Origin of the sequence: Rathayibacter sp. VKM Ac-2926 (assembly GCF_022815565.1) — a bacterium.
GTDB classification, from domain to species: Bacteria; Actinomycetota; Actinomycetes; order Actinomycetales; family Microbacteriaceae; genus Rathayibacter; species Rathayibacter festucae.
The window spans coordinates 1-55,793 of sequence record NZ_JALGRS010000003.1; the positions used below are offsets into that span (position 1 = coordinate 1).

The following is a 55,793-nucleotide window of genomic DNA, read 5'->3' on the forward strand; positions in this document are numbered from 1 at the left end:
ATAAATTTGGCATTGAACATAGTGCACGCTGTTGAGTTCTCAAGAATCGGACACATCCCGCCTCCACACCAGAAGAGGTGCTTCACAACGGAAGTGATCGAAGATGTTGCCTTAGTCGGAAGACTTCGCTAAGCTGGAGAAGTTGTTCTCTCAGCCGCCGTGGCAACTTGACTAACTTAGCACATCCGCAGGCCGTGTCAAATCCGGCTTCTTCGCGATGTCGTTGCGCTCGTAGGCGCTCCGACGTTGCTCGGTTCCGGACCTGAGTCCGTCGCCGGGCGGCGAAGTTGCTGGACCCGAGGGATCCTGCGAAGGCTTTACATCCGTGCGGCAGACGTGACCCGAAGGACTGTCTTGCCGAGTGGATGGTGCCGAATGAGGCCGGGACGTCGAACCGTGCTCCCTGAGGAGCCCTGTTCTTCCGTTTCCCTGCGGCCTGTGTGGCGACTTGGAATAAGTTACGGCCCGATCCCGGCACTGTCAAACCGGGCCCCCGAAACCGCTCATCCCGGGCGTGTCGCGCTGGGGGTCCTCCCCAGGGCGCGGATGCCGGAGCTCTCCACCGATCGCCCGGTCGGGCCTCTTCTGCCCCGGCACTGCTGGCCACAATGGGCGCATGTCTCTCCCCGACCAGCCCCGTCCCCTGCTCGCCTCCCTCGAGGAGGCGGTCGCCGCGATCCACACGGCGGCGTCGGACCGGCGTCTCCTCCTGGTGGGAGTGACCGGATCGCCGGGCGCCGGCAAGTCCACGGTCGCCGAGCGGCTGCGTGCTCGCCTTCCCGGCGCGCTCGTCCTCCCGCTCGACGGGTACCACCTGCCCCAGCAGCGTCTGCGCGAACTCGGCCGGCGTGAGCGGATGGGTGCGCCGGACACCTTCGATGTCGTCGGATTCCTCGGGGCCTTGCGGAGTCTCCGGACCGCGCAGCCGGGCGACACCGTGCGGGTCGCCTCCTTCGATCGCACGATCGAGGAGCCGGTGCCGGACTCCCTCGCCCTCCTCGTGGGCGAGCGGACCGTCGTCCTGGTCGAGGGCAACTACCTGCTGCTCGAGGACGACGGCTGGGGTGAGGTCGCCGGCCTCCTCGATCTGACGCTGCACCTGCGGGTCGAGCCGGCCCTCCGCCGACGGCGACTGGTCGCGCGGCACCTCCGCTTCGGCAAGACCCTGGAGGAGGCGATCGCCTGGGCCGACGGGCCCGACGAGCGGAACGCGGAGCGGATCGAGGCGGCGGGAGCGCGGGCCGACGCGATCCTCGAGGAGTCCGCTCCCCGCGCCGTGCGGATCCTTCACCTCTCGGACACGCACCTGCTCGCCGACCCCGCTGCCCGGTACAACCGCATCGTCGATCCGCGCGCCGCACTCGACGCGGTGCTCGCCGCCCACTCCGCCGTCGCCGACCTCGACGCCGTCGTGGTGTCCGGCGACCTGAGCGATGACGGCGATGCCGAGTCCTACCGGGTTCTGCGCGCGAGGCTCGAGGAGTGGTGCGCCGAGCGGGATGCCGCGCTCGTGCTCGCCCTCGGCAATCACGACGACCGCGAGGGCTTCGGCTCCGACGGGGCCTGGAACACAGAGGTCGTCGTGCGCGGGGTGCGGATCCTCGTGCTCGACTCCTCCGTTCCGGGCGGAGCGTCCTGGGGACTCCTCGCCGAGCCGACGCTGGCGTGGCTGCGGAATCGAGTGGCCGAGGACCCGGAGACGCCGACGGTCGTGGTGCTGCACCACCCGCCGATCGAGCCGGTCACCCCGCTGCACCGGCGGATGGGACTCGCGAATCCGCACGACTTCTGGGAGGCGGTCGAGGGTTCGACGCTCCTGGCGGTGCTCGCCGGGCACTGGCACCACGCCTTCGTCGACACGACCCACCCGGCTCCGGTGGTGGTCGCTCCCGGTTCCGCGAATCGGACCGACGTCCTCGCCGGGCCGCAGCACGAGCGGTCGATCGCCGCCTCGGGAGCCGCGATCGTGGAGATCCTGCCGAACGGGGTGCGCGTGACGAGCACCGAGATCGATGCTCCGCACCGGGGCAGCGAGCTCTTCGACGTCAGCGGGGAGGTGCTCGCCGACTGGCAGCGACGCCTCGGTTTCCCGGGATGACGCGGCCGCGCTCGAAGGGATGACTCCCTCGGACGGGGAAGCGGACGGCGCGGGGCCGCATGCGACAGCCCGCGCCGCCCGCTGCTCGGGGGCGCTCGGTCCGGGGGACCGGGCGGAGGTGCGCGGCACCGGGATCAGCCGGTACCGCGCACCAGGGGTCAGGCGTGGATGCCGACCTCTTCCGGCGAGACGTCCGCACCGGGGGCGGAGGGCTCGAGGGCCTCGGCGACGCGCTGCGACAGCGAGCTGTCCACGTTCGCCCAGTACTGGAGCACGCGCCGGCGCAGCTCCGGGCGGGTCACCTTGGAGACGTGGCCGGCGATGTTCGCGACAAGGCGCGCCTTGGCGTCGTCGTCGAGGACGTCGCGGTAGAGCGTGCCGGCCTGGCCGAAGTCGTCGTCCTCGGGGTGCAGGGTCGCCGCGGCCCGCGTGAGAGCACCGTCGGTCTCCCAGCCGGGGCCCTCCGCCGCGCGGGCGGGGTCGGCGTGCGCGCCGCCCATCGTGTTCGGCGCGTAGACGGGCACCTCGGAGCGCTGGAAGTCGAAGCGCATAGCGCCGTCCTTCGAGTACGAGTGCACCGGCGACTTCGCGGCGTTGACCGGCAGCTGCGCGTGGTTGGTGCCCACGCGGTAGCGGTGCGCGTCGGCGTAGCTGAAGATGCGCGCGAGCAGCATCTTGTCGGGGCTGGCCTCGATCCCGGGCACGAAGTTCGAGGGGGCGAAGGTCGCCTGCTCGATCTGCGCGAAGTAGTTCTCCGGGTTGCGGTCGAGGGTCATCGTGCCGACCTCGATCAGCGGGTAGTCCGCGTGCGGCCAGACCTTGGTGAGGTCGAACGGGTTGAACCGGTAGGACTCGGCGTCGGCGTACGGCATGACCTGGACGGAGAGGGTCCACGAGGGGTGGTCGCCGCGGTCGATCGCAGCGGACAGGTCGCGGATGTGGAAGTCCGCGTCCTCGCCGGCGATCTGGTCGGCCTGCTCCTGGCTGAGGATCTCGATGCCCTGGTTCGTCTTGAAGTGGTACTTCACCCAGAAGCGCTCGCCGGCGGCGTTGACCCACTGGTAGGTGTGCGAGCCGAAGCCGTCCATGTGCCGCCACGAGCTCGGCAGGCCACGGTCGCCCATCAGCCAGGTGACCTGGTGCGCCGACTCGGGCGAGAGGGTCCAGAAGTCCCACTGCATGTCGTGGTCGCGCAGGTGGGTGCCGGGCAGGCGCTTCTGCGAGCGGATGAAGTCGGGGAACTTGATGCCGTCGCGGAGGAAGAACACCGGGGTGTTGTTGCCGACGAGGTCGTAGTTGCCCTCGCTCGTGTAGAACTTCAGCGCGAAGCCGCGCGGGTCGCGCCAGGTGTCGGGCGAGCCCTGCTCGCCGGCGACGGTGGAGAAGCGGGCGAGCATCTCGGTCTCGACGCCGGGCTGGAACAGCGCGGCGCGGGTGTACGCGCTGACGTCGCCGGTGGTGACGAAGCGGCCGAAGGCGCCGCCGCCCTTGGCGTGGACGACGCGCTCCGGGATGCGCTCGCGGTTGAACTGCGCGAGCTTCTCGAGGAGGTAGTGGTCGTGGAGCGCGATGGGGCCGTCGGCTCCGACGCTGAGCGAGTGCTCGTCGCTGGCGACGGGGGCTCCGGCATCGGTCGTCGTGAATCGTTCCTCGGTCATGAGTCCTCCTGTCGGCGGAGCGCTGTCTCGCCCTCCGCGGCGGTGATGGCGGGCGCCGGCCGGGTCTCGGCCTGCGCGAGGCAGTCGGGGCAGGTGCCCCAGAACGTGATGTCGGCCGTGTCGATGGCGAAGCCGCTCGACGACGACGGGTGCAGGCAGGGCGCCTGACCGACGACGCAGTCGACGTCGGCGACGGCGCCGCAGCTGCGGCAGACGACGTGGTGGTGGTTGTCGCCGACCCGGAGCTCGAAGCGGCGGGCGTGGCCCTCCGGCTCGATGCGGCGGGTGAGGCCGGCCTCGGTGAAGGCGGCGAGGACCCCGTACACGGCCTGGGCCGAGGCGTCGGGCAGATCGACGCGCACCCGCGCGAGGATCTGATCGACGTCGGAGTGCGGATGCCCCTCGAGCGCCTGCAGGACGGCCCGCCGGGTCGCGGTGGCCTTGAGCCCGGAGGCTCTCAGCCGGTCGTCCGTCATCGTCATGAGGACAAGGCTACCGAGTTGTGTTGAATAGTTCAAAACAACGGCGCGTCGCGGTGGGTGCGCTGGCGCCGCGTGCGCGTGCTGGCGGGGCGGGTCTCGATACGCCGCTGCGCGGCTACTCGACCAGCATGTTCGCCGCGGATGGAGCGGCGCGCTCAGCCCTGTTCATGCGCGCGGATCAGCCCGCGCAGCGGCCCGTCCATGCTGATCGAGCAGCCCGCGCAGCGGGCGTATCGAGATCCACCCCCGTCAGCACGCGGGTCTGAAGACCGCCCTGCTGGGCACGGCGGGTCTCGATACGCCGGTCCGCGGCTACTCGACCAGCATGCTTCTCGCTGATGAACGAGCCCGCGAAGCGGACCGCTCCTAGGCGACCGGGCCCTCGACGAGGGTGACGGTCGCGGACTGCGAGGTGCCGGCGGCGGTGGTCCAGGTGAGGGTGACCGATTCGCCGGGCTCGCGCTGGGCCAGGTCCGCGGAGAGGGCGTCGCCCGAGGTGACGGCCGTGCCGTCGACCGCGGTGACGACGTCGCCCGCGACGAGACCGGCGGCGGCAGCGGGGGTGCCCTCGATCACGCCGGCGATGACGGCGCCCGCCGCGGCGCTCGCGCCCGAGACGGCTCCGGAGGCGGTGCCCGCCGTCGTGCTGGACGGCAGCGAGACGCCGAGGAAGGCCGGGTAGCCGATCGCGACGGTCGACGTGTCGGCGCCCGCCTCGATCGTCGCGACGATGTCGAGGGCCTTCGAGATCGGGATGGCGAAGCCGGTGATGTCCGCGGTTCCACTGGAGGCGGCGGTGTCGATGCCGACGACCTTCCCGGCCGCATCGACCAGCGGGCCGCCCGAGTCGCCCGCGACGATGTCCGCGTCGACCTGGATCAGGCCGGTGAGCTTCTCGCCGGTGATGCCGGTCTCGGCCTGGGTGGTGATGCTCTGGCCGAGGGCCTCGACGGTGCCGGCCGCGGCGACCAGGTTGCCGGTGCCCTTCGCGTTGCCGACGGCGGTGACGGCGTCGCCGACCGCGACTCCGTCGGTGTCGAGGGTCGCCGGGGTGAGGCCCGAGGCGTTCTCGAGCTGGAGCACGGCGACGTCGTTGGTCTTGTCGGTGCCGACGACGCGGGCGGTGTAGGCCTGCCCGGTGCTCTCGACCGTGACGGTGATGCTGGTGGAGCCCTCGACGACGTGGTTGTTGGTGAGGATCATGCCGTCGGAGGTGAGGATGACGCCGGTGCCGGCGGAGGTCGCGCCCTCGTAGGTGAGGTCGGAGGTGATCGTGACGACGCCGGCGGTCTGCGCGGTGCTCGCGGGGACGGCGTCGGTCGCCGTGGACGTCGACGTGGAACCGGAGGTCCCCGAGCCGGTGCCGCCCGAGCCGTACCCGTACACCGACCCGCTGCCGGAGCCGTCTCCCGAGGAGGACCCGCCCGAGTAGGGCAGCACGACGATGCCGCCGCCGAAGGAGCCGCGGGAGCCGCCGGGGTAGACGATGGTGCTGGCGGCGCTCGACGAGGCGGCCGAGGCGGACTCGGAGCGGCCGGCGAGCGAGACGCCGCCCGCGGTGACGCCGATCAGCAGGGCGAGCCCGGCACCGCCGGCGATCAGGGCGCGACGGCGGCGGCGGCGGTCGTCGGTCCGGAGCGCCTGGCGCTCCTCGGCGCCGGTGGGGTCCGTCGCGGTGGCAGCGGGCTCGCGCTCGGCGCTGTGGGATTCGGGTGACTCGTTCATGATGCGTCCTCGTGGCCGGGGCCGCCCCTGACGGCGACCGGAGTCCATTCGACGACCCGCCGCATCGCGCGGGCTGGACACTGCCTATGGCGATCCTATGAACCCGGCGGCGCCCCCTCCTCCAACTTCCTCTTGCGAGGAAATAGTTGTGGCTACAACTGAGTTGGACCTAGCATGACCGGCATGACCACCTCCTCGCCCGACCTGCTCGCCCCCGACACCGTGATGGGGGCGGTCACCCTGCGCGTCGCCGATCTCGACGCGATGGTCGCCTACTACCGCGACGCCGTCCTGCTCGATCTGCTCTCGCAGGACGGCTCGGTCGCGGTGCTCGGCCGCGGCGGCGTCCCGGCGGTGATCCTCCAGCACGCGCCGGAGCTGCGGCACGCGGCCCCGCGCAGCGCCGGCCTGTTCCACACCGCGATCCTCTTCGAGTCGGAGGCGGCGCTCGCCGCCGCCGTGCACAGCGTCGCGACCCGGCACCCCGGCTCCTTCACCGGCAGCTCCGACCACCTGGTGAGCAAGGCGTTCTACTTCGACGACCCGGAGCACAACGGCGTCGAGCTCTACTGGGACCGCGACCGGACTCAGTGGTCCTGGACGCACGGGCGGATCGAGATGTCGACGCTCTTCCTCGACCCGAACGCGTTCCTCCGGGAGCACCTGACCGAGGAGGCCATCGCCCAGCCGCGGCTCGGCGGCGCCTCGGTCGGCCACGTGCACCTCAGCGTCGGCGACGTCGCGACGGCAAAGGAGTTCTACGTCGACCGCCTCGGCTTCGAGACGACGATCGCCTACGGCGGGCAGGCGCTGTTCGTCTCGGCCGGCGGCTACCACCACCACATGGCGATGAACACCTGGAACTCGCTCGGCGCCGGGCGGCGGCAGCTCGCGCTCGGGCTGGGGCAGGTCGAGATCGTCGTGCCGGCGGCGGACGATCTGGGCGCGCTCGGCGAGCGCCTGCGCAGCGCGAAGGTCGCGACCGCGGACGACGGGCGGACGCTGTCCTTCGAGGACCCGTGGGCGAACACCCTGCGGGTGACCGCGGCGGCCTGAGCGGAAGGCCCGTCGAGACGGGCGATGACGGGACGGATCGCCGGAAAGCCGGGCGGGTACGATGGGCTCGCGGAGATCCGCACAGCCCCTCGAGACTCCGGAGAACACGGTGCCCACGATCGTCGTTGAAGTCATGCCCAAGGCCGAGCTGCTCGATCCGCAGGGGAAGGCCGTCGCCGGCGCGCTCTCGCGCCTCGGCCACTCCGCCGTCACGGGCGTGCGGGTGGGCAAGCGCTTCGAGATCACCGTCGACGAGGTGACCGACGAGGTCCGTGCCTCGATCACGGCGCTGGCCGACGACATGCTGTCGAACTCGGTGATCGAGGACGTCGTCGGCATCCACTACCCGGAGGCGTGATCATGCGGATCGGCGTCATCACCTTCCCCGGCTCGCTCGACGACCGCGACGCCCAGCGCGCGGTCCGCTTCGCCGGCGCGGAGCCGGTGGCCCTCTGGCACGGCGATCACGACCTCGACGGCGTCGACGCGATCGTGCTGCCCGGCGGCTTCTCCTACGGCGACTACCTGCGCTGCGGCGCCATCGCCTCGCACTCGCCGATCATGCGCGAGGTGATCGACGCGGCGAACGCCGGCACCCCCGTCCTCGGCATCTGCAACGGCTTCCAGATGCTGACCGAGGCGCACCTGCTGCCCGGCGGCCTGATCCGCAACGACGTCGGCTCCTTCGTCTGCCGCGACCAGCGGCTCGTCGTCGAGAACGCCGCCACCGTCTGGACCAGCGACTTCGAGGCCGGCCAGGAGATCACCATCCCGCTGAAGAACGGCGAGGGCGGCTACATCGCCTCGGCCGAGACGCTCGCGGAGCTCGAGGGCGAGGGCCGCGTGGTCTTCCGCTACCTCGGCGCGAACCCGAACGGCTCGATGAACGACATCGCCGGAGTCGCGAACGCGCGCGGCAACGTCGTCGGCCTGATGCCGCACCCCGAGCACGCGGTCGAGCCGGGCTTCGGCCCGGACACCCCGGCGGCGATGCGCTCCGGCGTGGACGGGCTCGCGTTCTTCACCTCCGCGGTGCGCGCGCTGGTCGCCACGGCCTGACGCCCGGCCGCGCTACTCCTGCGCGGCGCGCAGACCCGCGATCTCGCGCGCTGCGCCGTAGAGCGCGAGGACGGCCGCGGCGTGCGCCTCGGGCGCGAAATCGGTGAAGGCGTCCCGTGCCGCCGCGGCCGCCGCGTGGACCGGGGCGCGGTCGCGGCAGAGCCGCTCCAGGTACTCGGCGAAGGCGGTCGGCTCGACGGGCGCGAGAAGTCCCGGGCCGTCGAGGCCCTCCGTGAGGGCCGGGTCGACGTAGAGGACTCCGCGGCCGCCCTGCAGCGCCTCGACCACGACCATCGGCTGATTGTCGAAGCCGGACGAGGTCAGGGCGACGAGGTCGGAGCGGCGGACGGCGTCGCCGATGAGGCGGTTCTCGACGAAGCCGCGGAAGACGACGGCCGGGGACCCCGCCGCGAGCCGGATCGCGGGGGCGAGCGAGGGACCGGTGCCGATGATCTCGACGCGGAGGGCATCGGGGTCGCGGGCGAGGACGGCGAGGCAGGCCTCGACGAACGGGACGAGCCGCTTCTCCGGTGCGCACCGGCCGACCCAGAGCAGGCGGAGCGGACCCGAGCCGTCCGGCGCGACATCGCCGGGGCCGGGTTCCCGCGGGATCACGGTGTTGGGCAGCACCGCCACCCGCGGCAGGCCGGCGCGACGGAGCGCCTCGGCCTGGTGGGCCGACGGGGAGATGACGAGGTCGGCCCGGGCGGCGGCGCTCCGGGTGACGTCGCGGAGGAGCTCGCCGAGGCGGTCGTCGCCGCCGCGTCGCGGGCGCGGGCGGCGGCCGGTCACGGCGGCGACGTAGGCCGCGGCGAACGGCGCCAGCAGGCGGCCGGCGCGACCGGGCACCCCGCGCCAGAAGAAGGTGTGCACCGTGGCGACCGAGGGGAGCGAGAGCGCCGCGGCGACCTCCAGCGCGGCGACCGCGAGGCCGAACTCGGAGTGGACGTGGACGGCGCCGACCTCCTCGTCGCGGAGCAGCCGCTCGAGCAGGGCCCGGGTGCGACGGGAGTCGCGGACGACCGGCAGCTGCGCGACGGGGATCCGGGGTGCCGGGATCGGGCGCACGTCGATGCCGTCGAGCGGCAGCGTCGTGGCGGAGCGGGGGACGACCAGCAGGACGCGGACGCCCGCCTCCACGAGGCTCCGGCACTCCGCGACCATCGCCGTCTGCGCGCCGCCGGTGTAGTCGAGCGCGTAGTCGCTGACGACCGCGACGGTCGACTGCGCCGCCGAGGGAAACCGAGTACTGCTCATGACCATCGGGCGACGCTAGCAGCGGCCGGCGGGGCGGCTCCGCGGAGGCGCGTCGGGCGGCGCTCGGTGCGGGCGAGCGAGGCAGAACGCGCGCTGCGCGCTGCGCGCTGCACGCTGCGCACCATGCTGGTCGAGTAGCCCCGAAGGGGCGTATCGAGACCCCGCGTGCATGCGGTGGTGGATCTCGATACGCCCGCTGCGCGGGCTACTCGATCAGCATGAAGCGCGCCCCTTGGGCGAACTGCTCTCTCGGCGGCGGAGCGCGGCGCAGCCGCTCCATCGTGAGGAGGGGCTACGGGCCCGTCAGCACCTCGGGCTCCGGGGTCATCGAGATGGTGGGGATGGAGGCGGTGATCACGGTGCCGTCCGAGCGGCGGGTGCCCTCGATGTCGGACGTGGTCGGCGCTCCGGTGAGGCGCGGGCCCTGGTGGCCGAGGCCGACGCGGACCGGGTTGCCGGACTCGACGTGCACGCGCTCACCGCGGACGGTGATCGCCGCGGCGTCGCCGGACTCGACGGTCAGCAGCACCGCCTCCTGGGTCACCTCGACCCGGACCCGCGTGCCGTGCAGCGCGATGCGGAAGGTCAGGCGGTCCCAGTCGTCGGGGAGGCGCGGGTCGAGCGTGATCCGCCCGCCGTGGTCGCGCATCCCGCCGAAGCCGTAGACCAGGGCGGACCAGACGCCGCCGGTCGAGGCGACGTGGATGCCGTCGGCGGTGTTGCGGTGCAGGTCGGCGAGGTCGACGAACAGCGCCGAGAGGAAGTAGTGCCGGGACAGCTCGCTGTAGCCGACCTCGGCCGCGATGATCGACTGCACGACCGCCGAGAGCGTCGAGTCGCCGGTGGTCAGCGCGTCGTAGTACTCGAAGTCGGCGCGCTTCTGCTCCGCCGTGAACTCGTTGCCCTGCAGCAGCAGCGCGAGCACGACGTCGGCCTGCTTGAGCACCTGGAAGCGGTAGATCACCAGCGGGTGGAAGTGCAGCAGCAGCGGCCGCTTGGACGCCGGGGTGTTCTCGAGGTCCCACAGCTCCTTCTCGAGGAACGCCGCGTCCTGCGGGTGGATGCCGGCGCGCGCGTCGAAGGGGATGTGCATCTTGTCGGCCGCGCGGGCCCACTCGATGACCTCGTCCTCGTCCAGCAGCAGCCGGGCGACCATCCGCTCGTAGGCCGACGGCTCGACGGCCTTGAGCAGCTCGACGGCGCGGGCGGCGGCGCGCAGGTTCGAGCGGGCCATCACGTTCGTGTACAGGTTGTCGTTGACGACGGTCGTGTACTCGTCCGGCCCGGTGACGCCGTGGATGTGGAAGTGGTCGTCGCCGTTGCTGCGCCAGAAGCCGAGGTCGGCCCACATCCGCGCGGTCTCGACCAGGATGTCGATCGCGCCGCGGGCGAGGAAGTCGTCGTCGCCGGTCGCGCCCACGTACTGCATCAGCGCATAGGAGATGTCGGCGTCGATGTGGTACTGCGCGGTGCCGGCGGCGTAGTAGGCCGACGACTCCTGGCCGTTGATGGTGCGCCAGGGGAAGAGCGCGCCGCGCTGGTTGAGCTCGGCCGCGCGCGAGCGGGCCGCCTCGAGCATGTTCTGGCGGAAGCGCAGGGCGTTGCGCGCCACGAGCGGCGCCGTGTAGCTGAGGAACGGGAGGACGTAGACCTCGGTGTCCCAGAAGTAGTGGCCGCCGTAGCCGGAGCCCGAGACGCCCTTGGCCGCGACGCCGCCGCCGTCCGTGCGGGCGGTGGACTGCGCGAGCTGGAAGAGGTTCCAGCGGGTGGCCTGCTGGATCGCCGGCTGGCCGTCGATCTGCACGTCGGAGCGGGTCCAGAAGTCGTCGAGCCACTCGCGCTGCTTGGTGAACTGCTCCTCCACCGGGGTCTCGCGGGCGCGGTCGAGCGTGCGGTCGCAGCGGTCGGCCAGCTCGCGCACGGGGACCCCGCGGGAGGTGTGGTAGGTCAGCGTCTTCACCAGGCGCACCGGGACGCCGGCCTTCGCCTTCACCCGGTAGACGTGCTTGGCGAGGTCGTCGTCGATCTGGGAGGTCTGATCCCACTCGTTCTCGGTCTCGAGCACGTGCTCGGCACCGCAGGCGACGGTCATCCGGGAGTTGGTGGTGCGGTAGCCGAGCAGGTAGCGCGTGCCGCTGACCCGCTTGAGCTGCGGCTGCAGCACCCGGTCCTCGAAGGACTCGGCCTTGCGCGGGTCGAAGCCGGCCGCCTCGCTGCCCGAGGGCGCGTGGTACTCGTCGACGCCGTCCTGGCGGTTGAGGATCTGACTCGAGATCAGCACCGAGGCGTCGTGGTCGAGCATCTCGACCTCGTAGTCGAGGATCGCGAGGTGCCGGTCGGTGAAGGAGACCAGGCGGCGCGAGCGGATCAGCACGCGCTTGCCCGAGGGGGTGCGCCACTCCAGCTCGCGGGTGAGCACGCCGTTCGCGAAGTCGAGGCGGCGCGTGTAGGCGAGGACGTCGGCCTCGCTCAGCACGAACGGCTCGTCGTCGACGTAGAGGCGGATGATCTTCGCGTCCGGCACGTTGACGATGGTCTGGCCGACGCGGGCGAAGCCGAACGCCTCCTCCGCGTGCCGGATGGGCCAGGTCTCGTGGAAGCCGTTGATGAAGGTGCCGTAGGCGTAGCCGTCGCGGCCCTCCTCGACGTTGCCGCGCAGGCCCAGGTAGCCGTTGCCGGTCGCGAAGAGCGTCTCGGTGCGCCCCTGCAGCTCGGTGGCGAACTCGGTCTCGATCAGCGACCACTCGTCGACCGGGAACCGGTTGCGGTCGAGCGGGTCGGAGGTGATGGGGTTCATGCGGCGTCCTCGGGGGCGGGGGCGGAGGGGAGGAAGGGGAGCAGCTCGGCCAGGTCGTCGACGACGATGTCGGCGCCGTGCTCGAGGAGGGTGTCGCGGCCGACGCCGCGGTCGACGCCGACGACGAGGCCGAAGGCGCCCGCGCGGCCGGCGGCGACTCCGGAGTGGGCGTCCTCGACGACCACGCACTCGGCCGCGGTCAGCCCGAGCAGCTGCGCGGCGTGCAGGTAGGTGTCCGGCGCGGGCTTGCCGGCGATCGCGTCGCGGGCGGCGAGCAGCCCGTCGACGACGACCTCGAAGCGGTCGCGGATCCCCGCGGCCTCGAGCACCGGCACGCCGTTGCGCGAGGAGGTGACGACGGCCACCTCGACGCCCGCGGCGATCGCGGCGTCGACCAGGGCGAGCGAGCCGGGGTAGGGGGCGACGCCATTCTCGGCGAGGGTCTGGTTGAAGGCGTCGTTCTTGCGGTTGCCGAGTCCGCAGACGGTCTCGAGGGCGGGGTCGTCGCTGGGCGAGCCCTCGGGGAGGGTGATGCCGCGCGAGGCGAGCAGCGCCCGGACGCCGTCGTAGCGGGGGCGGCCGTCGATGTACCGGAAGTAGTCGGCGTCGGTGTAGCCCTCGGTGATGCCGCGCGACTCGAGGTACGGCGTGAAGAGGCGGGCCCAGGCCTGCATGTGCACGTCGGCGGTGGGGGTGAGCACCCCGTCGAGGTCGAAGAGCAGCGCTTTCGCCCGGCCGAGGGCGGAGGCGTCGGGGCGCGTCGGTGAAGCAGTCACAGCGGGGAGGACCTCTGGTCGGGGCACGGGTGCGGTGGGCTCCGCCGTCGACAGGCCGTCCGCGCGGACACCGGGTATCGTATACGCCCCCCGGTCGCCGTCTGGAACCGTTTACACGTCCGACATCTGCGGGCCCCGGACGGTCTGCGCGGCCGGTCCGCGCCGGTGCGCGCGGAGTCGTCCGCGGAACGAAGGCCGGAGGACCGGATCCGCGCGTTCGCGGGCGATCCCGGGCGCTCGGCCTTCGTTGCGCGGCTCGTCAGGCAGTGTCTGCGAGGGCGTCCCCCGCATCGGGGGTGGCCGCGAGCTGCGAGACGCGGGCGGGGCTGATCCGCAGGGCGGCCGCGACGGCCTCGACGGTGTAGCCGTCGGCGCGGAGGGTGCGGACGGCCTCGCGGCGGAGCGCGCCGGCGTGCCGCAGGGCGGCGCGGGCCGCCTCCTCGGCGCGGGCACCCTCGTCCCAGATCGCGAGGACCTCGGGCGGCGCCTCGACGCTCACCCGCACGTCCACCTCGTCGACGCCGACGTCGAGGTGCACGGCGGCGAGCTCGCGGGCGGCGGCCGGGATGCCCCGGGTCGAGACCGCGCCTCCGGTCGCGACGATCTCGACGCCGTTCGGCGCGGTCGACGTCAGCTCGGGGATCTCGATGGTCCACCAGGGAGTGCCGTCCCGGTAGGCGCGGGCCGCGAGGACCCGGGGTCCGCTCGTCATGGTCATCAGGGTATTCCAGCCCTCCCTGCTGCTCAAGAGTCAGGGAGGGCTTGAACTTCGTGGAGAGCGGAGGGATTTCGCGCCTGGGGAGGAGACCCGCGCCGGGCGGTCAGCCGAGGGGCTGCAGGTCGGCCTCGTCCGGGCCGGCGGTCAGGCGGTGGCGGCCGAGCGGGAGCATCAGCGGGGTGCCGGAGGTGGGGTCGGTGATGATGCGGCTGTCCAGGCCGAAGACGGCGCGGACCGTGTCCTCGGTCAGGACCTCGGCGGGGGTGCCGGCGGCGTGCACGGTGCCGCCGGCGAGGGCGACGAGGTGGTCGGCGTAGCGGGCCGCGAGGTTGAGGTCGTGCAGGACCATCACGACCGTCGTGCCGCGGTTGCGGTTGAGGTCGACGAGGAGGTCGAGCACCTCGACCTGGTGGCTGACGTCGAGGAAGGTGGTCGGCTCGTCCAGCAGCAGCAGGTCGGTCTCCTGGGCGAGGGCCATCGCGATCCAGACCCGCTGGCGCTGGCCGCCGCTGAGCTCGTCGACGGCGCGGTCGGCGAGGGCGGCCGTGTCGGTCGCGTCGAGCGCGGTCGCGACGGCCTCGTCGTCGTGCGCGTTCCAGCGGCTGAGGATCCCCTGGTGCGGGTGGCGGCCGCGGCCGACGAGATCCGCGACGGTGATCCCCTCCGGAGCGATCGGCGACTGCGGCAGGAGGCCCAGCGTGCGCGCGAGCTGCTTCGCGGGCGTCCTGTGCACGGCCTTGCCGTCGAGCAGCACGGTGCCGGCGCGCGGCGCCAGCAGTCGCGACATCGAGCGCAGGAGGGTCGACTTGCCGCAGGCGTTCGCGCCGACGATGGCGGTGATCCGGCCGGGCGGGACGACGAGGTCGAGTCCCTCGACGACGGTGCGGTCGCCGTAGCCCAGGGTGAGCGCGTCGACGGTGAGGGTGTGCTCGGCGGTCACAGGGAGCCTCCCGATCGGTTGCTGCGGACGATGAGGTAGATCAGGTACGGCGCGCCGAGCACGCCGGTGACGACGCCGACCGGGTAGCGCAGGCCCAGCGCGTACTGCCCGACGAAGTCGGCGACGAGCACGAGCAGCGCACCGACCAGCGCCGACGGGATCAGCAGCGAGCGGCCGGGGCCGACCAGCCGCGCGGCGATCGGGCCGGAGAGGAAGGCGACGAACGCGATCGGGCCGGCCGCGGCGGTCGCGAAGGCGATCAGGCCGACGGCGGCGACGATCACGACGAGGCGGGTGCGGTTCACCCGGATGCCCAGCGCGGAGGCGGTGTCGTCGCCGAGCTGCGTGCCGGAGAGGTCGCGCGAGCGGGCGAGCAGGACCGGGGTGAGGACGACGACGGCGATCAGCACCGGCACGACCTCGCTCCAGCGGGCGCCGTTGAGGCTGCCGGTCAGCCAGCGGCTGGCCTCCTGGAAGTCGAAGGCGGCGGCCCGGGAGAGCACGTAGGCGGTGACGCTGTCGAGCATCGCGGCGACGCCGATCCCGATCAGGATCAGCCGGGTGCCCGCCACTCCGCTCCGGTAGGAGAGGGCGTAGACGACGAGCGCGACCAGGAGGCCGGCCGCGATGGCGAGGACCGAGACCTGCGTCGCTCCGAGCGACAGCGTGACGATGGCGAAGGCCGCAGCGGCGCTCGCTCCGGCGCTGATGCCGATGATGTCAGGGCTGGCCAGCGGATTGCGCAGCATGGTCTGGAAGCTGACGCCGCCGAGGCCGAAGCAGAGGCCGACCAGCAGGCCGAGGATCGCGCGCGGCAGGCGCAGGCGCCCGACCGTGAAGGAGGCGCCGGGGACCTGCTCGCCGAGGATCACCCGGACGACCTCCGCAGGCGAGTAGATCGTCTGCCCGACGATCAGGGAGACGGCGAAGACGACGACGAGCAGCGCGACGAGCACGGCGATGACGGCGCGCCGGCGGCGACCGCGACGACGGCGGCCGGCCGCGACGGCCAGCGCGGTGGCGGAGGGCGCGGCGGAGCGGGCCTCGGGCCGGGACTGCACGGCGGTCACAGCTCGCGCACCTTCTGCCGGCGGACGATCGCGATGAAGACGGGGGCGCCGATCAGCGCGGTGATGATGCCGACGTCGATCTCGCTCGGGCGCGCGACGATCCGGCCGACGACGTCCGCGCCGATGAGGAGGACCGCGCCGGCGACTGCGGAGAACGGGAGCAGCCAGCGGTGGTCGACGCCGACGATCAGCCGGCAGGCGTGCGGGACGACCAGCCCGACGAAGCCGATCGGCCCGGTGACCGCAGTGGTCGCTCCGCAGAGGACGACGGCGCCGAGGGCCGCCGCGCCGCGGGCCAGCGCCACGCGCTCGCCGAGGCCGGCCGCCAGCTCGTCGCCGAGGGCCAGGGTGTTGAGGCTCTTCGCCGAGAGCACGCAGAGCACGAGCCCGACGGCGAGGAAGGGCAGGACCTGCCCGATGCTCGCGAAGGTGCCGCCGCCGACCCCGCCGATCTGCCAGGAGCGGATGCCGCCCGAGAGGTCGGCGCGCGGCAGGACGATCGCGCTGATCACCGAGACGAGCGCGGCGGAGGTGGCGGCGCCGGCGAGCGCGAGCTTGAGCGGCGTCGCTCCCCCGCGGCCGAGCGAGCCGACCACGTAGACGAAGACGGCCGCGACCGCCGCGCCGCCGATCGCCACCCAGATGAAGCCGGTCGCGGTGGAGAGGCCGAAGAAGACGATGCCGGTGACGACCGCGAGCGAGGCGCCGGTGTTGACGCCGAGGATCCCGGGGTCGGCGAGCGGATTGCGGGTGACGCCCTGCATCAGCACGCCGGCGACCCCGAGAGCGGCGCCGGCGATCGCGGCGAGGACGGTGCGCGGGAGGCGCTTCGCGACTGCGGCCTGCGCGAAGCCGTCGGTCGAGCCGCCGAGCGCGGCGACCACGTCGCTCCAGGCCACGTCCCGCGAGCCGATCATCACCGACACCACTGCGACGCCGGCCAGCACCAGCAGCGAGACGAGCAGCCAGAGGGCGCGCAGACGCCTCGGGCGCCGCACGGCGGCGGCACCCGAGACGGGAGGTGCGGTGAGGGTCACGCGGTCGGAGCTCACGCAGTCGGGCGGGAGTGGATCACGCCGCCTTGTCCGCGGCCTCGGCCAGCATGGCGAGGTAGTCGTCGAGCACGTACGAGATCGACAGCGGGGTCGGGTTCGCGGCGGTGCCGAGCGGCGTGGAGGGCAGGCGCACGATGGCGTCGTTCTGCACGGCCGGGATCTGCGAGAGCAGCGGGTCGGCCTTGAGGGTGTTGACGAGCTCGTCGTCGCCGTAGGTCACGATGACGTCGACGTCGTTGAACGCGTCGGCCTGCTCGGCGCTCTGGGTGAGCGAGAACGCGTCGGTGGTGGCCGAGGCGGTCGCGATGCTCTCGGGCGTGGTCAGGCCGAGGTCCTCGAAGAAGGCCGGGCGGGTGTCGTGCGTCGTGTAGAAGCTGACCTGGCTGAGGTCGGTCGGGTCGACGTGGGTGAGGAACATCGCCGAGGCGCCGGCGAGCTGCGGGTGCGCGGCGACCTTCTCCTCGATCTCGGTCTCGAGCTCGCCGATCAGCGCGGCGCCCTCGTCGGCCATGCCCATCGCCTCGCTGTTGAAGGTGATGGTGTCGCGCCAGGAGGTGCCCCAGGCGGTCTCGGGGTAGGCGACGACGGGCGCGATCTCGGTCAGCGTGTCGTAGTCCTCCTGGGTGAGGCCGGAGTAGGCGGCGAGGATCACGTCGGGCTGCGTGTCGGCCACGGCCTCGAAGTCGATGCCGTCGGTCTCGTCGAAGAGGACGGGGGTCTCGCCGCCGAGCTCCTCGAGCTTCTCGGACACCCAGGGGAGCAGTCCGTCGCCGTCGTCGTCGCCGAAGTTCGCGGCGGCCATGCCGACCGGGACCACGCCGAGCGCGAGCGGGACCTCGTGGTTGGCCCAGTTGACGGTCGCGACGCGCTCCGGCTGCGACTCGATGGTCGTGGTGCCGAGGGCGTGCTCGATGGTGATCGGCTCGAAGCCGGAGTCGGCGGTGTCGGAGCCGGCCGCGGCGGACGAGCAGCCGGCGAGGCCGACGGTGAGCAGGGCGGTCGCGACGAGCGCGAGCGACTTGGTGGCGCGGGGCATTGTTCCCTTTCGGAAGGCTGTGGTCGTGGCGCGCAACGAGCGACGGACGCCGTGCACTAAGGACAGCCTAACCAAAGAATGTGCGAGTTCTCAGCCGGAAAGGGCTGGGGCGTCCCTACCTCAGGCGGTGACGAGCTTCTCCACGGTGCGGAGGTTCCGGGTCGTCGTGGTCGAGCGGAAGACGGCGCGGGCCAGGATCTTGGCGGCCGGAGTGTCGGTGGAGGAGCCCTTCGGGCAGCGCCAGTAGAGGACGCCGTCACCGCGGGCGAGCAGCTCGACGGCCGGGTCGGTCGCGCCGACCGCGGACTCGGCCGCGTCGAGGGCGGCGGAGTCGGAGCCGAAGACGACGTAGGGGTGCGCGGTCTCGTCGATCCGCTCGAACGGGTAGGCGGCGGCCGCCGCGGCGAGCGCCTCCTGCGTGACGAGGACGATCCAGGCGTCGTAGCCGAAGCGCTCGCCGAGGGCCGCCTCCAGCGCGGGCTTCAGCTCGGCGGGGTCGCGGTCGGAGTCGAAGGCGGCGTTGCCGCTGGCGAGCACGGTGCGGACGGCGGTGCCGCCGACGCTCGCGACGGTGGCGGCGAGGTCCGCGCTGCGGACGGTGCGGCCGTTGACGTTCACTCCGCGGAGGAGGGCGACGAGGCGGGTCATGCCGCCGACGGTAGCGTGGCGGGATGGCGCGCGGTGGACGGATCTTCGGGGGCGGTGCGGCGCGGGCGGGATCGGGCACGGGCTCGGACACGCTCGAGGCGGCGATCCTGCGCGCGAGCACCCGCGGGCCCGGCGCGCGGACCCGGGCGGAGATCGTGCCGCCGTCGGGGCGGCACCTCGTGCTGCCGTCCACCTCGGGGACCGTGCTCGCCGTGGACGTCGACGCGCTGGTGGCGCTGGCCGCCTCGGAGGATCTGCTGATCGCGCTGGAGCGGCGGCCCGGCGACTTCGCCGTGGCGGCGACTCCGCTGCTCTCGTGGTGGTCCGCGGACGAGACGGTGCCGGACGAGGAGACGGAGCGACGGCTCGACGCGCGCGCGCTCGCGTCGGTGACCCTCGGGCCGGGTCCCGCGGCGGACGTGGAGTCGCGGCTGCGCGGGCTCGTCGCGCGGGCGGACGTCGACGGGCTGGCCGCGGCGCTCGCGCTGCTGGCCCGGGTGCCGGATCCGCCGGCCGCGTTCCAGGACGCGGCGGGGTTCTGGCGGCTCATGGTGCCGGAGGCGCCGTTCGAGCGGCGGCTGCTGCTGGCGCTGGCGGTCGAGGCTCCGGCCGAGCGGGTGCTCCTGCTGCTGCGCGACTGCGGGTTCACGGCGACGCTGCCGAGGCGGCGGGCGGTGATCGCGGCGGCCTGCGCGCGGGTCGTGTCGGCGGCGCCGGACCCCGGGGCGCTCGCCGGACTGGCGGAGGCCGTCGACGACGCGCTGGAGAAGCGCTGGCGCGCGCTCTGACCCACCTCGGGCACGCGGAACCGGCCTCGGCACGCGGGAACCCGCGGATCCGGCGAGCCGGACGCGAATCCGCGAGCCGGAACTCCCCCGGGGCCGCACCTCCGGCACGCGGAAACACCCTCGGCACGCCTAAACGCGCGGATCCAGCGAGCCCGACGCGATTCCGCGTGCCGAAGCTCCCGGGGCTGCACCTCCGGCACGTGGAAACACCTTCGGCACGCCGAAATGCGCGGATCCAGCGTGCCCGACGCGATTCCGCGTGCCGAAGCTCCCGGGGCTGCACCTCGGGCACGCGGAAACACCCTCGGCACGCCGAAACGCGCGGATCCAGCGAGCCCGACCCGAACACGCGAGCCGGAGCTCCCCGGGCCGCACCTCCGGCACGCGGTAACACCTTCGGCACGCCGAAACGCGCGGATCCATCGAGCCCGACCCGAATCCGCGAGCCGGAGCTGCCCGGGCCGCACCTCCGGCACGTGGAAACGCCCTCGGCTCGCGGAAACGGGCGGATGCAGCGAGCCCGACGCGGTTCCACGAGCCGGAGCTCCCCGGGCCGCACCTCCGGCACGCGGTAACACCTTCGGCACGCCGAAACGGGCGGATGCAGCGAGCCCGACGCGGTTCCGCGTGCCGGAGGTGGACCCACGAGCACGCGGCGTGCGCCGAGCGACCGCCGCTCCGACCCCCGGAGCACCCGCGCAGGCCGGGTGCCTAAGCTGGACGGATGTCCCTTCCCGGTCTCGAATTCCGTCGCTTCCCCGCCGCCCTGACCGCCGAGGGCGGACCCGACGCCGCCACGGCCGCCTGGGGCACCGCGATCAACGCGGGCTTCCACGAGAAGGAGTACACGCCGGAGCAGTGGCGCGACTGGGCCGAGCACATGGTCGCCGACCAGCGCGAGCTGACCGCCGTGCACGATTCGGCCTCCCCCGAGGGCATCGACGGCGAGTCCGTCCCCGTCGCCACCTACGCCGCGTTCCCCGGCTCGCTGCAGGTCGGCCGCGGGCGCGAGCTCGCCGCGCACCTCGTCTCGCAGGTCACCGTCCGGGCCACGCACCGCCGCCGCGGGATCCTCCGCGCCATGATCACCGACGACCTGCGCCTGGCCCGCGAATCGGGCGCCGCGGTCGCCGTGCTCACCGCGAGCGAGGCCTCGATCTACCGCCGGTTCGGCTTCGGCCGCTCGGCCTTCACCCGCTCGATCCGCGTCGACACCGGCCCGCGCTTCGCCCTGCAGGTCGAGCCGGCCGGCCGCGTCGAGGTCGTCGCGACGACCTGGCTGCAGTCGCGGGTCGAGGAGGTCTTCCGCGCCTTCCACGCGCGCACTCCCGGCTCGCTGACCCGGCAGTCGCGCTACGCCGCGAACGCCGTCGGCACCGAGCCCGGCGAGACCGCGCCGGGCCGCGCCGTCCGCTCCGCCGTGCACCTCGACGCCGACGGACGGCTCGACGGCTACGTCACCTACAAGGCCGTCGGGCCGGACGAGGACGACCGCACCCTCGAGGTCGTCGACCTGGTCGCCGCGACCGCCGACGCCTACCTCGGGCTCTGGGGCTTCCTCGGCGCCGTCGACCTCGCCTCGACCGTCACCTGGGACATGGCACCCGTCGACGACCCGCTGACCTGGGCGCTGCGCGACGCGCGCGTCGTTGAGGTGACGAAGGTCGCCGACCTGATCTGGACCCGCGTGCTCGACGTGGCGGCGGCGTTCGGCGCGCGGCCGTGGACGAGCGACGGCTCGCTGGTGCTCGCGGTCCGCGATGAGCTCGGCCTCGTCGACGGCACTTACCGGATCACGGTCGAGGGCGGCGAGGGCCGGGTGGAGCGCAGCGACGACGCGGCGACCCTGTCGCTGGACGTCGCCGACCTCGGCACGCTGCTGCTCGGCTCCGCCCGCCCGTCCACGCTGGCGCGGGCCGGAGCGGTGACGCTGGCGGAAGCGGACCACGAGAGCGTCGACCGCTTCTTCGCGCCGATCGCGGCGCCGTACTGCATCTCCTTCTTCTAGGCCGCGCGAAGGGGGAAGCCCTGCTGATCGAGCAGCCCGCGAAGCGGGCGCATCGAGATCCATCAGCGCCGGAAGGGGGGGGTCTGCAGGCCTGCCCTTCTGAGGGCGGCGGGTCTCGATACGCCCCTGCGGGGCTACTCGACCAGCATGTGGCGGCGCAACCGCGTCCTCTCGACCGGCATCGCGCGGCGCAACCGCGTCCCTTCGACCAGCATGTCGCGGCGCGGCCGCGTCCGTTCGACCAGCATGCAGAGTCCGGGACTCGCAGGGTCCTCCGGGTGTCCCCGCAACCGCGGTCGGTCATGCTGGAGGATCCCGACCCGCGAGGAGTTCCGCATGGGCGCATCCGTGATCGTCGACGCCGTCGTCGTGCTGAGCCTCATCGGCGCGCTCGTCGACGGCCTGCGCCGCGGCTTCCTCCGCACGCTCGGCGGCCTGGCGGGGGTGGTCGCCGGGGCGATCGCCGCCTCCTTCGCCGTTCCCGCGGTCTCCGCCTGGGCGGCCGGCAGCGAGTGGCGGCTGCTCGCCGTGATCGGCACCGCGGTGCTGCTGCTCGGCGTCGGCTACGCGATCGGCGCGACCATCGGCGCCGTCTTCGGCCGCGGCGCCGACAAGGTGAAGCTCGGCCTGCTCGACCGCCTCGCCGGAGGGGTCGCCGGCGTCGCCATCACCGGGCTGGTCTGGATCGCCGTCACCTCGGCGGTCTCGCTGCTCGGCGTGCCGCTGGTCACGACCTCCGTCGCGGGCTCCACCGTCATCCGCACCATCGACGACCTCACGCCCGACCCGGTCCGCGGATTCCTCGCGCAGCTGCAGTCGACCGTCGTCGACGAGGGCACCTCCTGGATCGTCGAGGCCCTCGACGCCCCGACCGAGGCGCCCGTCATCCCCAGCGTCGCGACAGACGACCCCGAGGTCGCGACCGCGACCGACTCGGTCGTGCGCGTCTCCGGCACCGCCTGGGCCTGCGACGTCGGCGTCACGGGCAGCGGCTTCGTCGTCTCGGACGACCGGGTGGTCACCAACGCGCACGTGGTGGCCGGAGTCTCGCAGCCCGTGGTCGAGGCGCCGAACGAGCCGCCGCGCACCGGCCGCGTCGTCTACCTCGACGCCGCCGCCGACCTCGCGGTCATCGCCGTCGACGGGCTCTCCGCCGCGCCGCTCGCCCTCGACGACGCGGTCCTGGCCGGCGACGACGGCGTGGTGGCGGGCTACCCGTTCGGCGGACCGCTGACCCTCGGCGCCGCGCAGATCTCCTCCGACGCCACCGTCTCGCTGATGGTCGACGGCGCGCCGACCTCGCGCGAGGTGCTGACGCTCGCGGCCCTCGTCAACCAGGGCAACTCCGGCGGACCGCTGCTCTCCCTCGACGGCACCGTCTCGGGCGTCGTGTTCGGCAAGGCCGCCTCGGTCGACAACGTCGGCTACGCGATCCCGCTCTCGGTGCTCGGACCGGTGGCCGCCGAGGCGCCGTCGCTGACCGCGACCGTCGATTCCGGGCCCTGCCGCTCCGCCTGAGCGCGCACTCCCGCGCACAACATCAGCTGAGAAGGGGGTCCCTCGCCCCACAGCGGAGGCACCCCCTTCTCAGCTGATGTTGTGCAGCGCATCCGCGCACACCCCGGTCACTCCGCCGGCAGCGGCCCGTCCGTGAGCACCAGCCGCAGCTCGTCGAGCTGCACCACGGTCGGATCGGTCGCCAGGTACTCCTCGACCCGCGGATCCAGCGGGAAGCGCGCCGACTCCTCGATCGCGATCGCGACGATCCCCTCCGACGCCGGATCCGTCGTGTACCGATCGCCGATGTAGGGCACGTAGACCCCCGACGACATCCCCTGCACCAGCACCAGCCCGCCGTCGAGCCCGCGCTCGTGCAGCGCGCCCGCCACCCGCGCGATCCCGGTCGGCCGCTCCTGCGCGATGCCGACGGAGGTCGCCGCCGCGATCACCAGCGAGGCCACCAGCAGCAGGACGCCGACCGGCCGCGCGATCCGCCATGGCAGTGCGAGCCCGTCCCGCAGCGCCTCGGCGATCCCCATCCCGGCCAGTACGCAGAGCAGCCACGCCCATGCCACGTAGTAGTGCGGCAGCGCGACCGCGCTGATCAGCAGGTGGAAGACCAGCAGGAGCAGTGTCGCGCCCGCCAGGTACAGCACCAGCGCCCGCCGCCGCGGCGCGAGCAGCGCCAGCAGTCCGCCGAGCACGAGCACGGCGAGCGCCGCCGGACCGACGCCCGACAGCATGAACCAGAGGTTCGCCCACCACGGCGGGAAGCGGTACGGCGCCCCCGCGACGTCGATCATGTGCCCGCTCGCGTTGTGCTCGCTCTGGAAGTCGAGCAGGTAGCGGATCGCCTCGACCGGGTGCACCGGCAGGTAGGCGAGCACCGCGGTCACGAGGAAGGCGAGCGCGAAGGCCGCGAAGCCCCGGAGTGCCCGGCGGCGGTCGCCGATCAGCAGCAGCGGCACGAGGAACACCGGCGCCAGCGCCAGGGTCGTCAGCTTCGAGGTGACCGACAGCGCGAAGAGGACGCCGGCGACGGCGATCAGCCGGCCAGTGCGCTCCCCCGCCGCCCCGCGTCGCGCCCAGGCCCAGGCGGCGGCCATCGCGGCGACCGCGAAGAGCACCATGAACGGCTCCAGGAGCGCGAGCCGGTCGATCCGGGTGCCGCCGGTCGCGGTGGTCCGCGGGAAGAGGAGGAACAGCCCGGCCGGGATCAGCGCGAGGACGGTGCCGAGCTCGCGCTTCAGCCAGAACCAGAGGATGACGCCGGTGAGGAGGGTCGCCGCGCCGGCCGCGATCCGCCCCGCGAGCAGGCCCTCGCCGAGCAGGACCTGCGCGAGTCCGATCAGGTACTTCGCGGTCGGCGGGTGCTCGAGGTTGGGCGTCATGTCGCCGTGCAGGTAGCTCCAGCCGGCGGAGAGGTAGACGGGCTCGTCCGAGGAGATGTTCGCGGCGCCGAGGTTGCCGAAGCACTGCCAGAGCGCCCAGAGCAGGGTCGCGAGGACGGCCGCGGCCGTCGCCGTGCCGGTTCCGCGTGTCGTGCCGACGGCCCGCGCCGTCTCGCTTCCGCGCGCCGTGCCGATCCCCCGCTCCACCCGGCCGATCCTAGGCGGTGCCCGATCGACGGGAAGGACGCCCGGAGGCCGCCCCCGAGGGCCGACCGCCCGCCCCGGTAGGATCGTCGCGCATCCCCACCCTCTCTCCTGGAGCCTCCAGCACATGGCAGACAGCCGCACCGCAGACGCCCGCATCGCCGTTCCCGACACCACCGCGAACGCGGCCGTCACTCCCGAGAAGGAGCAGCCCTACGCGGCGCTGGGGCTGAAGCCCGACGAGTACGCGAGCATCCGCGAGATCCTCGGCCGGCGCCCCACGAGCGGCGAGCTGGCGATGTACTCGGTGATGTGGAGCGAGCACTGCTCCTACAAGTCGTCGAAGATGTACCTCCGCCAGTTCGGGCAGAAGGTCTCGCCTGCCATGAAGAAGAACCTCATGGTCGGCATGGGCGAGAACGCCGGAGTGGTCGACGTGGGCGAGGGCTGGGCCGTCACCTTCAAGATCGAGAGCCACAACCACCCCAGCTACATCGAGCCGTTCCAGGGCGCGGCCACCGGAGTCGGCGGCATCGTCCGCGACATCATCTCGATGGGCGCCCGCCCCGTCGCCGTGATGGACGCCCTGCGCTTCGGCGACATCGACGATCCGGACACCGCCCGCGTCGTGCACGGCGTGGTCGCCGGGATCTCCTTCTACGCCAACTGCCTCGGCCTGCCGAACATCGGCGGCGAGACGTACTTCGACTCCGTCTACCAGGGCAACCCGCTCGTCAACGCCCTCGCGGTGGGCGTCCTCCGCCACGAGGACCTGCACCTCGCCAACGCCCGCGGCGTCGGCAACAAGGTCGTGCTCTTCGGGGCGCGCACCGGCGGCGACGGCATCGGCGGCGCGTCGATCCTCGCCTCGGACAGCTTCGCCGACGGCGGCCCGACCAAGCGCCCGGCCGTCCAGGTCGGCGACCCGTTCGCCGAGAAGGTGCTCATCGAGTGCTGCCTCGAGCTGTTCCGCAAGGACCTCGTCGAGGGCATCCAGGACCTCGGCGCGGCCGGCATCTCCTGCGCCACCTCCGAGCTCGCCTCGAACGGCGACGGCGGCATGTTCATCGAGCTCGACTCGGTGCTGCTGCGCGATCCCTCGCTGACGGCCGAGGAGATCCTGATGTCGGAGTCGCAGGAGCGGATGATGGCGGTCGTCCGCCCCGAGAAGCTCGACGCGTTCCTCGAGGTCGTCCGCAAGTGGGACGTCGAGACCAGCGTGCTCGGCGAGGTCACCGACTCCGGCCGCCTGATCATCAACTGGCACGGCGAGGAGATCGTGAACGTCGACCCGCGCACCGTCGCCGTCGACGGCCCGGTCTACGAGCGCCCGATCGCCTACCCCGCCTGGCTCGACGCCCTGCAGGCCGACTCCTCCTCGCGCCTGCCGCGCTCGACCGAGGGCGACGCCCTGCGCGCCGAGACTCTCGCGCTGCTCGGCTCCGCGAACCTCGCCGACAAGAGCTGGATCACCTCGCAGTACGACCGCTACGTGCTCGGCAACACCGCGCTGAGCTACCCCGACGACGGCGGCATGGTCCGCGTCGATGAGGAGTCCGGACTGGGCTTCGCCGTCGCCACCGATGCCAACGGCCGCTGGTGCCAGCTCGACCCCGCGCAGGGCGCGCGCCTCGCGCTCGCCGAGGCGTTCCGCAACGTCGCCGTCACCGGAGCGACCCCCGTCGCCGTCTCGGACTGCCTCAACTTCGGCAGCCCGGAGAACCCCGAGGTGATGTGGCAGTTCCGCGAGGCCGTCGGCGCGCTCGCCGACGCCTGCCTCGAGCTCGAGATCCCCGTCACCGGCGGCAACGTCTCGTTCTACAACCAGACCGGCGACGTGCCGATCTTCCCGACCCCTGTCGTCGGCGTGCTCGGCGTCATCGACGACGTCGCCCGCCGCATCCCCTCCGGCTGGCAGGACGAGGGCGACAACGTCTACCTCCTCGGCGTCACCCGCGACGAGCTCGACGGCTCCGCCTGGGCCGGCACCGTGCACGACCACCTCGGCGGGCGTCCCCCGCAGCTCGACCTCACCGCCGAGAAGTCGCTCGCCGAGCTGATCGCGGCCGGCTCGACCGAGTCGCTGATCGCCTCCGCGCACGACCTCGCCGACGGCGGACTCGTCGTCGCGCTGGCCGAGTCCGCGATGCGCTTCGGCGTCGGCGTGCGGATCTGGCTCGACGAGCTGATGGAGCGCGACGGCGTCGACGCCACCGCCGCCCTCTTCTCGGAGTCGACCGGCCGCGTGCTGGTGTCCGTGCCGCGCGAGGACGACGTGAAGTTCCGCGGGCTCTGCGAGGGCCGCGGCTACCCCGTGCTCCGGATCGGGGTCACCGACGCCGAGTCCCCCGTCGTCGAGGTCCAGGGCCTCTTCACGGTGCCGCTCGAGGAGCTGCGCACCGTGAACGGCGCCGTGCTGCCGTCCCGCTTCGCCTGACGCGGGGCGGCTCCGCTCCGGAGCCCGCCCCACCCTCCAAAAGTTGCGGTAGTCGCGCTCGACTACCGCAACTTCGGAGGACTCGCCCGCACCGCCCGCCGGGGCACCCGCCCGAGCCTCCAGAAGTTGCGGTAGTCGCGCGCCGCTACCGCAACTTTCGAGGAGTGGGGCGGGCGAGTCTCCGCGGGTGCGTCGCGCGTGCGCAGAAGTTGTCGTACTCGGGAAGCGCGTACGACAACTCTTGAGGAGTGGGCGCCGGGACCGGAGCGCGGGTTCCGGGATTACGGAATGTTTGCAATAGTGGAGGCATGACCTCCGAACGTGACCTCGCCGGCGAGCTCGACGAGCTGCGGGAACGGCTCGAGCGGCTCGAGGGGGCCGCGCTCGTCGCGACGCCCGGCAGCACCGCGGCCGCCCCGGCGCAGGACGACCCGTTCTGGGCGCTCAGCGCGCTCAAGGAACGCCTGCCCTCGCCGGGCGGAGTCGTGTTCGCGGGTGCCGTCGCCACTCCGGCCGGGCCGGTCGAGTGGCAGTACGGCCTCAGCACCGACGCGTTCTTCGAGCGCGACTGGGGGTCGAGCCCGGGCCCGGCGGCGCTGGCCGCGCTGGGCAGCCCGGTGCGCCTGCGCTTCCTGCAGGCCGTCGCGGGCGGAGTCGAGACGGTCGCGCAGCTCGCCGAGAGCGAGGGTGCCGGCACGACCGGCCAGATCTACCACCACGTCAACCAGCTGGTCGCGGCGGGCTGGCTCGAGGCGCGAGGGCGCGGGCGCTACGGCATCCCGCCCGAGCGGCTGGTGCCCCTGCTGACGATCCTTCTCGCCGCAGGAGGTCCCCGATGAGAACCCGAACCCGCCTGATCGCCGCCGCCGCGGCCGTCGCCGTGCTCGCCGGAGGGGTGCTGCTGCGCCCGCCGGCGCCCCGGCTCTCGGACGAGCGCACCGGCGACGCCGCGATCGCCCAGTGGCTGTCCGAGCAGGCCGACGGCACGCGCGACCGGCTCGTCGCCGCGGTCGTCACTCCCGACGGCGTCCGCTTCGCCGGACTCGGCGCCGACGAGAGCACGGAGGTCGAGATCGGCTCGGTGACCAAGACGATGACGGCGCTGCTCCTCGCGCAGAGCGCCGACGCCGGGACGGTCGCCCTCACCGATCGCTTCGGCGACCACGCGGAGCTGGGCGGCTTCGACGGCACGCTGGAGGAGCTGGCGAGCCATCGCTCCGGGCTCCCGCGCCTGTCCTCGGCGCCGCTCGACCTGGCGGCGACGCTCGTCGCGCAGCTGCGCGGCGTCGATCCGTACACGACCTTCTCGCCGGACGACGTCCTGCGCCAGGCGGCGAGCGCCGGCGGCGGGACGGACGAGGTCGCCTACTCCAACCTCGGTGTCGCCGTCCTGGGGCAGACCCTCGCCCGGGCGGAGGGAGCCGACTACGCCGACCTCGTGCAGGAGCGGATCTTCACGCCGCTCGGGATGACCGGCAGCTCGGCCCCCGTCTCGGCGGACGCCCTCGCGCCGGACGCGCCCACGGGCTACTCCGAGAGCGGCCGCTCGGTCGGCCCGTGGACACTCGAGGGCTACGCACCGGCCGGAGGCGTCCGCTCGACCGCCGCGGACATGGCGCGGTACGCGAGCGCCCTGCTCACCGACGACCCGGCGCTCGGCGTCCCGGCCGCGACCGTCCTCGAGCCGCGCTTCGACGCCGGCGACGGCGACCGCATCGGCCTCGCCTGGTTCACCTCCCCGGCGGCGGGCGGCGGCTCGACGACCTGGCACAACGGCGGCACCGCCGGCTACGCGACCATGCTCGCGATGGACCGGGAGCGCGGCGTCGCCGTCTTCGTGAACTCGAGCACCGCGACCTCGGTCGACGCGCTCGGCCTCGACCTGCTCGCCCACGTCCTGGAGGAGGAGGCATGATCCTCGCCACGCTGATCGCCCTCGCCGTCTCGGTCTTCACCGTCGGCCGCTTCGCACTCGGGAGCATCCCCTCGCGCCGCACGGCGAAGCACCTCGACCGCGATCGCCTGCGCGTGCTCACCCGCGGCGTCGAGTCGGCGCTCGTGCTGCTGCTGGTGCGGGTGCTCGCCGACTGGACGCTGGTGACCCTCGTGCCGTGGTTCGCGCTCGTGGCGCTGGCGGCGGCCGGGGCGTTCGGCGCCGTGACGCGCTGGCACGCCCTCCCTTGGCTCGAGGACCCGGCGAAGCGCCGCGCCCGGACCACCGGCTTCGCCGGCACGGTCGCCCTCTCGGCCGTGCTCGTCGGCGTGATCGGGCTCTGACCGACGCGCCGCCCATGGTGGTCGAGCAGCCCCGCAGGGGCGTATCGAGACCAACGGCCGGCGGCAGGGCCGGCTCAGCCGGCCTGGGTCGGCAGCGGCTCGGGCTCGGCGTTGTCGAGGACGCGGCCGTTCTGGTCGCCGACGGTCAGGACCGTCGATGGGCTGAGGTTGAGGGTGTCGCCGCCGAAGAGGCTGGTCAGGGTGACGCCGTCGCGGCGCACGGAGTTGAGGGCGTCGAGGTAGTCGGGGCTCACGCAGAAGCGGTCGGCGATCCACGCCGGGTTGTCACCCGCGGCGACGACATAGGCGGCGGGCGTGCCGTCGGTCGCGGTGCGCGTCGTCCCGGCCGCGCCCTCGCGGGTCCCCCGGTCGCGCACGACCTCGAGGTCGACGTCGCCGATCGAGCCGCCGCCGGCCAGGTCGGAGATCACGCACTCGCCGGTCGCGGCGACGGGCACCGGCGCGAGCGAGACGCTCGGCACGGGACGCGGACCGGCGTCGGCGCTCGGCGCACTCGTGGCGGTCGCGGAACTCGCCGCACCGGCCTCGGCGGTCGGCGCCGCGTCCGGGATGTCGGCCGCCGACGTGCAGCCGGCGAGCAGGAGGGTGCTCGCGAGCACGATCACGATGCGCTGAGTCGTCTTCGATGCCACTCCCAGACTCTAACCCGCAGCGCGATTGACCTCCTCCCCCGCTGAATCCCATCGCCGACGCCTGTTGGACACCGGGCCCGCGACGGCGTCAACTGGAGGCATGCAGTACACGAATCTCGGCCGCACCGGTCTGTCCGTCTCCCGCGCCGTCCTGGGCACCATGAACTTCGGCCCGGAGACCAGCGAGCCCGACTCGTTCGCGATCATGGACCGCGCGCACGAGCTCGGCGTCAACTTCTTCGACACCGCGAACGTCTACGGCGGCGAGGGTGGACGCGGCGCGACGGAGGAGATCGTCGGCCGCTGGTTCGCGCAGGGCGCCGAGCGCCGCGAGCGCACCGTCCTCGCGACCAAGCTCTACGGCGACATGGAGCAGCACGCCGCTCCCGGCGCCGAGCGCGGCCGCGACTCCTGGCCCAACGGCGGGCGGCTCTCCGCCCTCAACATCCGCCGCGCGCTCGACGACAGCCTGCGCCGCCTGCAGACCGACCACATCGACCTGTACCAGTTCCACCACGTCGACCGCACGACGCCGTGGGACGAGATCTGGCAGGCGATGGAGGTCGCGGTCCAGCAGGGCAAGGTCCTCTACGTCGGCTCGAGCAACTTCGCCGGCTGGCACATCGCGCAGGCGCAGGAGGCGGCGCGCGACCGCCGCTTCACCGGCCTCTCCTCCGAGCAGTCGATCTACAACCTGCTCGTCCGCGACATCGAGCGCGAGGTCCTGCCCGCCGCCCAGCACTACGGGCTCGGCGTCATCCCCTGGTCGCCGCTGCAGGGCGGCCTGCTCGGTGGCGTGATCGAGAAGACGGAGTCGGGCAGCCGTCGCGCCTCCGCCCGCTCGCTCGAGGCGATCGAGAAGAACCGCCCCGCGCTGGAGCAGTACGAGGCCTTCGCCCGCGAGCGCGGGATCGCGCCGGGGGAGCTCGCGCTCGCCTGGCTGCTGCACCAGCCGGGCGTCACCGGTCCGATCACCGGGCCGCGGACGATGGAGCAGCTCGAGAGCGCCGTCGCCGCCGTCGAGATCGCGCTGGAGCCCGCGGACCTCGCCCGCCTCGACGAGATCTTCCCCGGGCACCGCACGGCGCCGGAGGACTACGCCTGGTGAGCCGCCTGTCCGCGGGGCGCTCGCGGACGTCGACATCCACAGCTTCCATGCTGATCGAGTAGCCCGCGCAGCGGGCGTATCGAGATCCACCACCGCCGGAAGCCGAGTCTGCAGACCCCCCTCCGGACAGCGGCGGGTCTCGATACGCCCCTGCGGGGCTACTCGACCAGCGTGAGGACCACCCCCGCCCGGAAGACGAGCACGCGGTGACCACCCCTACCCAGAAGACGAGCACGCGGCGACCACCCGCCTCACCGGAAAGAGACCCCATGAAGCAGCGCAGCATCGGCGACATCAGCGTCGGCAGCATCGGACTCGGCGGCATGCCGATGTCGATCGAGGGCCGCCCCGACCGCGAGCGGTCGATCGCCACGATCCACGCCGCCCTCGACGCCGGCGTCACCCTCATCGACACGGCGGACGCCTACCACCAGGGCGGCGACGCCGACCTCGGCCACAACGAGCTGCTCATCGCCGAGGCGCTCCGCGGCTACGGCGGCGACACCTCCGGGGTGCTCGTCGCCACCAAGGGCGGGCACCTCCGCCCCGAGCCGGGAGTCTGGACCCAGGACGGCCGCCCCGAGTACCTCAAGGAGGCGGCCCGCGCCTCCGCGCAGCGCCTCGGCGTCGACGCGATCGGCCTCTACCAGTACCACCGCCCCGACCCGGAGGTGCCCTACGCCGACTCGATCGGCGCGCTCGCCGAGCTGCTCGACGAGGGAGTGATCCTCCGCGCCGGCATCTCGAACGCCGACCCGGACCAGATCCGCGAGGCGCACGGGATCCTCGGCGACCGCCTGGTCTCCGTGCAGAACCAGTTCTCGCCGAAATTCCGCTCCAGCGAGCCGGAGCTCGAGCTCTGCGCCGAGCTGGGCCTCGCCTTCCTGCCGTGGAGCCCGCTGGGCGGCATCACCTCGGCCGCCGAGCTGGGCACATCGTTCGCGGCGTTCGCCACCGTCGCCGAGGCGCACGACGTCTCGCCGCAGGTGGTCTGCCTGGCCTGGGAGCTGGCGAAGTCGCCCACCGTCATCCCGATCCCGGGATCGTCGCGCCCCGAGAGCATCCGCGACTCCGCCACGGCGGCCGACCTCGAGCTGACCGCGGAGGAGCTCGCCTCGCTCGACTGAGCGCGGCGGATCTCGATACGCCCGCTGCGCGGGCTCCTCAATCGATATGCGGGGCCCGCCCCGCCGGCCGTCGGTCAGCGGGCGGCGGCGGCGGCCGGCAGGGCCGCGACGAAGGCGCGGGCCGCGGCCGTCGGCCGCTCGGGGAGGGCGACCATCGTGCGCCAGACGAGCAGCGGGTCCTCCAGCGGCACCGCGCGCAGGCCGGCCGGACGCTTCTCGGCGAAGTGCGCCGGCACGACCGCCACGCCCATGCCGTACTCGACGAGGTCGAGCAGGGTGTGCACGTCGTTCACCTCGAGCTCCACCTCGAACGCCAGGCCGTGCGCGGCGAACGCCTGGGCGGCGAGGTGGCTCGCGCCCCAGTGCTCCTGCAGGCCGACGATCGTCTGCCCCTCGAGGTCCGGGATCCGGCACACCGGCCGGTCGGCCAGCGGATGCTCCGGATGCGCGAGCACCGCGAAGCCCTCGCTGGCGAGCGGCCGCGTGACCACTCCGGCCGGCACCGCGCCGATGTCGGCGACCAGCGCGAGATCCAGCCGCCCGCTGCCCACGGCGTCCAGCAGCGTGCCCGAGCCGTCGTGGGTCAGCCGCAGCCCGACGCCCGGGTGCTGCTCCCGGAAGGTCGCGAGCTCGCGCGGCAGGTGCACGCCGCCGAGGCACTCCTCGGTGCCGACCGCGAGACTCCCCCGCAGCACGCCCTGCACCGCCAGCACGGCGTCGCGAGCGGCGAGCGCGCTGGCGACCGACTGCTCCGACTCCGCGAGCATCGCCCGGCCGGCCGGCGTCAGCTCGACCCGGCGGGTGCTCCGGGTGAACAGCGGGCTGCCCAGCTCGCTCTCGAGCGCCCGGATCGACGCCGACAGGCCCGACTGCGAGATCTGCAGGGCGCTCGCCGCGCGGGTGAAGTGCTGCTCCTTCGCGACGGCGAGGAAGTGTTCGAGCTGGCGCAGTTCCATGGGTCCATCCTCCTCGCGCGCGGGCACCACCGGGACCGGTTGCGCCGGCGGCTCAGCGCCCGACGGCTCCGCGCCCGGTGGCTCCGCGCCCGGCGGACCGGCCCACCCGGCCTAGCGCTCCGCCGAGATCGCCAGCACCACGTCGGTGAGCGTCGCCCGGAGCCGCTCGAGCGCGGCCTCCTCCGAGTCGCCCTCGAGGATCGAGGTCTTCACCGCGTCGTCGTAGCTCGCGATCAGCAGGCGGACGGCCGTGGTCGGCGCCAGCGAGAAGTCGCGGTGCACCTGCTGCAGCGCCCCCCGCACGATGTCGACGAGGGTCGCGTCGAAGCCCGCCCGGAAGGCGCTGTACTGCGGAGCGATCGCCGCGTCGCGCAGCGCTAGCAGCTCGAACTCGGACTGCACGACGCACCAGCGCCGGCTGTCGGTGAACGGCCCCTGCAGGAAGTCGAGGATGACGACCGCGAGCGTCTCGGGAGTCAGCGGCTCGTCCGATTCGGCGACCTTGGGGATCGTGCGCCCCATCTGCTCGACCAGGCCGTCCAGGCGGGCGCCGTTCTCCCGCTGCATCAGCGCGAAGAACAGCTCCTCCTTCGTGGAGAAGTTGGAGTAGAAGGCGCCGCGGCTGAACCCCGCGCGCTCGCAGATCTGCTCGACCGAGGCCGTGTGCACGCCGGTCTCGGCGAAGACGTCGTACGCGGCGTCGAGGAGCCGCTCGCGCGTCCGGCCTCTGCGGGAGGTCTCGACGGAGTCGGTCATCCTGAGTCCTTCCCGGGCGGGCGTCGGCGGTGTTGAGATACATCACTGTATCGGATACATTCGCGTATCGGATACGTTCGTGTATCGAGCACGGTCGTGCATCGTGCACGTCGCCTCCCGCGCGTTCGTGCTGACGGCACGACCGCGCTCTCCGAGCACAGAGTCGTGTCCCTTTCCGCTCCCCCGTCGTCAGGAGACACGCGTGTCGTCGATGCTCTACCGACTCGGCCGCTGGGTGTTCCGCGCCCACCGGCTGGTCGCCGTCCTCTGGCTCGCCGTCGTCGTTCTCGCGGGCGGTGGCGCGCTGCTGCTCAACCAGGGCACGGACAACACGTTCTCCATCCCCGGCACCCAGTCGCAGACCGCGCTGGACCAGCTCGAGCGCACCTTCCCCCAGGTCAGCGGCACCTCGGCGCGCTACGTCGTCGTCGCGCCCGACGGCGGCAGCGTCGAGGACGCGGACATCAGCGGCCCGGTCGGCGAGGCGGTCACCGCGCTCGAGGCGATCGACGGCGTCGCCGCGGTCACCGACCCCTACTCCGACACCGTCGAGGGCACGATCTCCGAGGCCGGCAACGCGCTGGTCATCACCACGCAGATGGACGGCTCCGCCACCACGACCTCCGAGGCGTCGCGGGACGCGCTCCAGGCCGAGGCCACCACCCTCCAGGACGCGCTCCCCGCGGGCGCCGTGGTCTCGCTCGGCGGCGACCTCTTCTCCCAGAGCCTGCCCGGCGTCACCGTCACCGAGGGGATCGGCCTCCTCGTGGCGCTGGTCGTCCTGGTGCTCACCTTCGGCTCGTTCCTCGCCGCCGGCATGCCGCTGGTGACCGCGCTGCTCGGCGTCGCGCTCTCGATGTCCGCGATCTTCATCGCGACCCGCTTCGCCTCGATCTCCTCCACCACGCCGCTGCTGGCGCTGATGCTCGGCCTCGCGGTCGGCATCGACTACGCGCTCTTCATCATCAGCCGGCACCAGGACCAGCTGAAGCAGGGCATGGCGCCGGAGGAGTCGGCCGCCCGCGCGACCGCGACCGCCGGCTCCGCGGTCGTCTTCGCCGGCCTGACCGTCATCATCGCGCTCGCCGGCCTCTCGGTCGCGGGCATCCCGTTCCTCACCACGATGGGCATCGCGGCGGCGGGCGGAGTCGCCATCGCCGTGGTCATCGCGCTCACGCTCACCCCCGCGCTGCTCGGCTTCGCCGGCGAGCGCCTCCGGCCGAAGGAGCGGAAGGCGAAGAAGGCCGCGGCGAAGAAGGCTGCCGCGACCTCCGGCGCCGAGAAGGCCGCCGTGGCCACCGGCGCCCACACCGACCCCGACGCCGCCGAGGACGCGACCGCCCCCTCCCCGGGCTCGCACGTGCACGCCGAGGTCCCGCGCGGCTTCTTCCGCGGCTGGGTGCGCGTCGTCACCCGCTTCCCGATCCTCACGATCATCGCCGTCGTCGGCGTGCTCGGCATGGCGTCGATCCCGGCGCTGAGCCTCCGCCTCGCCCTGCCCGACGCCGGCTACCAGGCCGAGGGCACGCCCGCGCGCGACACCTACGACCTGCTCGCCGAGAACTTCGGCCCCGGCTACAACGGCCCGCTCATCGTCACCGGCACGATCATCGGCTCGACCGATCCGCTCGGCCTGATGGCCGACCTCAAGACCGAGATCGAGGGCCTGGACGGCGTCGCCTCCGTGCCGCTCGCCACCCCGAACGAGACCGCCGACACCGGGATCATCCAGGTGATCCCCGAGGGCGGCCCGGACTCCGAGGCCACCAAGGCGCTGGTCGCCGAGATCCGCGACAAGCACGACTACTTCGAGGAGACCTACGGGGTCGACCTCGCGGTCACCGGGCAGACCGCGGTCGGCATCGACATCTCCGACACCCTCGCGAACGCGCTGCTGCCGTTCGGCCTGCTGGTCGTCGGGCTCTCGCTGGTGCTGCTGACGATGGTCTTCCGCTCGCTCTGGGTGCCGCTCAAGGCGACGCTCGGCTACCTGCTCTCCGTCGGCGCGTCCTTCGGCGCCGTCGCGGCGGTCTTCGAGTGGGGCTGGTTCGCCGACGCCCTGCACGTGGACAAGACCGGCCCGATCATCAGCTTCATGCCGATCATCCTGATGGGCGTGCTCTTCGGGCTGGCGATGGACTACGAGGTGTTCCTCGTCTCGCGGATGCGCGAGGACTACGTGCACGGCCGTCCGGCCCGCGCGGCGGTCGAGTCGGGCTTCGTCGGCTCGGCGAAGGTCGTGACCGCGGCGGCGATCATCATGTTCTCCGTCTTCGCGGCGTTCGTGCCGGAGGGCGACACCAACATCAAGCCGATCGCGCTCGGCCTGGCGGTGGGCGTGTTCGTCGACGCCTTCATCGTCCGGATGACGCTGGTGCCCGCGGTGCTGCACCTCCTCGGCGACCGCGCCTGGCACATGCCGCGCTGGCTCGACCGGGTGCTCCCCTCCTTCGACGTGGAGGGCGAGGGCCTGACCAAGGAGCTCGCGCTCGCCGACTGGCCCGAGCCCGGCGCCACCGACGCGGTCGCGGCCGAGGGGCTGTGCCTCGACGGTCCCGACGGCCCGGTCTACCGCGACGTCGACGTGCGGGTGCCCGCGGGCGGCGCGCTCGTCGTGCACGGCCCGCACCGCTCGGGCCGCACCGCGCTGCTGCTGACGATCGCGGGGCGCCTCGCCCCCGACGCCGGCCGGCTCAAGGTCGACGGCCTCGTCGTGCCGATCCGCTCCTCCGCGGTCCGCGGGCGCGTCGGACTCGTCCGGCTCGCCGGCGCGGTCGATCCGGTGGCCGAGGTGCGCGCGGCGCTCGAGACGGCCCCGCCGCTGCTCGTGCTCGACGACCTCGACACCGTCACCGACCCGCAGCTTCGCGACGGCATCCGCGCCGAGCTCGACCGGGCCCGCGCGAAGGCCGCGCAGAAGGAGCACTCCTTCACGGTGATCGCCTCCTCCGTCGACGCGGACGCGCTCGACGACCTCCTCCCCACCGACCGCGGCGAGCTCGCGGTCTCCCCCGCGGCCGAGCGCCGCGCTATCGCGAAGGTCCGCTGACAGATGGCTCTCTTCTCCCTCGAACGCCCCCGCGGCGTCAAGAAGGTGTCCTGGGTGACCCTTCTCGGCATCGTCCTCGTCCCGCTCGTCATCGGCGGCCTGCTCGTCTGGGCGCTGTGGAACCCGACCGAGCGCCTCGACACCATCACGGCCGCGGTCGTGAACGAGGACACCCCCGTCGAGCTCAACGGGCAGACCGTGCCGCTCGGCCGCCAGCTCGCGGCCGGGCTCGTCACCGGCGGGGAGACGGACGCGGCGACGCCCGCGCCCTCCGCGTCCGGCACTCCGTCTCCCTCCGCGAGCCCCGCGGCGAACGTCTCGGGCTCCGACTCCACCGGCAACTTCACCTGGGTCCTCACCGACAAGGACGACGCGGCGAAGGGCCTCGCCGACGGCAGCTACGCGACCGTCGTCACGATCCCGTCCTCGTTCTCGGCCGCCGCGACCTCCTACGCCGGAGACGCCGCCGCCGCGACGAAGGCCACGATCGACATCGCCACCAGCGAGAAGGCGAAGCTCGTCGACGACGCCATCTCGGCGACGGTCACCAGCACGGCGACGGCGCTGCTGAACACGCAGCTGACCACCGCGTACCTCGAGAACATCTACGTCGGCTTCAACACCCTGAACGAGCAGATCGGCCAGGCGGCGGACGGCGCCGGCACCCTCGCCGACGGCGCCGACCAGCTCGGCACCGGCGCGTCGACGCTCGCCGACGGCACCAGCACGCTCGCGGACGGCATCGACGACCTCGCCACCGGCGCCTCCGGCCTCTCCGGCGGAGTCGCGCAACTCGGCACGGGCGCGTCGTCCCTGGCGGACGGCGTCGCGCAGGTGGGCACCGGTGCCTCCGACCTCTCGGGCGGCGTCTCGCAGCTCGCGAGCGGCGCGCAGCAGTCGGCCGACGGCGCGACGCAGCTCGCGACGGGAGCGGGCTCGCTCGCCGACGGCCTCGACGGTCTCGCCGCGGGAGTCTCGGCGCTGGGCGACACCGCCGCGACCGCCTCCGGGCTCGCCGCCCGGTCCGCGACCACCACCGGCACCTCGCTCGGCACCATCGCCGCGCTCGCGCAGTCCTGCGCCGCGACCGACCCCGTCTGCGCCGCCATCCTCGCGGAAGCCGGCAGCCAGCTCGACACCACGAACCAGGCCGGCGCGCTCTACCAGGCGGGCGCGACCGCTCAGTACGCCACGGGCATCTCGGCCGGCATCAACGACGGAGCGAACGGTCAGCCGTCGCTCGTCGCCGGGACCGCGCAGTCGGCCGCCGGAGCGCGCGGCGTCGCCGACGGAGCGACCGCCCTCGCGGGCGGCCTGAGCCAGCTCTCGACCGGCGCCGCCACGGCCGCCGGCGGAGCGTCGCAACTCGCCACCGGCGCCGCCTCCGCCGCCGACGGCGCACGCCAGCTGGCGACCGGCGCGACCTCGGCCGCGGACGGGGCCGCGCAGCTCTCGACCGGCGCCTCCTCGGCGGCCGACGGAGCACGACAGCTCGCCGACGGCGCGGGCGGAGTCTCGGACGGCGCCCTCCAGCTCGCCGACGGCACCCGCTCGCTCGCGACCGGCCTCGACGCGGCCGTCGCCCAGCTGCCGACCTACACGGAGTCGGAGTCGCAGAACCTCGCCGACGTCGTCTCCGACCCGGTCGAGAACTCGAGCGGCAGCACGGACCTCTTCGGAGCGTCGAGCGTGCCGTTCTTCGCGACGATCGCGCTCTGGCTCGGCGCCCTGGCGACCTTCCTCGTGCTCGCCGCGTTCTCGCACCGCGCGCTCTCCTCGACCCGCTCCTCCGCGGCGCTGGCGCTGTCCTCCTACGTGCCGGCCCTCGTGATCGGACTCGTGCAGGGCCTCGCCGTCGCGATCGTGATGAGCGCGGTCGCGAGCCTCGACCTCGTGACCTGGTTCGGCTTCGCCGCGCTGGCGATGCTCGCGGGGGCGTCGTTCGCCGCCGTGAACCAGGGCCTGGTCGCCCTGCTCGGCGGGCTCGGCCGCTTCGTCTCGATGGTCGCCGCGGTGATCGGCCTCGGCGCCGGCATCATCTCGACGGTCCCGGGCGTCTTCGACGACGCCCTCGCCTTCCTGCCGCTCTCCGCCGCGCAGAACGCGCTGGCCGGCGTGGTCGAGGGCACCGGCGGCGTCGCCGCCGCCGTCGTCGGCCTGCTGATCTGGCTGCTCTTCGGCCTCCTCCTGACGGTCGCCGCCATCGCCCGCCGCCGCGTCACCTCGGTCCGCGCCCTGACCCGCCCCGTCGAGGCCTGACCCCTCCCCTCCGCGAGATGCCACTTGTGCACGCGACACGCCGTGTCGAGCGTGCACAAGTGGCATCTCGCGGGAGGGGTCAAGACGTCCAGCATCACGGAGCGGCCGCCGCAGGCGCCTCCCAGGCTGGTCGAGCAGCCGCCGAAGGCGGCGTATCGAGACCCGCCGTCCTCAGCAGGCCGCGTCTGCAGACTCCACTCCTGACGCCGGTGGATCTCGATACGCCCGCTCCGCGGGCTACTCGATCAGCATGAAGCGGGGGCCGCTCGGTGAGCGGCCGCCCACCCTGTCGGGCGGGCACCCTCCGATGCTGGTCGAGCAGCCGCCGCAGGCCCGCACCCATCCTGGTCGAGTAGCCCCGAAGGGGCGTATCGAGACCCACCCGAGCGAACCCGCCGAGAGCGTCAGTCCGCCGCGCCGCTCGCGATCTGCTCGTGGTGGTGGATGACCTCGGCGACGATGAAGCCGAGGAACTTCTCCGCGAAGGCCGGGTCGAGGTGCGCGTCCTCCGCCAGGGCCCGCAGCCGAGCGATCTGGCGCGACTCGCGGTCGAGGTCGGCGGGCGGCAGCCCGTGCGCCGCCTTCAGCCGCCCGACCTTCTGGGTGAACTTGAAGCGCTCGGCGAGCAGGTGGATCAGTGCCGCGTCGATGTTGTCGATGCTCTGACGGATCTGCTCGAGCTCGGCCAGCGCCTCGGCGTCCGACCCCTCGCGCGACGGTTCCTCGATCATGCCTCCGACCCTAACGGACGGGCACGACGCACTCCTGCCGTGGCAGACCTCCGGCTCGCGGAGGCACCTCCGGCACGCCGAAAGCCGCAGTTCCCGCGAGCCCGACCCGTCATCACGAGCCCGAGTTCGACCCCCGCCAAGCTCCGGCACGCAGAAACACCCCGGGCACGCGAAATCTCGCGATTTCCACGAGCCCCAGCCAGAATCGCGAGCCGAAGCTCGACCCCACCGACCCCCGGCACGCACAAACGCTTCCGGCACGTCGAATCCCGCGATTCCCGCGAGCCCGAGCCGGAATCACGAGCCGAAGGCGGCGGCACGACGAAGGCCCCCGCCCGTCACCGGGCAGGGGCCTTCGAGGAGAGGCGGCGTCAGTCGACGATGTTGAGGACGACGTCCACGTTGCCGCGGGTCGCGTTCGAGTACGGGCACATGGTGTGCGCCTTCTCGGCGACGGCGTGCGCGTCCGCCGAGCTCGCCTTGGGGACATGGATGTCGAGCTCGACCGCGAGGCCGAAGCCGCCGTCGTCGTTCTTGCCGATCGAGACGCTCGCCGACACCTGCGCGTCGGTGGTGTCGATCGAGAGCGCCTTGCCGGAGCCGTGCAGCGCGCTGAGGAAGCAGGCCGCGAAGCCGGCGGCGAAGAGCTGCTCCGGGTTCGTGCCCTCGCCGGAGCCGCCGAGCTCCTGGGGCGGGCGGGTGTCGAGGTCGAGCCGGTCGTCCTCGGTGCGGACGTGGCCGTCGCGTCCTCCACCGGAGGCGTGGGCGATGGCGGTGTAGAGAGCATCCATCCCTCCATCACACCACTGCGCGGCCGGGAGCGGGGTGAGCGTCGGGTGCACGTCCTCTCGACATCGCCGGCGCTCGGCACGGCCCTCACCCGGGAAGAGCCTCCGAACCGCGCCGTCCGGCCGTCAACCCCCTCCCGGCTCCGCGTCACCGGGTGTCGCCTGGAATCACGCATCCGGCGCACGCCGGAGAACCACCGGCGTCATCGCCGGGAGAAGGAGGAAGCATGCGCGCACTCACGTGGCAGGGCGTCGAGAAGGTCTCGGTCGAGACCGTTCCCGATCCCCGCATCCAGCAGCCGACGGACGCCATCGTCCGGATCACCTCGACCGCCATCTGCGGCTCCGACCTGCACCTGTACCGCCTGCTCGGCCCGTACCTCGACAAGGGCGACATCCTCGGCCACGAGCCGATGGGCGTCGTCGAGGAGGTCGGCGCGGGCATCACCAAGCTCAAGGTCGGCGACCGCGTCGTCGTCCCGTTCAACATCTCCTGCGGCGAGTGCTTCATGTGCCGTCGCGGCCTGCAGTCGCAGTGCGAGACCACCCAGGTGACCGAGTACGGCTCCGGAGCCTCGCTCTTCGGCTACACGAAGATGTACGGCCAGGTCCCCGGCGGCCAGGCGGAGTTCCTCCGCGTGCCGCTCGCCGACTACAACACCGTCGTCGTCGACACCGTCCTGCCGGACGAGAACTACCTCTTCCTCAGCGACATCGTGCCGACGGCCTGGCAGGGCGTCGAGTACGCGAACGTGCCCGACGGCGGCTCGCTCGTCGTCTTCGGCCTCGGCCCGGTCGGCCAGTTCGCCGCCCGCATCGGCGCGCACAAGGGCTACCGCGTGCTCGCGGTCGACCCGGTCGCCGAGCGCCGCGCGATGGCCGCCCGGCACGGCATCGAGGTCTTCGACTTCACGGACGACATCAACGAACAGCTGCGCGACCTCACCGAGGGCCGCGGCCCCGACTCCGTCGTCGACGCGGTCGGCATGGAGGCGCACGGCTCGCCGATGGGCTCGTTCGCGCAGACCGTCGCCGGGCTGCTGCCCGACCCGATCGCGCGGAAGGCGATGGACACGGTCGGCGTCGACCGGCTCGCCGCGGTCGTCTCCTCGCTCGACCTGGTGCGCCGCGGCGGCACGGTCTCGCTGAGCGGCGTCTACGGCGGCGAGGCGGACCCGCTGCCGTTGAAGTCGATGTTCGACAAGCAGATCACCCTGACGATGGGCCAGTGCAACGTGAAGCGCTGGATCGACGACCTGCTGCCGCTGGTCGAGGACTCGAGCGACCCGCTGGGCGTCAACGACCTCGTCACCCACCGCGCCCCCCTCGAGGACGCCCCCGGCCTCTACGAGACGTTCCAGAAGAAGGAGGACGGCTGCATCAAGGTCGTCCTGCAGCCGTAGCGGGCGACGCCGGGTCTCGATACGCGCCTGGCGGCGCTACTCGACCAGCGTGGATCGCTCATGCTGATCGAGTAGCCGCGGCACGCGGCGTATCGAGATCCCTCCGCCCGGACACGACTCAGGCGGCGTCCCCGAGGGGGCGCCGCCTGAGTCGTGGTGCGGGGTAGACCTACTTGAAGACGTCCTTGATGTCCTCGCCGGTCTGCTTCGCGGAGGCCGCGGCCTGGTCCTTCTGGCCCTCGGCCTTCAGGCTGTCGTCGTTCTTGTGGTCGCCCAGGGCTTCCTTCGCCTTGCCGGCGATGTCCTGAGCGGCGTTCTTGATCTTGTCATCGAGCCCCATAGTGGTGCCTCCTTCGTGATCGTCGTGCGCTGAACTGTCACCCGAAGGTAGGAGCCGTTTCTGCTCGTCGGCTGGGAGCCGGAAGGGGCTTGCCCGGACGATCGCCGAGGTGCCACGATCGTCGGTCGCCCGCTCCCGGCCGGGTCACATGACGGGCGTCGCGGTGTCCGACGGCGCGGTCTGCGTCGGCTCCATCGTGGGCGTGCGGGTCGAGCCGTCGTCGGCGCTGGTGGGCACGGCGCTCCCGGACTGGTTCGGGGTCTGCGCGTCGCCGGTGCAGCCCGCGAGCAGGCCGATGGTCAGGGCGGAGGCGCCGAGCGCGCCGAGGACGCGCACGGTGCGGGACGGTCGAGTGCTGAGCATGGGGTGCCTTTCCGGAAGCGGAGACGGGGCGGTCGTGCCCCCATCCCCGTCGACGCTAGGCAGCGCTCCGCGCCGACGAGAAGGGCTTGACGCGCCGGTCCACCGGATCCGGAGCCGACGCCCAGGAAGCGCCGTCTCGGCGTCAGAGCACGGATGCGCGGGATCGTACGCCCTCACGCCTTCAGTCCGCTACGCCCTATCTCGTTGCGCGGCGCACTGTCCAGACTGGCGACGCCGGCACGCAGACCACCATTTCTCGATCCTGGAAGGGACAGACGATGTCGAACATCGATCCCGCTTCACCTCCGTTCGGAGACGGCGCGGCGAACGCCCGCGCCGCCGACCCCTCGTACGACAGCACCGACAGCACCTACGACGCACCGCTCACCTCGGAGCCGTACTCGTCCGACACGACGACCACGGACACGACCTCCGGCGCGCACAGCGTCGGCGGGGGCACCTCGGGCAGCGTCTCGGACGCCGCCGGCTCCGCCAAGGAGAAGGCCGCCGAGACCGCGGGCGCTGCGAAGGAGCAGGCCGGCGCCGTCGCCGGCGACGCCAAGCAGGCCGCGGGCGACGTGCTCGCCACCGGCAAGGAGGAGGCCGCCAACGTCGCCCAGGAGGCGAAGGTGCAGGTCAAGGACCTCCTCGACCAGAGCCGCACCCAGCTCACCGAGCAGGCGCACGCCCAGAAGGAGAACGCCGCCAAGGGCGCCCGCGCCTTCAGCGACGACCTCACCGCGCTCGCGAACGGCGAGGGCGGTGACGACAACGCGGCGTCGAAGCTCGTCTCGCAGGCCGCCGAGCGCGTCCAGGGCGTCGCCTCGTGGCTCGAGAACCGCGACCCGTCCGAGCTGCTGGACGACGTCCGCTCGTTCGCGCGCCGCCGTCCGGGTGCGTTCATCCTCATCGCCGCCGCGACCGGCCTGGTCGCCGGGCGCCTCGTCCGCGCGCTGACCGCCGAGGCGAAGGACGAGAAGGCCGCGACCGCGGACACCTCCGGACCCGAGTTCGCCGCTCCCGCCGCCGCGGACTACTCCGGTGGCGCGACCACGACGACCTCGTTCGACGAGCGCGGCGATTTCGCGCCGACCGAGCCGGTCGCCGACCCGCTGAGCACGCCGATCACGCCCGGCTACGACGCCTTCCCGAACGGAACCCGGCCGTGAGCGATCCGCTGGGCGCGCATCGCGCCTCCGCCGAGCCGACGCCCGGAGAGCGCGCGGGCTCGACCTCCCTGGGCGATCTGCTCGGCGAGGTCTCCCGTGACCTCTCGACGCTGATCCGCCAGGAGATGGCGCTGGCGAAGGCCGAGATCAAGGAGTCGGCCGGCAAGGCCGGCAAGGGCGCCGGGCTCCTCGGCGGCGCGGGCTACGCGGCGCTGATGGCCGTGCTCTTCCTCTCGATCGCCCTCTGGTGGGCGCTCGGGACGCTGGTCGGCAACGGCTGGTCGGGTGTGATCGTCGCCGTGATCTGGGGCGTCGTCGCGGCGATCCTCTTCGCCGTCGGCCGCAAGAGCCTCAAGCAGGTCGACGGAGTCCCCGAGACGGTCGACACCCTCAAGCAGATTCCCGAAACCCTCAAGCCGAACGGGGCAGGACGATGACGTACGACGCAGGACAGAGCAAGACTCCGGAGGAGATCCGGGCCGACATCGAGCGCACGCGGCTCGAGCTCGGCGGAGACGTGGACGCGCTGGCCGAGAAGGTCAGCCCGAGCGCGATCGTCGACCGGCAGACCGACAAGGTCAAGGCGGCCGTGGGCTCCGTGCGCGACCGGGTGATGGGCTCGGCGCACGACGCCGGCGACTCGCTCTCCGGCACGGCCGGATCGGTGAAGAGCAAGGCGAACGGCAACCCCTTCGCGGTGGGCCTGATGGCCTTCGGCGCCGGGCTCCTGATCGCCTCGCTCATCCCCGCCTCGGACGCCGAGAAGGACGCGGCCGGCAAGGTCAAGGAGCAGGCGCAGCCCGTCGTCGACTCCGTGACCGGCGCCGCGAAGGACGTCGCGAACGAGCTGCGCGAGCCGGCGCAGCAGGCCTTCGCCTCGGTGAAGGACACCGCGACCGACGCCGCGCAGAACGTCAAGGAGGCGAGTGGATCCGCCGCCGACGACGTCAAGGACTCCGCCCGCGAGGCCAAGCACGCGGTGCAGGAGAACGTGACGCAGGACAGCGACCGCTCGTAACTCCCCCTCCCCGCGAGATGCCACTTGTGTACGCCTTTCACGGCGTGTCGCGTACACAAGTGGCATCTCGCTGTCTGGGGCGGGGTGCGCGGGAATAGGGGGCGGCTCGCGGGGCTTCTGGGTCGTATGCGATCCATCGTCTACTCCCGCTCCGGTTCCTCCTCCGTCCTCTCGCTCGTCGACCGGGAGGCCGGCACGCCGGGCGCCGGCGAGGTGCGCGTGCGCGTCCTCGTCTCCGGCGTCAATCCGACCGACTGGAAGGCGCGCGCCGGCGGCGAGCCGCCCTTCGACGAGGTCGTCCCCAACCAGGACGGCGCCGGCGTGATCGACGCCGTCGGCGAGGGCGTCGAGGGATTCGCGGTCGGCGACCACGTCTGGTTCTACCTCGCCGCCCACCAGCGGCCGACCGGCTCCGCGCAGGAGTCGACCGTCCTCGCCGCCGAGCACGTCGTGCGCCTGCCCGAGGGCATCGGTGCCGAGCTCGGAGCGAGCCTCGGCGTCCCCGCGATGACCGCGCACCGCGCCCTCACCGTGCACGAGGAGGGGCCCGCCCGCCTCTCCCCCGGCGCGCTCGCCGGCCGCACCGTCCTGGTGCAGGGCGGCGCGGGCGCGGTCGGTCACGCCGCCATCCAGCTCGCGGTCTGGGCCGGAGCGACCGTCATCGCCACCGTGAGCAGCGACGCGAAGGCGATGCTCGCGACGGCCGCCGGTGCGCAGCACGTCCTGCAGTACCCGGACGAGCAGCTCGCGGCGAAGATCCTTGAGATCGCCCCCGACGGCGTCCAGCAGATCGTCGAGGTGGCGCCCACGCAGAACGCCGCCCTCGACGTCGAGGTGCTCGCGAACCACGGGAGCATCGGCTACTACGCGAACAACAACGGCGACGAGTTCACCATCCCGATTGTGCCGAGCTTCGCCAAGAACGCCCGCTGGCAGGGCCTGCTGCTCTACACGGTCGGCGAGGCGCCGCTCCAGGCCGCGGCCGAGGACATCACCGCGGCCCTGCGCGACGGCGCCCTCCCCGTCGGCGAGGAGGCCGGCCTGCCGCTGACCTGGTTCCCGCTCGAGGAGACCGCCGCCGCCCACGACGCCGTCGAGAGCGGCGTGACGGGCAAGGTACTGATCCGCGTCGCCGCGGAGTAAGGACGCCTGCCTTCTGCATGCTGATCGAGTAGCCCTCGCAGAGGGCGTATCGAGATCCACCGTCATCCGGTGGGCGGGTCTCGATACGCCGCTGCGCGGCTACTCGACCAGCATGAAGGGCGCTGCGCGCTCCTCGACCAGCATGGACGCGACAGCGTCGGTGCGGTCAGCCGCGCAGCGGCGGGGAGCCCGCGACCGTCGCGCGGTCGGCGAGGCCGTCGAGGAGCTCGCGCAGCGCCTCCTCGGCGGTGGTCGTCGGCTCCCAGCCGAGGACGGTGCGCGCCTTCTCCGTCGACATCACCGGCGTGTTCGTCGCGATATCGAGCCAGCCCGCGTCGGTGCGCTGCAGCCGGAGCCGCCAGGTCGCGGTGACGATCGAGCGGAGCAGCCCCACCGGCACCGTCACGAGCCGCGCGCCGACGACGTCCGCGATCCGCTGCGGCGTGAGCACCGGCTCCGCGGCGATGTTGAAGGCCCCGCCCGCCCGGCAGTCGAGCGCGCGCCAGAACGCGTCCGCGACGTCGTCGGCGTGCACGCCCTGGAAGATCAGCGTCCGCGGCAGCGGCAGGATCGGCGGCCGGACCGCCCGCAGCCAGCGCGTCGGGTACCGCGGGCCGGCGAAGAGCCCGGCGATCTCGGTCGCCGCCCCGCGCTGGAAGACCAGCCCCGGGCGCAGCCGGGTGAGCACCACCTCCGGGTGCTCCGTCTCGAACGCGTCCATCGCGCGCTCGTTCGCCGCCTTGTGCCGGCTATAGGTCGAGGTGTGCAGTCCGCCGGTCGGCCAGCTCTCGTCCACGCGCAGGCTCTTCGGCGCCGCGCTGTAGGCGCCGACGGACGACGCCACTGCGACCTGGCCGACTCCGCTCGCCGCCGCGGCCGCCAGCACCGCCGCGGTGCCGCCGACGTCGACCAGGCGCTGGAACGGCTCGTCGTGGCTCGGCTGCAGCGCCCAGGCCAGGTGCACCACCGCGTCCACACCGGTGAACGCCTCCCGCAGCTGCCGCTCCGCGTCGCTCGAGGCCACGTCGACCTCGTGCCAGCGCACGTCGCGGTACTCGTCCGCTCCGGGTCGCGGCTCGCGCCGGGCGATCCCGACGATCTCCGTCACCGCGTCCTCCCGCTGGAGGCGCCTCAGCAGGGCCGTGCCCAGGTTGCCCGTCGCTCCGACGATCGCGATCCGCATGATGTCCCTCCGCGGGCGGCGTCCGCCGTCCTGCTCCGAGGCTAGGCACCGCTCCCCCGCCGCAGCAGCCGCTTGACACTCCCCGCCCCGCCGACCGCCCCGCCCGACCGCCTAGCCCACCCGACCGGCGCCGCGCACCCCCGCGCGCGCCGGCACCGCCGTGCCTAGCCTGGAGGGCATGTCCCGCCCCTCGCCCGTCGTCCGCCACCGGATCGACGGGATCGAGCTCCGGACCCTCGCGACCGGTCGCCCCGACGCCGAGTGCACCTTCGTCCTGATCCACGGCATCGGGATGTCGCACCACACCTTCTCGACCCTCGCCGTCGCCCTCCGCGCGCACGGCCGCGTCGTCGCCGTCGACCTCGCCGGCTTCGGCGCCAACCGCTCGCCCCGCCGCCGCGTCGGCATCGCCGACCACGCCCGTCTGGTCGAGAGAGCGCTGGCGGAGCAGGGCGTCACCCGTGCGGTCGTCGTCGGCCACTCGATGGGCGCCCAGGTGACGGTCGAGCTCGCCGCCCGCGCGCCCGGCCTCGTCGCGGGAGCGGTCCTGATCGGCCCGGTCGTCGATCCGCAGCGCCCCGGCGCCGTCCGGCAGGGCCTCGCCCTCGCCCGCGACTGCCTCGGCGAGCCGCTCGGCGTCGACGCCCTGCTCTTCGCCGACTACGTCCGCGGCGGTCTCGGCTGGTACCTGCGCCAGCTGCCCGAGATGCTGCACTACCCGATCCAGCGGCGGCTGGCCGCGGTCAGCGCGCCCGTGCTGATCGTGCGCGGACGGGACGATCCGATCGCCACCCGCGACTGGTGCGAGCGCCTCCTCGCCCACGCCGCCGACGGGCACCTCCTCGAGTTCGCCGGCTCCCGCCACGTGGTCCCGCGCACCCAGCCGGAGTCGCTCGCGCTCGCCCTGGCGTCCTTCGCCGCCGACATCGCCCCGGACACCACCTCGGCGCCCGACACCGTCCCCGATGCCGCGCCCGACGCCGCCCCCGCGCCCGACGCCGACCCGTCCCCGGTGCCCGCATGACGCACCTCGTCCGCGACGCCGTCTGGTGGATCCGCGACTACGCCTACGCCGTCGCCTGGCAGGTCCGCGCCTTCGTCTCCCGCCGCGCCCCCGACGACTACCTCGACGGCACGGAGCGGCCGATCGTGGTCCTGCCCGGCATCTGGGAGACCTGGGCCTTCCTCCGCCCGATCATCGACCCGCTGCACCGCCGCGGCCACCCGATGCACGTGCTCACCAGTCTCGGCTGGAACGGCCGCCCGGTCGCCCGCACCGCGGAGGACGTCGCCGCCTACCTCGCCGAGCACGACCTCCGCGACGTGGTGATCGTCGCTCACAGCAAGGGAGGGTTGATCGGCAAGTACGTGATGACCGAGCTCGACCCCGACGGCCGCGTCGACCGGATGGTCGCGGTCGCCACGCCGTTCGGCGGCTCGCGCTACGCGCCCTACCTGCTGCTGAAGAGCCTCCGCTCGTTCTCGCCCCGCGATGCGACGACCCTGCTGCTCTCCAGCCGGGCGGGCGCGAACGCGCGGATCACCTCGGTCTTCGGCCTCTTCGACCCGCACATCCCCGAGGGCAGCATGCTCGAGGGCGCGGTCAACGTGCGGATCGAGACCGGCGGGCACTTCCGCATCCTCAGCGACCCGGAGACGCTCGCGGCCGTCGTCGCCGCGGTGGACGCGCCTACTCGGCCGGCGGAGTGATCGTCTCGGCGTCGACCGGGCACTCGATGACCGCCACGCCTCCGCCGTCGGCGTCGTCGACCACGGCACCCGCCGCGGCGAACGGCGCGCGGAAGCAGTAGGCCTCCGGCAGATCGGCCACGTCCGGGAAGGCCGCGGCGTCGACCGGCGTGCGGAACGACAGCGCCCCGAACTCGCCGCCCTCGCTGAGCGCGTCGTACGACTCGATCCCGATCAGGTCCACGCCCTCGACAGCCTGGTCGCTCGCGAGCCGGGCGTAGCCGAAGGCGTCGTCCTGCGGCCCGGAGAGGGACGAGACGAGCGCGAGCACGCGGTCGCGCGACTCCTCGCGGGGCGCCACGTCGTTCGACACGACCACGTCCGGCGCGGGAGCGGTGCAGCCGGCGAGCGCGAGCACCGCCAGGGCCGCGCCGATCAGCAGGGCCGGCGGGGCCGGGGAGGTCGTCGGGGCCGGTCGCGTCCGCATCAGCTTCACCCGACCGACCCTAGCCGCGTAGCAACTGCTCCGCACCGCGCGGAACCCCCTCGGCCGGGCGGGCCGCGGAGCGGAGCATGGAGCGATGAGCTCCTCCACCAGCCCCGGCCCGCGCACCTCCGGCCCCACCGAGCTCCTCCTCGTGCGCCACGGCGAGAGCGTCGCCAACATCGCGGCGAGCGCCGCCGAGGCGGAGGGCGCCCACGACATCGCCGTCGACCGGCGCGACCCCGACGTCGAGCTGTCCTCGGCCGGCCGCGAGCAGGCCCGCGCGCTCGGCCGGTGGCTCGCCGACGGCAACGCCCCGATCGCCGCCTGGTCCTCGCCGTACCTGCGCGCGTCCTCGACAGCGCAGCTGGCCTTCGAGGAGGCGGGCCTCGACCTCGTGCCCCGCCTCGACGAGCGGCTCCGCGACCGCGATCTCGGCATCGCCGACCGCCTGACCACCGCGGGCTTCCGCGCGCGATTCCCCGAGGAGGCGGCGCGGCGGGACTGGCTCGGCAAGTTCTACTACCGCCCGCCGGGCGGCGAGTCCTGGACCGACCTCGCCCAGCGGGTGCGCTCGTTCCTGGACCACCTCGACGTCGTCGCGCCGGCCGGACCGGTGGCGCTGTTCTGCCACGACGCCGTCGTCCTGATCATCCGCTCCGTCTGCGAGGGCCTCACCGAGCGCGAGCTGCTCGACATCGGCCGGGCGACCCCGGTCGCGAACGCCTCCGTCACCCGGCTCGTCCGCGACGGCGACGCCTGGACGCTCGAGCGCTTCAACGAGACCGCGCACCTCGAGCAGTCGAGCGCGCCGGTCACCCGCCACGACACCGGCGAGGACACCGCCGTCGACACCGCGGTCGACACCGCCGTCGACGACCCGCGAGGAAGGACCGACTCATGAGCGAGACCCGGCACAGGAGCGAGACCGCGCCCAGGATCGCCGTCGTCGACCGCGCCCTGCTCGAGCGGCGCTGGCCGCTGCCCGACCCCGCGAGCTCGAAGCACGCCCGCGGTGACGTGGTCGTGGTCGGCGGCGCCCGCAAGACGCCCGGAGCGGCGATCCTCGCCGGGATCGCGGCCCTCCGGGTCGGCGCCGGCCGGATCACCCTCTGCGTCGCCAAGTCCGTCGCCTCCGCCACCGCCGTCGCGCTGCCCGAGTGCGGCGTCGTGCCGCTGGAGGAGACCCGCGGCGGCTCGATCTCGGGCCGCGGGCTCTCCGCTCTGGAGGGCGAGCTGGGCTCCGCCGACGTCGCGCTGATCGGCCCCGGACTCGACGACCCGAAGGCGACCGCCGCGACGCTGCGCGCGATCGCTCCGCTGCTCGCCGACGTCCCCGCCGTGCACCTCGACGCCTTCCCGCTCGGCGTGCTGCCGGGCCAGCGGCGCGTCGCCCGCGCCCTCGCCGGCCGCCTGCTGCTGACGCCGAACACGGAGGAGGCCGCGCGGCTGCTCGGCGCGGAGGTGGACGACGTGGAGGCCGCCGCGATCGCCGTCGCGCAGCGCTACGGAGCGGTCGTCAGCCTCTTCAACGTGATCGCGGCACCCGACGGCGACGCTGTGCGCATCGAGGGCGAGCACCCCGGCCTCGCGACGGCGGGCAGCGGCGACGTCCTCGCCGGCGCGACGGCCGGGCTCCGCGCGCGCGGCCTCGACCCGCAGGGCGCCGCGGCGTGGGGTGCCTTCCTGCACACCGAGGCCGACTCGGTCCTCGTGCGCAGGCTCGGCCCGGCCGGCTACCTCGCGCGCGAGATCCCGGGCGAGTTCCCGGCGCTGCTCACGGGCTGACGCGGGAGCGGTCCGGGACGGCGGCTCGGAACGGGTGGCTCAGGACGTGCCGGTCAGGATCGGTGGCTCAGGATCGGCGACTCGACCGGCGGGAGTCAGTGCGCGACGTCGGCGACGGAGAACGCCACTCCCGGCGTGATCAGGATCGACGTCTCGCGGGGCTGGCCCTCGCCCTGGTTGACGGTCAGCCAGCGCGAGGCGGTGCCGTCGAGCGCCTCCTCGACGCTCGCACGGACGTCCGCGGCGGTGGTGTCGTGCAGGCTGTAGGGGGTGCCGCCGTAGATCAGCTCGACGCGCTTCACAGCAGGCCCTCCTCGCTCTGGCGGGCGCCGCCGTGCGGCTCCTCGCTGATGCGGAGGCCGTGGGCGCTGTGCGAATCGGCCAGGAGCTGGCGGATCCAGTCGGGGTTGATGGCCGGGGCGCGGCCGCCGTGGTACTTGAAGCGCAGCGGGATCGCCGGGTGCAGCCAGATCGACGTGCGACCGTCGCCGACGGACTGCGAGTCCTTCCACGAGAGGTAGAAGGACTCGTTGCGCGACAGCTTCGAGCCGATGACGATCTGCAGGTGAGCGAGCAGTCGGTCGTCGAAGTCGGCTTCGAGAGTCGAGTCGTAGATCAATCGGCCCATGAGGGCGGTCTCCGTTCGCAGTGCAGTCCAGCCGGCGGGGGCACGGCCGGACGGTACGGGGCGATTCTAACCGCCCCGGGGCCGACGCTCAGCGTCGATCGTCGTCCGAATCGAAGTGCGGGATCTCGAGATCGGACAGGTGCGGCGAGGACGAGTCGCCCTCCTCGGCCAGCGGCTGGGACACTCCGAGCCGGGCCGTCTCCTTCGCGAGCCTCTCGACCAGGGCCGCGTCCACGATCTCCTCGCCGCCGTCGTCCTCGGTCTCCGAGAAGAGCTGGCTGGCCGGACCGATCAGCAGGGTCGCCCGGCCGAGTTCGCCGGTGGAGCGCCGGATCGGGATGTCGACCGACATCGCGCCCTTGCGCAGCGCGAGGGCCTCCGCGTAGCCGACGAGCGAGTGCGCGATCCGGCTGCCGGTGAGCACCGAGCTGCCGGCGTAGTGGATGCGTTCCATGCGTCCTTCCTACCGCTCAGCGCCCGATCGGAGCATCCGGGTTGCGCGGCGGGACCGGGCTTGATAGCGCCTCGATCCTCCGCTCGAGCCCCTCGCGGACCGCCGGCCACTCCTCCACGAGGATCGAGTGCACCGCCGTGTCGCGCCAGGAGCCGTCCGCCCGCCGCTGGTCGTGCCGCAGCACGCCCTCGAAGACCGCGCCGAGGCGGAGGATCGCCGCGCGGGAGCGCGCGTTCGCCGCGTCCGCCTGCAGCTTCACCCGCGAGAAGCCGCTGTCGAAGGCCAGGCCGAGCAGGAGGAGCTTGGTCTCGGGGTTCACGGCCGTGCCCCAGACCTCGGGGGCGTAGGCGGTCCAGCCGAGGTGCGCCGCCTCCCGCCGCTCGTCGAAGTCGGTCAGCGAGGAGGTGCCGACGACCCGGCCGTCGACGAGCACGGCGCAGGGGTTGCCGGTCTCCCACGGGTAGTAGCGCCGGGCGAAGGCGCGGAACGCCTCGGCGCCGTCGGGGAGGCCCGAGGGTCCGCCGCCGTAGCCCGCGGCGAACACCTCGGGGCGGCCGATCGCGGCCCGCAGCGGCTCCAGGTGCTCCTCGGTGAGCGGCTCGAGGACGACGAGACGGCCGGTCAGCACGGTGGGGGCCGGGCGGACGGGACGGACGGGACGGCCGGGCGAGGCGGGGCTGCTCATCCGGACATTCTGGGGCCACTGCGGCCCGCTGAGGAGTCCAGGACGCGTGCCAGCATGAGGTCCATGGACAGCACCGCGATGTTCGCCGCCTCGGCCGGCGCCCTGCTCCGCCTCGTCGAGCGGATCGGGGACGAGCAGTGGGTGCTGCCGGGGCTGGGCGTCTGGGACGTCCGCGGCCTCACCGGGCACGCCTCGCGGGCGATCACGACGGTCGAGACGTACCTCCTCGCGGAGGAGCCGGCCGCCGCGACCGTGCCCGACGCGCTCGGCTACTACGCGGCCCTGGCCGGCGGCCGCGCCGACCCCGCGGCCGTGGCGCGGCGAGGCGTCGAGACCGGGGCGCTGCTCGGCGGGCGTCCGGCGGAGTCGATCGCGGCGTCGCTGCAGCGGACCCTCGCGCTGCTGGCGCAGCAGCCGCCCGGGCGTCTCGTCGCGATCGGCGAGCACGCCCTGGCCCTGGACCAGTACCTGCGGACCCGCGTGCTCGAGTTGGTCGTGCACACCCTCGACCTGTCGCGGGCGACCGGCCTCGCGCACGAGATCCCGCCCGAGGCGGTCGAGGCCTGCTCCGCGATGGCGGGGGCGCTCGCCGCTCGGGCGGGACGGGGCGAGGAGCTCCTGCTCGCGCTGAGCGGGCGGGAGCAGCTCGCGGACGGCTTCTCGGTGGTGTGAGCCGCCCGGTGGTTCGAGCGGCCCGGTGGTTCGAGCCGCTCGCGAGCCGAGCGGCCGGCGCGCTCAGGCGACGGCGAGCGCCTCCACCGGCGGCACCCGGGTCGCGCGGCGGGCCGGCAGGACCGCGGAGACCGCGGTGAGGACGATGCTGACCAGGACGACGGCGACCAGGATCCCGACCGGGATCGTCGGCGGCACCAGCCCGATGCCGGGCAGCGAGCCGAAGATCGCGACCGCGCCGGCCCAGCCGTAGAAGGCGCCGAGCACGAGGCCCAGGAGCGCCGCGGCGATCACCATCTGCGCCGCCTCGACGACGACCATCCAGCGCACCTGCGAGCCCGTGAAGCCGAGCGCGCGGAGCAGTCCCAGCTCGCGGCGGCGCTGCAGCACGCTCAGCGAGAGCGTGTTGACCATGCCGACGGCCGCGAGCAGCACCGAGAAGCCGAGCAGGACGCTCATGATCGCCGTGCTGACCGCGACGAACTGGTCGAGCGCCGCGAAGATCTCCGGGCTCATCTCGCTCGAGGCGCGCATGATCGACGAGAAGGTCGCAGCGGCCACCGCGAACATCGTGACGAGCGTCACTCCGATCACGAGGCCGATGACGGCACGCGCGCTCCGGGCGGGGTTGCGGGTGGCGTTCGCGGAGGCGAGGCGCGCGACGGGGCCGCCGCCGAAGGCCCGGCCGACCAGCGAGATCAGCGGCGGGAGCAGGACCGGCGCTCCGAGGACCACCCCGGTGAAGGAGAGCATGCCGCCGGCGAGGCCGATAAGGACCCCGAGCGGGCTGACCAGCCCGACCACGACGCCGATCACGAGGAGCAGGACGCCGACCACGAGGAGGACGAGCGCCAGGACGTTCCGGCCCGTGCGGCCGCGGAGCTCGTCGTAGCGGGGCTCGGCGGCGGAGCCGGCGGCCTGCGACGGAGCGACCGAGAGCACCCGGCGGGATCCGGCCCAGGAGGCGACGACGGTCGAGACGATCACGGCGAGGCCCGGCAGCAGCAGTCCCGGCGAGGCGAGCGGCACGGCGATGCGCGTGAAGGTCCCGGTGCTGAAGGCGATCTCGGCGCCGACGGCCACCAGGACGACGGCGGCGACGAGGCCGAGGGCCGCGCCGATCAGACCCTGCACGAGGCCGGTCCGCACCACCTCGGCGCGGAGCGAGCGTCCGGAGGCGCCCAGCAGGCGCAGCAGCGCGATCTCGCGGGTGCGGCCGGCGATGACCGTCGACACCGCGTTGGAGGTGACGATCGCGCCGACGAAGACGGCGATGCCGAAGAAGACGCCGCCGACCACGCCCAGCGTCGTCGCGGCCTGGGCGATGCCGTCGAGACCGGCGGCGTCGAACGCCGCCACCATGTCGGCGATGACCATCACCAGGACTCCGCCGAACGCGGCCGAGAGCGCGGCGACCGTGATGATCGCACCGCCGCCCTGGCCCGATGCGGCGCGCAGGCCCGTGCGGGCGCTCACGACGCTCCCTCCATCGACAGCATGGCGCGCGAGATCTCCTCGGCGCTCATCCCGCGGCGGTCGTCGACGACGGCCCCGTCACGGAGGAAGACGATGCGGTCGGCGAAGGCCGCGGCGATCGGGTCGTGGGTGACCATCGCGATCGACTGGCCGTACTCGCGGGTCGACGCGCGGAGGAGGCTGAGCACCTCGCGGCCGGTGCGCGAGTCGAGGTTGCCGGTCGGCTCGTCGGCGAAGATCAGCTGCGGGCGGGTGGCCAGGGCGCGGGCGATGGCGACGCGCTGCTGCTGGCCGCCGGAGAGCTCGTGCGGGCGGTGGGTGAGGCGCTCGCGGAGACCGAGGGACTCGATCAGGCGGGCGATCCACTCCTCCTCCTCGGCCGTGACGCGGCGGCCGTCGAGCTCGAACGGGAGGCGGATGTTGCCGCGCACGTCGAGGGTCGGGACGAGGTTGAAGGCCTGGAAGACGAAGCCGACGCTGCGCCGGCGGAGCACGGTGAGCTCGGCGTCGCCCATCGCGGTGATCTCGACGTCGCCGAGGAAGACGCGGCCGGCCGAGGCGGTGTCGAGGCCGGCGAGCACGTGCATCAGCGTCGACTTGCCGGAGCCGCTGGGGCCCATCACCGCGGTGAACTCGCCGCGCTCGATCGAGAGGGTGACGTCGTCGAGGGCGACGACGGGCGGCGTGCTGCCGTAGAGCTTGCGCACGCCCTCGACGCGCGCCACGACGGAGGAGGTCTGGTTCTGCATGTCTCCGACGCTACGGAGCCGCCTCTGTCGCGGGCGTCGCCCCGGGTGGCCGCCGCCGTCATCCTCCCGGGTGACCCGTGCTGGTCCCTGCGGCCCCCGCGAGATGCCACTTATGAGCGGGATCCACGGCGTGTCGTGCTCA

The 55,793-nt window shown here is 73.3% G+C and carries 53 protein-coding genes; 25 read left to right on the plus strand and 28 right to left on the minus strand.

Translation table 11 applies throughout. The annotated features are described in order from the left end of the window. Positions 1 to 616: 616 nt before the first annotated feature. Positions 617 to 2,098 carry a metallophosphoesterase gene (locus tag MT351_RS04365; protein WP_132437447.1) on the plus strand — a complete coding sequence of 494 codons (1,482 nt, stop codon included), beginning with the start codon at positions 617 to 619 and terminating at the stop codon, positions 2,096 to 2,098. A gap of 158 nt (positions 2,099 to 2,256) precedes the next feature. Here the strand turns inward: MT351_RS04365 and MT351_RS04370 are convergent, their stop codons facing one another. The 3 genes from MT351_RS04370 to MT351_RS04380 form a co-directional block, all read right to left on the minus strand. Beyond that, positions 2,257 to 3,756 (minus strand): catalase, encoded by a 1,500-nt coding sequence (locus MT351_RS04370; protein ID WP_123705970.1) that lies wholly within the window; start codon positions 3,754 to 3,756, stop codon positions 2,257 to 2,259. Next, a complete protein-coding gene (locus tag MT351_RS04375) occupies positions 3,753 to 4,238 on the minus strand; it encodes a Fur family transcriptional regulator (RefSeq protein WP_185019989.1) in 486 nt (161 codons plus the stop codon). Before MT351_RS04375 ends, MT351_RS04370 begins: the two co-directional genes overlap by 4 nt. Positions 4,239 to 4,604: 366 nt before the next feature. Then, complete coding sequence (locus MT351_RS04380; RefSeq protein WP_207901761.1) at positions 4,605 to 5,963, minus strand: S1C family serine protease; 1,359 nt, start codon at positions 5,961 to 5,963, stop codon at positions 4,605 to 4,607. Positions 5,964 to 6,146: 183 nt separating this feature from the next. Here MT351_RS04380 and MT351_RS04385 point away from each other — a divergent pair, with 183 nt between their 5' ends. From MT351_RS04385 to purQ, 3 genes are all read left to right on the plus strand, one after another. Further along, positions 6,147 to 7,019, plus strand: a complete 873-nt coding sequence (locus MT351_RS04385) for a VOC family protein (RefSeq protein WP_374204746.1) — start codon at positions 6,147 to 6,149, stop codon at positions 7,017 to 7,019. A gap of 109 nt (positions 7,020 to 7,128) precedes the next feature. Beyond that, a complete protein-coding gene (purS, locus tag MT351_RS04390; protein WP_132437445.1) occupies positions 7,129 to 7,377 on the plus strand; it encodes a phosphoribosylformylglycinamidine synthase subunit PurS in 249 nt (82 codons plus the stop codon). A 2-nt stretch (positions 7,378 to 7,379) separates the two neighbouring features. After that, a complete protein-coding gene (purQ, locus tag MT351_RS04395; protein WP_123447083.1) occupies positions 7,380 to 8,078 on the plus strand; it encodes a phosphoribosylformylglycinamidine synthase subunit PurQ in 699 nt (232 codons plus the stop codon). A 12-nt stretch (positions 8,079 to 8,090) separates the two neighbouring features. Here purQ and MT351_RS04400 read toward each other — a convergent pair whose 3' ends face one another. The 9 genes from MT351_RS04400 to MT351_RS04440 form a co-directional block, all read right to left on the minus strand. Then, positions 8,091 to 9,341 (minus strand): glycosyltransferase family 4 protein, encoded by a 1,251-nt coding sequence (locus tag MT351_RS04400; RefSeq protein ID WP_243581361.1) that lies wholly within the window; start codon positions 9,339 to 9,341, stop codon positions 8,091 to 8,093. 286 nt (positions 9,342 to 9,627) lie between these two features. Then, complete coding sequence (locus tag MT351_RS04405; protein ID WP_132437443.1) at positions 9,628 to 12,132, minus strand: glycoside hydrolase family 65 protein; 2,505 nt, start codon at positions 12,130 to 12,132, stop codon at positions 9,628 to 9,630. Then, entirely contained in the window at positions 12,129 to 12,908 is a 780-nt protein-coding gene (locus MT351_RS04410; RefSeq protein WP_132437442.1) for an HAD family phosphatase, read from the minus strand. The genes MT351_RS04405 and MT351_RS04410 overlap by 4 nt, the downstream gene beginning before the upstream one ends. A gap of 259 nt (positions 12,909 to 13,167) precedes the next feature. Beyond that, entirely contained in the window at positions 13,168 to 13,620 is a 453-nt protein-coding gene (locus tag MT351_RS04415) for a hypothetical protein (RefSeq protein ID WP_132437441.1), read from the minus strand. Between the two features lie 109 nt (positions 13,621 to 13,729). Further along, positions 13,730 to 14,566 (minus strand): ABC transporter ATP-binding protein, encoded by an 837-nt coding sequence (locus MT351_RS04420; RefSeq protein ID WP_123705976.1) that lies wholly within the window; start codon positions 14,564 to 14,566, stop codon positions 13,730 to 13,732. Continuing rightward, positions 14,563 to 15,636, minus strand: a complete 1,074-nt coding sequence (locus MT351_RS04425; protein ID WP_374204747.1) for a FecCD family ABC transporter permease — start codon at positions 15,634 to 15,636, stop codon at positions 14,563 to 14,565. The genes MT351_RS04420 and MT351_RS04425 overlap by 4 nt, the downstream gene beginning before the upstream one ends. Next, entirely contained in the window at positions 15,633 to 16,688 is a 1,056-nt protein-coding gene (locus tag MT351_RS04430) for an iron ABC transporter permease (protein WP_243581362.1), read from the minus strand. Before MT351_RS04430 ends, MT351_RS04425 begins: the two co-directional genes overlap by 4 nt. A gap of 19 nt (positions 16,689 to 16,707) precedes the next feature. Beyond that, entirely contained in the window at positions 16,708 to 17,727 is a 1,020-nt protein-coding gene (locus MT351_RS04435) for an iron-siderophore ABC transporter substrate-binding protein (RefSeq protein ID WP_132437440.1), read from the minus strand. A gap of 120 nt (positions 17,728 to 17,847) precedes the next feature. Next, positions 17,848 to 18,375, minus strand: coding sequence for a DUF1697 domain-containing protein (locus tag MT351_RS04440; RefSeq protein ID WP_132437439.1), 528 nt, complete (start codon positions 18,373 to 18,375; stop codon positions 17,848 to 17,850). Between the two features lie 23 nt (positions 18,376 to 18,398). Here MT351_RS04440 and MT351_RS04445 point away from each other — a divergent pair, with 23 nt between their 5' ends. The 3 genes from MT351_RS04445 to MT351_RS04455 all read left to right on the plus strand — a co-directional run bounded on the left by MT351_RS04445 (position 18,399) and on the right by MT351_RS04455 (position 22,689). Continuing rightward, on the plus strand, positions 18,399 to 19,163 hold the full coding sequence (locus tag MT351_RS04445) for a DUF2254 family protein (protein ID WP_132437438.1): 765 nt from the start codon (positions 18,399 to 18,401) through the stop codon (positions 19,161 to 19,163). Between the two features lie 724 nt (positions 19,164 to 19,887). Then, on the plus strand, positions 19,888 to 21,171 hold the full coding sequence (locus tag MT351_RS04450; RefSeq protein ID WP_243581363.1) for a GNAT family N-acetyltransferase: 1,284 nt from the start codon (positions 19,888 to 19,890) through the stop codon (positions 21,169 to 21,171). 336 nt (positions 21,172 to 21,507) lie between these two features. Continuing rightward, positions 21,508 to 22,689, plus strand: a complete 1,182-nt coding sequence (locus MT351_RS04455) for a MarP family serine protease (RefSeq protein ID WP_243581364.1) — start codon at positions 21,508 to 21,510, stop codon at positions 22,687 to 22,689. Between the two features lie 107 nt (positions 22,690 to 22,796). Here the strand turns inward: MT351_RS04455 and MT351_RS04460 are convergent, their stop codons facing one another. Then, complete coding sequence (locus tag MT351_RS04460) at positions 22,797 to 24,269, minus strand: glycosyltransferase family 39 protein (RefSeq protein ID WP_243581365.1); 1,473 nt, start codon at positions 24,267 to 24,269, stop codon at positions 22,797 to 22,799. 124 nt (positions 24,270 to 24,393) lie between these two features. Between MT351_RS04460 and purL the strand changes: the two genes are divergently transcribed. The 4 genes from purL (at position 24,394) to MT351_RS04480 (ending at position 28,980) form a co-directional block, all read left to right on the plus strand. Next, positions 24,394 to 26,703, plus strand: a complete 2,310-nt coding sequence (gene purL / locus MT351_RS04465) for a phosphoribosylformylglycinamidine synthase subunit PurL (RefSeq protein ID WP_243581366.1) — start codon at positions 24,394 to 24,396, stop codon at positions 26,701 to 26,703. A gap of 308 nt (positions 26,704 to 27,011) precedes the next feature. Beyond that, positions 27,012 to 27,542 carry a helix-turn-helix transcriptional regulator gene (locus tag MT351_RS04470; RefSeq protein ID WP_243581367.1) on the plus strand — a complete coding sequence of 177 codons (531 nt, stop codon included), beginning with the start codon at positions 27,012 to 27,014 and terminating at the stop codon, positions 27,540 to 27,542. Then, the gene (locus MT351_RS04475; protein ID WP_243581368.1) at positions 27,539 to 28,618 is read left to right on the plus strand and encodes a serine hydrolase; all 1,080 of its coding nucleotides are present in this window, start codon (positions 27,539 to 27,541) and stop codon (positions 28,616 to 28,618) included. Before MT351_RS04470 ends, MT351_RS04475 begins: the two co-directional genes overlap by 4 nt. Further along, the gene (locus tag MT351_RS04480) at positions 28,615 to 28,980 is read left to right on the plus strand and encodes a hypothetical protein (RefSeq protein WP_243581369.1); all 366 of its coding nucleotides are present in this window, start codon (positions 28,615 to 28,617) and stop codon (positions 28,978 to 28,980) included. Before MT351_RS04475 ends, MT351_RS04480 begins: the two co-directional genes overlap by 4 nt. Positions 28,981 to 29,054: 74 nt before the next feature. Here MT351_RS04480 and MT351_RS04485 read toward each other — a convergent pair whose 3' ends face one another. Then, the gene (locus tag MT351_RS04485) at positions 29,055 to 29,633 is read right to left on the minus strand and encodes a hypothetical protein (protein WP_243581370.1); all 579 of its coding nucleotides are present in this window, start codon (positions 29,631 to 29,633) and stop codon (positions 29,055 to 29,057) included. A gap of 100 nt (positions 29,634 to 29,733) precedes the next feature. On the opposite strand from MT351_RS04485, the gene MT351_RS04490 reads away from it, so the two are divergent. Beyond that, positions 29,734 to 30,741, plus strand: a complete 1,008-nt coding sequence (locus MT351_RS04490; RefSeq protein WP_243581371.1) for an aldo/keto reductase — start codon at positions 29,734 to 29,736, stop codon at positions 30,739 to 30,741. Positions 30,742 to 31,010: 269 nt separating this feature from the next. Continuing rightward, positions 31,011 to 31,868: an aldo/keto reductase gene (locus MT351_RS04495; protein WP_243581372.1), complete on the plus strand. Its 858-nt coding sequence runs from the start codon at positions 31,011 to 31,013 to the stop codon at positions 31,866 to 31,868. A gap of 74 nt (positions 31,869 to 31,942) precedes the next feature. On the opposite strand, the gene MT351_RS04500 is transcribed toward MT351_RS04495, so the two are convergent. Beyond that, positions 31,943 to 32,824, minus strand: coding sequence for a LysR family transcriptional regulator (locus tag MT351_RS04500; protein ID WP_123736273.1), 882 nt, complete (start codon positions 32,822 to 32,824; stop codon positions 31,943 to 31,945). A gap of 111 nt (positions 32,825 to 32,935) precedes the next feature. Beyond that, the gene (locus tag MT351_RS04505) at positions 32,936 to 33,580 is read right to left on the minus strand and encodes a TetR/AcrR family transcriptional regulator (protein WP_123447102.1); all 645 of its coding nucleotides are present in this window, start codon (positions 33,578 to 33,580) and stop codon (positions 32,936 to 32,938) included. Positions 33,581 to 33,782: 202 nt separating this feature from the next. On the opposite strand from MT351_RS04505, the gene MT351_RS04510 reads away from it, so the two are divergent. Further along, positions 33,783 to 36,629 carry an MMPL family transporter gene (locus MT351_RS04510; RefSeq protein ID WP_243581373.1) on the plus strand — a complete coding sequence of 949 codons (2,847 nt, stop codon included), beginning with the start codon at positions 33,783 to 33,785 and terminating at the stop codon, positions 36,627 to 36,629. A gap of 3 nt (positions 36,630 to 36,632) precedes the next feature. After that, entirely contained in the window at positions 36,633 to 38,888 is a 2,256-nt protein-coding gene (locus MT351_RS04515) for a YhgE/Pip domain-containing protein (RefSeq protein ID WP_243581374.1), read from the plus strand. Between the two features lie 404 nt (positions 38,889 to 39,292). On the opposite strand, the gene MT351_RS04520 is transcribed toward MT351_RS04515, so the two are convergent. After that, positions 39,293 to 39,619 (minus strand): chorismate mutase, encoded by a 327-nt coding sequence (locus MT351_RS04520; RefSeq protein ID WP_132437413.1) that lies wholly within the window; start codon positions 39,617 to 39,619, stop codon positions 39,293 to 39,295. Positions 39,620 to 39,990: 371 nt separating this feature from the next. Next, positions 39,991 to 40,410, minus strand: a complete 420-nt coding sequence (locus tag MT351_RS04525; protein WP_132437412.1) for an organic hydroperoxide resistance protein — start codon at positions 40,408 to 40,410, stop codon at positions 39,991 to 39,993. A gap of 224 nt (positions 40,411 to 40,634) precedes the next feature. Here MT351_RS04525 and MT351_RS04530 point away from each other — a divergent pair, with 224 nt between their 5' ends. Beyond that, positions 40,635 to 41,810, plus strand: a complete 1,176-nt coding sequence (locus MT351_RS04530; protein WP_243581375.1) for a zinc-dependent alcohol dehydrogenase — start codon at positions 40,635 to 40,637, stop codon at positions 41,808 to 41,810. A gap of 169 nt (positions 41,811 to 41,979) precedes the next feature. Here MT351_RS04530 and MT351_RS04535 read toward each other — a convergent pair whose 3' ends face one another. Beyond that, positions 41,980 to 42,150: a CsbD family protein gene (locus MT351_RS04535; protein WP_133963605.1), complete on the minus strand. Its 171-nt coding sequence runs from the start codon at positions 42,148 to 42,150 to the stop codon at positions 41,980 to 41,982. A 144-nt stretch (positions 42,151 to 42,294) separates the two neighbouring features. Beyond that, complete coding sequence (locus tag MT351_RS04540; RefSeq protein WP_123447108.1) at positions 42,295 to 42,513, minus strand: hypothetical protein; 219 nt, start codon at positions 42,511 to 42,513, stop codon at positions 42,295 to 42,297. Positions 42,514 to 42,791: 278 nt separating this feature from the next. Here MT351_RS04540 and MT351_RS04545 point away from each other — a divergent pair, with 278 nt between their 5' ends. From MT351_RS04545 to MT351_RS04560, 4 genes are all read left to right on the plus strand, one after another. Further along, positions 42,792 to 43,682 carry a hypothetical protein gene (locus MT351_RS04545; protein WP_166649683.1) on the plus strand — a complete coding sequence of 297 codons (891 nt, stop codon included), beginning with the start codon at positions 42,792 to 42,794 and terminating at the stop codon, positions 43,680 to 43,682. Further along, entirely contained in the window at positions 43,679 to 44,119 is a 441-nt protein-coding gene (locus MT351_RS04550; protein WP_372487831.1) for a phage holin family protein, read from the plus strand. Before MT351_RS04545 ends, MT351_RS04550 begins: the two co-directional genes overlap by 4 nt. Continuing rightward, positions 44,116 to 44,700, plus strand: a complete 585-nt coding sequence (locus MT351_RS04555) for a DUF3618 domain-containing protein (RefSeq protein WP_132437410.1) — start codon at positions 44,116 to 44,118, stop codon at positions 44,698 to 44,700. Before MT351_RS04550 ends, MT351_RS04555 begins: the two co-directional genes overlap by 4 nt. Positions 44,701 to 44,826: 126 nt before the next feature. Beyond that, the gene (locus MT351_RS04560; protein WP_132437409.1) at positions 44,827 to 45,843 is read left to right on the plus strand and encodes an NADPH:quinone reductase; all 1,017 of its coding nucleotides are present in this window, start codon (positions 44,827 to 44,829) and stop codon (positions 45,841 to 45,843) included. Positions 45,844 to 46,009: 166 nt separating this feature from the next. Here the strand turns inward: MT351_RS04560 and MT351_RS04565 are convergent, their stop codons facing one another. After that, entirely contained in the window at positions 46,010 to 47,026 is a 1,017-nt protein-coding gene (locus MT351_RS04565) for an NAD-dependent epimerase/dehydratase family protein (RefSeq protein ID WP_243581376.1), read from the minus strand. A gap of 178 nt (positions 47,027 to 47,204) precedes the next feature. Between MT351_RS04565 and MT351_RS04570 the strand changes: the two genes are divergently transcribed. Both MT351_RS04570 and MT351_RS04575 read left to right on the plus strand, forming a co-directional pair. Continuing rightward, a complete protein-coding gene (locus tag MT351_RS04570) occupies positions 47,205 to 48,050 on the plus strand; it encodes an alpha/beta fold hydrolase (RefSeq protein ID WP_243581377.1) in 846 nt (281 codons plus the stop codon). Then, entirely contained in the window at positions 48,047 to 48,736 is a 690-nt protein-coding gene (locus tag MT351_RS04575; protein WP_132437407.1) for a triacylglycerol lipase, read from the plus strand. The genes MT351_RS04570 and MT351_RS04575 overlap by 4 nt, the downstream gene beginning before the upstream one ends. Here MT351_RS04575 and MT351_RS04580 read toward each other — a convergent pair. Beyond that, positions 48,717 to 49,211 (minus strand): hypothetical protein, encoded by a 495-nt coding sequence (locus MT351_RS04580; RefSeq protein ID WP_243581378.1) that lies wholly within the window; start codon positions 49,209 to 49,211, stop codon positions 48,717 to 48,719. The genes MT351_RS04575 and MT351_RS04580 overlap by 20 nt on opposite strands. 85 nt (positions 49,212 to 49,296) lie before the next feature. On the opposite strand from MT351_RS04580, the gene MT351_RS04585 reads away from it, so the two are divergent. Then, positions 49,297 to 50,103, plus strand: a complete 807-nt coding sequence (locus MT351_RS04585; protein ID WP_123736260.1) for a histidine phosphatase family protein — start codon at positions 49,297 to 49,299, stop codon at positions 50,101 to 50,103. Next, positions 50,100 to 50,987, plus strand: a complete 888-nt coding sequence (locus MT351_RS04590; protein ID WP_243581379.1) for an ADP/ATP-dependent (S)-NAD(P)H-hydrate dehydratase — start codon at positions 50,100 to 50,102, stop codon at positions 50,985 to 50,987. Before MT351_RS04585 ends, MT351_RS04590 begins: the two co-directional genes overlap by 4 nt. A gap of 95 nt (positions 50,988 to 51,082) precedes the next feature. Here the strand turns inward: MT351_RS04590 and MT351_RS04595 are convergent, their stop codons facing one another. The 4 genes from MT351_RS04595 to MT351_RS04610 all read right to left on the minus strand — a co-directional run bounded on the left by MT351_RS04595 (position 51,083) and on the right by MT351_RS04610 (position 52,754). Then, positions 51,083 to 51,289, minus strand: a complete 207-nt coding sequence (locus tag MT351_RS04595; protein WP_123736258.1) for a hypothetical protein — start codon at positions 51,287 to 51,289, stop codon at positions 51,083 to 51,085. Further along, entirely contained in the window at positions 51,286 to 51,615 is a 330-nt protein-coding gene (locus MT351_RS04600) for an ATP-dependent DNA ligase (protein ID WP_123447118.1), read from the minus strand. The genes MT351_RS04595 and MT351_RS04600 overlap by 4 nt, the downstream gene beginning before the upstream one ends. Positions 51,616 to 51,703: 88 nt before the next feature. Continuing rightward, a complete protein-coding gene (locus tag MT351_RS04605; RefSeq protein ID WP_123706004.1) occupies positions 51,704 to 52,069 on the minus strand; it encodes a hypothetical protein in 366 nt (121 codons plus the stop codon). Positions 52,070 to 52,085: 16 nt separating this feature from the next. Beyond that, positions 52,086 to 52,754 carry a GNAT family N-acetyltransferase gene (locus tag MT351_RS04610; RefSeq protein ID WP_123736256.1) on the minus strand — a complete coding sequence of 223 codons (669 nt, stop codon included), beginning with the start codon at positions 52,752 to 52,754 and terminating at the stop codon, positions 52,086 to 52,088. 63 nt (positions 52,755 to 52,817) lie between these two features. On the opposite strand from MT351_RS04610, the gene MT351_RS04615 reads away from it, so the two are divergent. Further along, complete coding sequence (locus tag MT351_RS04615; RefSeq protein WP_243581380.1) at positions 52,818 to 53,426, plus strand: maleylpyruvate isomerase N-terminal domain-containing protein; 609 nt, start codon at positions 52,818 to 52,820, stop codon at positions 53,424 to 53,426. 63 nt (positions 53,427 to 53,489) lie between these two features. On the opposite strand, the gene MT351_RS04620 is transcribed toward MT351_RS04615, so the two are convergent. Together MT351_RS04620 and MT351_RS04625 are read right to left on the minus strand one after the other, a co-directional pair. Continuing rightward, positions 53,490 to 54,902 carry an FtsX-like permease family protein gene (locus tag MT351_RS04620; protein WP_243581381.1) on the minus strand — a complete coding sequence of 471 codons (1,413 nt, stop codon included), beginning with the start codon at positions 54,900 to 54,902 and terminating at the stop codon, positions 53,490 to 53,492. Continuing rightward, entirely contained in the window at positions 54,899 to 55,651 is a 753-nt protein-coding gene (locus MT351_RS04625; protein WP_123447122.1) for an ABC transporter ATP-binding protein, read from the minus strand. The genes MT351_RS04620 and MT351_RS04625 overlap by 4 nt, the downstream gene beginning before the upstream one ends. Between the last annotated feature and the right edge of the window lie 142 nt (positions 55,652 to 55,793).

Coding starts and splice junctions, on each gene's coding strand:
- MT351_RS04365 (WP_132437447.1), top strand. CDS start 617: ATGTCTCTCCCCGACCAGCCCCGTCCCCTGCTCGCCTCCCTCGAGGAG.
- MT351_RS04370 (WP_123705970.1), bottom strand. CDS start 3,756: ATGACCGAGGAACGATTCACGACGACCGATGCCGGAGCCCCCGTCGCC.
- MT351_RS04375 (WP_185019989.1), bottom strand. CDS start 4,238: ATGACGATGACGGACGACCGGCTGAGAGCCTCCGGGCTCAAGGCCACC.
- MT351_RS04380 (WP_207901761.1), bottom strand. CDS start 5,963: ATGAACGAGTCACCCGAATCCCACAGCGCCGAGCGCGAGCCCGCTGCC.
- MT351_RS04385 (WP_374204746.1), top strand. CDS start 6,147: ATGACCACCTCCTCGCCCGACCTGCTCGCCCCCGACACCGTGATGGGG.
- purQ (WP_123447083.1), top strand. CDS start 7,380: ATGCGGATCGGCGTCATCACCTTCCCCGGCTCGCTCGACGACCGCGAC.
- MT351_RS04400 (WP_243581361.1), bottom strand. CDS start 9,341: ATGGTCATGAGCAGTACTCGGTTTCCCTCGGCGGCGCAGTCGACCGTC.
- MT351_RS04405 (WP_132437443.1), bottom strand. CDS start 12,132: ATGAACCCCATCACCTCCGACCCGCTCGACCGCAACCGGTTCCCGGTC.
- MT351_RS04415 (WP_132437441.1), bottom strand. CDS start 13,620: ATGACGAGCGGACCCCGGGTCCTCGCGGCCCGCGCCTACCGGGACGGC.
- MT351_RS04435 (WP_132437440.1), bottom strand. CDS start 17,727: ATGCCCCGCGCCACCAAGTCGCTCGCGCTCGTCGCGACCGCCCTGCTC.
- MT351_RS04440 (WP_132437439.1), bottom strand. CDS start 18,375: ATGACCCGCCTCGTCGCCCTCCTCCGCGGAGTGAACGTCAACGGCCGC.
- MT351_RS04445 (WP_132437438.1), top strand. CDS start 18,399: ATGGCGCGCGGTGGACGGATCTTCGGGGGCGGTGCGGCGCGGGCGGGA.
- MT351_RS04450 (WP_243581363.1), top strand. CDS start 19,888: ATGTCCCTTCCCGGTCTCGAATTCCGTCGCTTCCCCGCCGCCCTGACC.
- MT351_RS04455 (WP_243581364.1), top strand. CDS start 21,508: ATGGGCGCATCCGTGATCGTCGACGCCGTCGTCGTGCTGAGCCTCATC.
- purL (WP_243581366.1), top strand. CDS start 24,394: ATGGCAGACAGCCGCACCGCAGACGCCCGCATCGCCGTTCCCGACACC.
- MT351_RS04470 (WP_243581367.1), top strand. CDS start 27,012: ATGACCTCCGAACGTGACCTCGCCGGCGAGCTCGACGAGCTGCGGGAA.
- MT351_RS04475 (WP_243581368.1), top strand. CDS start 27,539: ATGAGAACCCGAACCCGCCTGATCGCCGCCGCCGCGGCCGTCGCCGTG.
- MT351_RS04480 (WP_243581369.1), top strand. CDS start 28,615: ATGATCCTCGCCACGCTGATCGCCCTCGCCGTCTCGGTCTTCACCGTC.
- MT351_RS04490 (WP_243581371.1), top strand. CDS start 29,734: ATGCAGTACACGAATCTCGGCCGCACCGGTCTGTCCGTCTCCCGCGCC.
- MT351_RS04495 (WP_243581372.1), top strand. CDS start 31,011: ATGAAGCAGCGCAGCATCGGCGACATCAGCGTCGGCAGCATCGGACTC.
- MT351_RS04500 (WP_123736273.1), bottom strand. CDS start 32,824: ATGGAACTGCGCCAGCTCGAACACTTCCTCGCCGTCGCGAAGGAGCAG.
- MT351_RS04505 (WP_123447102.1), bottom strand. CDS start 33,580: ATGACCGACTCCGTCGAGACCTCCCGCAGAGGCCGGACGCGCGAGCGG.
- MT351_RS04515 (WP_243581374.1), top strand. CDS start 36,633: ATGGCTCTCTTCTCCCTCGAACGCCCCCGCGGCGTCAAGAAGGTGTCC.
- MT351_RS04520 (WP_132437413.1), bottom strand. CDS start 39,619: ATGATCGAGGAACCGTCGCGCGAGGGGTCGGACGCCGAGGCGCTGGCC.
- MT351_RS04525 (WP_132437412.1), bottom strand. CDS start 40,410: ATGGATGCTCTCTACACCGCCATCGCCCACGCCTCCGGTGGAGGACGC.
- MT351_RS04530 (WP_243581375.1), top strand. CDS start 40,635: ATGCGCGCACTCACGTGGCAGGGCGTCGAGAAGGTCTCGGTCGAGACC.
- MT351_RS04535 (WP_133963605.1), bottom strand. CDS start 42,150: ATGGGGCTCGATGACAAGATCAAGAACGCCGCTCAGGACATCGCCGGC.
- MT351_RS04540 (WP_123447108.1), bottom strand. CDS start 42,513: ATGCTCAGCACTCGACCGTCCCGCACCGTGCGCGTCCTCGGCGCGCTC.
- MT351_RS04545 (WP_166649683.1), top strand. CDS start 42,792: ATGTCGAACATCGATCCCGCTTCACCTCCGTTCGGAGACGGCGCGGCG.
- MT351_RS04555 (WP_132437410.1), top strand. CDS start 44,116: ATGACGTACGACGCAGGACAGAGCAAGACTCCGGAGGAGATCCGGGCC.
- MT351_RS04560 (WP_132437409.1), top strand. CDS start 44,827: ATGCGATCCATCGTCTACTCCCGCTCCGGTTCCTCCTCCGTCCTCTCG.
- MT351_RS04565 (WP_243581376.1), bottom strand. CDS start 47,026: ATGCGGATCGCGATCGTCGGAGCGACGGGCAACCTGGGCACGGCCCTG.
- MT351_RS04570 (WP_243581377.1), top strand. CDS start 47,205: ATGTCCCGCCCCTCGCCCGTCGTCCGCCACCGGATCGACGGGATCGAG.
- MT351_RS04575 (WP_132437407.1), top strand. CDS start 48,047: ATGACGCACCTCGTCCGCGACGCCGTCTGGTGGATCCGCGACTACGCC.
- MT351_RS04585 (WP_123736260.1), top strand. CDS start 49,297: ATGAGCTCCTCCACCAGCCCCGGCCCGCGCACCTCCGGCCCCACCGAG.
- MT351_RS04590 (WP_243581379.1), top strand. CDS start 50,100: ATGAGCGAGACCCGGCACAGGAGCGAGACCGCGCCCAGGATCGCCGTC.
- MT351_RS04600 (WP_123447118.1), bottom strand. CDS start 51,615: ATGGGCCGATTGATCTACGACTCGACTCTCGAAGCCGACTTCGACGAC.
- MT351_RS04605 (WP_123706004.1), bottom strand. CDS start 52,069: ATGGAACGCATCCACTACGCCGGCAGCTCGGTGCTCACCGGCAGCCGG.
- MT351_RS04610 (WP_123736256.1), bottom strand. CDS start 52,754: ATGAGCAGCCCCGCCTCGCCCGGCCGTCCCGTCCGTCCCGTCCGCCCG.
- MT351_RS04615 (WP_243581380.1), top strand. CDS start 52,818: ATGGACAGCACCGCGATGTTCGCCGCCTCGGCCGGCGCCCTGCTCCGC.
- MT351_RS04625 (WP_123447122.1), bottom strand. CDS start 55,651: ATGCAGAACCAGACCTCCTCCGTCGTGGCGCGCGTCGAGGGCGTGCGC.